Origin of the sequence: Rhizobium fabae (genome assembly GCF_003985135.1) — a bacterium.
GTDB classification, from domain to species: Bacteria; Pseudomonadota; Alphaproteobacteria; order Rhizobiales; family Rhizobiaceae; genus Rhizobium; species Rhizobium pisi.
Genome location: NZ_ML133651.1, coordinates 56,606 through 112,227 on the forward strand (window position 1 = coordinate 56,606; position 55,622 = coordinate 112,227).

The window sequence follows — 55,622 nt, forward strand, 5'->3', positions numbered from 1 at the left end:
GCCGCCGAGCTTCCCTGTCGATCCGTCGAAGGTGAGGCCGAGCGGCAAGGATTGGAAATAGGAATAGGTGTACTGTCCGCTGCCGTGCGAGACGACCGGGGAGAGCGAAACGCTCGCGCCGGCGGAGACGGCGAGCTGTCCAGAATACGAGAGCGTCAACGTGGGGCCTGATGGCGGAGTGACGATCGGCGGCGGTGTCTCTGTCGGCGGTTCTGTCGTCGCCGGGGCCGCGATTGCCCCTGTGGTCGATGATCGCCAAACGATTTGCGTTCCTGCCTCTGCATTGCCGACCATGAGCGCCGCGCCGATGACAGCAAGCGGTATCAGTTTCATAAGGTGTTCCCTCCCTGTTGCTCCTTCCATGGTCGCCGCCGGCGGTGAGAGGAACAACAGGGAGGGAGGCCGGGAGCTGCTATCGCCCCCGGCTGATCCGCGCAGCCGACGAGGAGTCGGAATCGTCCGCCCCCGCAGTGGACTTCCCGGGTCCTCGCGTCGGGATCGCTCCTGGCGTCGAGCGCGAGGCCAGCGCGACCGCTCCGGCCGCCATGGCTCCGACGTGTCCGGATTCCCCGAACTGGCCCGTCGTCGGAACATCGAACCACGCGCCCACCCTGTCGGGAAGGTTCGCGATGAGGCCGAAAAGCTTGATGCAGATGACCCACAGAATGTATGTCTTCAGCGCCAGCGACACGAGCAAGCCGCTCAAGCCCGCGATGTGGCCCCCGGTTTGCCCAAAAAATGCGGTTGCCCAAAGAGAATCCAATGTGCTGACGGACACAGTGAAAAGCAGGTAGGCACCGCACAAGCTCAACACGGCGAGGACTGGCCGAAGGGCGACGTTGAACAGGAGCATCATGCCTTGCCGCTGGCCCTGCCCGATGAAATCGCCGTTGTCCATCTTGAGGAAGGCGAGGCCCCACAGCAGCGATGCAACCATGGCCTCCAAGATTGCAGCCGCCCAGGTAATAAAGGCAATGCCGATGAAGAGGAACGGCATCATCGGCAGCACATAGGCCCGCATCGCGCCTATGAGCCACAAAGCCCCTATCGCGAGCTTGGACCAGTCCAACAACCAGCTCGCGGCTCCGTTCGCGCCGATCGCCTCACTGAACCAATTCGAGGCGCCGACCATGACGGCAGCGCCCCCAAGGATCGCGGTTCCTGCAGCTGCGATCATGACATGACCAGAGGAGATGATATCGCCCATCGGATCGGTCGAAGGTTTCGAGGAAGAAAGCCATTCGCCCAGATCGCGTGACATTGGACCCAGTATCTTTGTTAGGAAGTCGGCCGACGCATCCCCGGCCGCCGCCAAATCATCGGCCGTCAGGGCGGCTTGAAGCTGCTCGCCGGATATCTGTGAGCGCAAGGTGTCGAGGGCGTTCCTGACAGGAGTTTCAAAACTCGCCAGCTTGTCGAGCCGGGGAGCCGTCCGCTCTGGCTTCTCCGTCGTCAACGCGACGGTCAGTTCTGAAATCTGGGAGAGGCTACGCCAGTAGCTCCCGGCGTTCATCCAGCCTTGCGCCTTCGCGGCATCGACCAGCTTTGAACGGGAATCCGATTCCACCTTCGAAGCCTCAGCGGCGGCAGCTTCCGAAATCCTTTTGTCGTATGCCGCGCCGGCTGACCGGATTTCAGCGGCAAGGCCAGCAGGCAACATTGATTGTCCGACTGCGTTCACGGCGGCCTCGGGTGTCGGTATGCTCTTGCCGTCCCTGAAGGTCTCGGCATAGGTCGCTGCCTTCGCCCGGAGCGCGGTCACCAGTGCCCCCATAGCATTCCGTCGAGCTTCCGCAAAGGCGGGCTGCTCGGCGGGCATGGTATACGCCATGGAACCGCAATCGCGGCCATATGACCATGCAACAGTCGGATTGGAGAACAGGCCGCCGTTGTGAAGCTCGCCCGTCGCGGACGGGAGCGGGGTGGAATACCCCCACGGCTCCCCCGCTGCACGGGCGACGGCAAGACAGATTTCATGCTCGGCGAGATCGAAGACGATCCCCGATCCCCCGGCGCTGACCGGGATGATCGGCGTTCCGTCCTTCGCGACCGTCTCGACAAACGTCAGCCAGGTCGCGTCCGCAAGGTTGATCGCGGGCCTGAGAACCACTTGTTTTATGGTCTCGTGGATCGGCGAGAAGCCGCCCGAGATCGGCACGAGGAGGCCAAGCCCGAGAACGACGCGTAGCGGAGCCCATATCTGGTGAAATCTCTCTCCCAGAACCTTCCCCGTGTACGCGCTATGAACGATGCCTTGAACCGTGATCCAAGCAATCATGCTGGTGGCGATGATGGTCAGCGCCGACGCGAAGACGGCCAGCGCCCGACCCCACGGCGAAGTCAGGTCCGAAGGGAGAATGATGTTGACCACCTGCCATGCGAGGTTGGTTGCCGGAGGTTCGGCGAAAAGATCATAAAACTTCATAGCATCGCCCCCATCTTCAGCGCGTCGTCGTCATCGTCGGCAGCCTCATCGAGGAGCGCGGCAAGCTCCTCCTCAGTCATCGGGATGAATGCCCCCGGCTCGGCCGGAGACGGCTTAGGAGTCGCGTTTGTGGTTCCAGCCTGACCAGCGGCCCCGCCGTCGCCGTCGCTTCCTGAGCCTTCCTTGTCGGCCTCTGGCGTGGGATCGGGTTCGGGGATGAAGAGCGCGCCGGGGTTTCCGGCCTGATAGGTCCCGATCGCCGAAATCTCCGGTAGGATCGCGCCGATGAACGCTTGACGCTCACGAGCAAGATTCCGGATTTCGGGAAGGATGTACGCGGATCGCGCGGCGACGGCGTGAATTTTCTCCTTCAGGTCCCGCCAGTCGTTCAGCGTTTCAATGTTTTGGAGATAAAACAGAATTCCTGGTTCGCAGAGCGACAGCCAGCGCTGAAGAAACGGACGCTCCTCGATCAGCGTCAGGTTTCGGCGTCGAAGGCAGGTATCAATGATGATGACGCAAAGGCATTCATGGCTCATGAAGCGACCAGCGAGACGACGCGACAGCCCTTCACCGCGCTCCCGCCAAGCGTGGGCCTGTCCGAGTGTGCGGACCCTCGAAAATCTGGCGCGGCGCATATCACATCCCCAGCATGGCGAGAACTTCACCGATAAGGACTTGCATCTGGGCCTTGTCCATGTCGGCCGACGCGAGGAGCGCAGCCAGTTCGGCATCGATCGCGGCAAGCCTCTGGATTTGGTCCCGGTCCAACTCGTCAACAAATTTTGCCGCTGAAAAAGCAAAAGGCCCCGAAGGGCCTTTGTCTGTGTATCCGGTGAAAATTTGTAGCTCTATGTCTGGCGTTGGCATCGGCGTTCCTCCCTGTGCTCCTCTTCCATGGTGGCCGCCGGCGGCGCATGGGACAATCAAGCGGCCTTCGGCCAGCACTGAGAACAAAGGAAAAGCGGCTGATAGACAGGCTCCCGCCCGCATCGCTCGCATTCCTCCCAAAGCTGACCGTGCATTTCTGGGATCGTGCAAGACTTCCGAAGCACGGGCTTGATGCCCTCGGCGATCGCCGAATGCCCTCGCTGAACATCAAGGGCGAGCAACATCCTGTCTGGCAGCGGCCAACGGTCGTATCGTCCAGCCGCCAGCCTTGCCCCCTCTGGCTCGGCCAGCCTCACAAGATTGGCATCCGGGCGAGGATCCGCGTCGAGGTCGATTTCCTGATAGGCGGCTTCGTATTCGGGGCGGGTGATGGCTTCCATCATTCATTCTCCTATCGGCCGTTGAGCTTGGCGAATGTCGCGGCCATGATCTCGGAGCGGGCAACGTAGGATTCTGCTTCCTGAAGGTCAGGACGATCATGGAGCACGAAGTTATGAAAGAGCGCGGCGCCGCCCGCGTCGGCTTCTGCTACGCGACGGCACAAGGCTTCCCAACGGTCGCGCTCCCCCGGAAGCTGCTCGGCATCTATAAACGCCATGAATCGCGACATCTGTTCCTCTACTGGTCGAATTCCCATCGTCATGCCCATCTATCAAAGGCAAACAGCGCGATCACGCCGATGTTGAATCCAACGAGGACCACAAGAGCCCGCCACATCGTCCGCCTGGTATCGGTTCGGGCATCGAGTGATTTCAGCCAGAAGGAAAAGGCGAGGACGATAAGCAGGGCCGTCAAAATTCCTGTCTTGGCCGGGTTGCTCCAGTCGGCAAACCGGAACACGACCAAGTAATTGTTGACGACATAGGTTGTCATCTGAGCGAGCCAAGAGGGTTCATTCACGTCGAAAATCTCCTATTCGATATTTTAGATATGCTTCATGGCGATCAGAGCCGCGAAGATTACGGCTAGGCCAGCGTAGCCAATCCCGGCCAGTGGCAGAGCAACCAAACCGCGCCCGGCGCACCAGTGTCCTTGGCCTTTCACCAGATGTGCAATCAGGAGAAAGCCGCAGGCATAGGGAGCCATTGAGACGATCGCCGCCGCGTGCGGAACCTTCGTCGCGAAGACGTACGAGGCGACGAAGTATACGAAGGGCAGATAGAGAAGCGCGACCAGAGCAATCCATCTCACAAGCTTTTTCATTGACGGCCTCATAACCCACTGAAAACATGATACTTATAGCAGATCTCAGGGGTAGAGCCCAGGCATCTTGAGTTCATATCCGAACTCGTCGATCGGATGATGAGTGAAAGCTTAATGGCGCGTCCGCGCGCTGGGGTGGATATTCCTACCCATCCCCATTGAGTCTAATCCTCGTCTTGCACAAGCGCCGCAAGTTGTCGCTCGGTTTCCTGAATCGTCTCCCACACGCCGTGCAAGTCGGACCAGATCGACATCAGACGCTTGTCGAGATCTTTGCCTCCGGGCCACCCCATCCCGCCGAGCCTTTCGAAACCTCGGGCGGCGTCGCGTAGCTCATCCATTAAGCGGTTGTAACGCCAGTAGTTGAGAGGGAATTCATCGGATGGAATTTCAGTTAGTTTACGGATTTCCATTTCAGTGGCCCTCATTGCCGCACGATGGCGAGCGCGACAGCGAGAGCATTATCGCCGCCAATGCGACTCAGCCTCCACCACGTCATCTGCTCTGATAGCTCGTCGGCGATCTTCGAAAAATCTGCGGCATAAAGCATCGCGGCAAGGATCGAGCGATCTTCCGTCGCCAAGTCTGCGAAAAGTTCGCGGGCCACCTTGATCATCTGGCCATCGCTGTTCGCGTCCATGAAACGCGTGGTGTAGTCATCCCATGATTGGGACTCGTCGAGCGCGACATCGAAGTCGAGCGCTTCAGCGATGTTGGTGACTGGCCAAAGGCGCTTCCAAGTCTCAAAACTGGTGTCCATGCTCGTCTCCTGGTTTCTTCACTCAACAGCCCGAATAGAGGCACGACGGGCCATCACGGCGGACATCGCGCATGCCAGTTCGAAATTCGCCTCTACCTCGTGGGCAACGACAACCTGTCTCCCGTCGCGAATGGCAAGCACATCGTAGCTCGCAGGCAGGTCAAGGCCAGGCTCCCCTATGACAAGCATCTCGTAGACGTCCTCGTCGTGATCGCCGACCACCAAGGCGCTTGTCCACGTGCTGTCGTGATCTGCTATTCCAGAAGTCCGCTGCCAATCGTCAAAGTGCGCTGCTGGTATCTGCATCAGTCTCTCCTTCTTAGTTTGAACCAGGAGACAAATGAAGAATAAATTTCGAAATGTAAATAGAAAAAGCACTAATTCGCAAAATAGAAATTAACAACGGGCGTTATGTTAGAATTTATTGCCAAGATCGTCCAAATTTAGACAAATGTAATGTTAACATTTGTTGCAATGCCGTATTCATTGTCAACAATTACCTACGCTATACTTGAATAATCGACGACATCGAATCCCCAGCAGCAAAGATTCGATCAGGTTGCGAATCCTTCAAGTGCCCGAACGCCATGCTGCTGCACGGCGGTGGCGATAGCCCCTCCGCTGCCAGGGATACGGCTCCGCCGCGCGAGCTTCTGCTCGCCCGTTTTCCGACTCCGGATGTAGATTTCAGCATGATAGAAGAGCGTGCCGATCACATCGGTCTGCGTCGTCTCGATGACGACGATATCGAACGCGAGGCCACGAATAGTGGTAGTCTTCTTCCGCATCGATGATTTCCTAAGCCATTGAATATACCGGTTTGATATCAAACAACGGGAGTCGGACCCAGGCTTCCTGAATTCTCGTCGATCGGATGGCGATCGAACAGTTAACGGGCATCACGAGGGTACGAGGGAGGCAGAGGTTGACGGCCAGCGCGGCGGCATAGACTTGTTCAGGTCAGGTCAGAATGGCCTGACCGTGGCCGAAGGCCGAACCAGTCGCCGCGCGGGCTGTCACCGAGCGAAAGGTTTCATGTCTATGCGAGAGGGGTGGTGCGCAACGGCGCATGAAGGTGGGACCCGTGGCCCACCGGAGAACCCCGGAGCATCGACGTGGAAAAGAGCGAGGCTACCCTGCCGGGGTGGCAATCGGTACCAGTTTTCGTCAGCGACCCATTCTGTTGACAAGCCCAAAGGATTCGCGGACGTCGAATCCTTGATATTGATGCCCAGAAATTGCAGGTCGGTACCAAGTCGGTACAAAATCAAATTCCGAAGCGGCCTCAAGATCATCGAAATTTCGAGGCGGCGAATTTTCGTTTATTTTCAACCGGTTGAATGGTAGCGGAGGAGGGATTTGAACCCCCGACACAAGGATTATGATTCCTCTGCTCTGACCTACTGAGCTACTCCGCCACTGGTCAAACGATACCTGCTCGCGAAGCGCTGCGGGCTCGTGGGATGAGCGGCTTATAAGGTGCGCTTCGGCTTTGTGTCAAGCGCATGATCGAGAAAAACGGTGGGCTTTGCTGGATGCCGCTTCCTGCGCGTTCAGGCGGCGACCGAGCCGGCCAGCAGGGCCTTCAGCGAAGCTTCCGCCGAGGGTTCGCGCTCGGAGCGCTCGATGAAGCCGCCGCCGAAGACGCGGGCGTCATCGCCGGGGGCGGAATAAAGCGCACAGGCCTGGCCGGGCGCAATGCCCGCCTCGCCGACCGTCAGATCGACATAGGCGCCAGTGGCATCGACATGCAGCACGGCGGGCGCCGGCGCCCGCGTCGAGCGCACCTTGGCGTAGCAGGCGAAGCCTTCGCCGGAAGCGGCTTCCTCGAGCGTCTCGTCGCCGAGCCAATTGACGTCGCGCAGGTAGACGCGGTGCGTTTCCAGCGCCTCCTTCGGTCCGACGATGACACGGCGCGAGCGGGCGTCGAGAAAGACGACATAGAGCGGCTCACCGGTGGCGATGCCGATGCCGCGGCGCTGGCCAATCGTGAAGTGCAGGATGCCTTCATGGGTTCCGAGCACGCGGCCGTCGAGATGGACGATCTCGCCGGCAAGCGCGGCATTCGGCTTCAGCTTGGTGATGATGTCGGAATATTTGCCCTGCGGCACAAAACAGATGTCCTGGCTGTCGGCCTTCTTGGCGACGACGAGGCCCATCTCCTCGGCGAGCCTGCGGGTCTCGGCCTTCGGCAGGCCGCCCAGGGGAAAGCGAAGATAATCGATCTGTTCCTGCGTCGTCGCGAAGAGGAAATAGCTCTGGTCGCGGTCGGCGTCGGCCGGACGGAAAAGCGCGCGGCGGCCGGGATTTTCGGGCGAAGGGTTCGTTCGCGAGCGGATATAGTGGCCGGTCGCCAGCGCATCGGCGCCGAGCTCCTTGGCGGTCGCCAGGAGATCGGCAAACTTGACGGTCTGGTTGCAGGATACGCAGGGGATCGGCGTTTCGCCCGCCACATAGCTCTCGGCGAAAGGATTGATCACCGTTTCGCGAAAGCGCTTCTCGTAGTCGAGCACGTAATGCGGGATGCCGAGGGTTTCGCAGACGCGACGCGCATCGTCGATATCCTGGCCGGCGCAGCAGGAGCCGGCGCGGTGAACGGCCGCGCCATGATCGTAAAGCTGCAGAGTGATGCCGAGCACATCGTAACCCTGCTGTTTGAGAAGGCCGGCGACAACGGATGAATCGACGCCGCCCGACATGGCGACGACGACACGGGTCTCTTCCGGCTTCTTGTCAAAATCCAGTGTGTTCAACGATGGTGCCAATTCTACGTGGGTCACGATCCGCCATTGCACTGCAATTGTGGCGGATTGCCGATATCAGGCGGGATCGGCCGCCTCGATGAGCGACCGATATAGAAAGGATTGCCCTTGGGCGCAAGAGGGGCCTTCTGACACCCGGATTGTTTCATATGCCGCGAAAGGAAGGCACGGCCGAAGCCGCGCCTCGAGCGGGGGTGCGGCTCAGGTGCCGATCAGCTTGTTGCAGGCGAATGCGATGCCCGGATTGGCGATAATGACGGTCAAAATCGCCAGCCCGATTATCGAGAATGAATAGCGTTTCATAGACATCCTCCTTCCAGCCCGAGGGAAGTATGAGGGCTCGGCCGCCATTCTCAAAATGACGAATGCTTGATGGTATCACGCAGCCACAGCAAGCTCCCTTGCCAAGGCCTCCATCAGTTCGCGGCAGCCGATTTCGCGGTTGGCGCCCGCCGAGGCATCGTCGAAATAGACGCCCTGCTCCGTATAGGTCAGGACGGTGCCCTTGCCGGAGGGACTGAATTCGATGGTCGCCAGAGAGACCGAGATCGGTGCTCCGGCCACCGCCATCCGGTAGGTGATGACGATGCGCTCGTTCGTCACGATGTTCTGATACTGTGTGTCGTTGGTGATCTCAGGCCCATCGCCGAAGCGGAAGCGCGAAAATTCCGAGCCGCCGACGCTGAAATCCGAGGTGAATTCCAGCACCACCCACCCTTCGCCCTCGGCGAACCAGCGCCGCTTGCTGTCAAGATTGGAAAAGGCGAAGAAGACGCGCTCGGGTGGAACAGGATAGGCGCGCTCGACGGCGAAGGTGGCGTGGGAAACGGCCGGCTGGGTGGCCGCTGACTTCGTGGACTGTTCGTTCATCACTCTTTCTCCTCTTGCTGGTTATCGATCTGGTTATTGACGTCCGGCTGCGAAAGCATCTCGCCCAAGCGATCGAACCGCCGCTCCATCAGGCTTCTGCGTTCGGCTACCCAACCGGCGATCCGGTCGAGACCTGATGGTTCGATGCGGCAGGTGCGCACCCGTCCGATCTTTTCGCTGCGGATGAGGCCGCTTTCCTCCAGCACCTGCAAATGCTGGACGATCGCCGCAAGCGACATGTCGAAAGGGCGCGCCAGCTCGCTGACGCTGGCTGGGCCGCGGCTCAGCCGCTCGACAATCTGCCGCCGCGTCGGCTCGACCAGGGCCTTCAGAATATCGTCAATGTCCGAATGGTTAAGCATGGACTTGAGTATTGCGTCGCGGCGCCCAATTGTCAAGCCGCGACTTAACTATTTATGCAGACGCTGGCCCACGCCCTTTCGAGCGCGACCAGAATCTCAATGTCGCGGTGTCATAGCCGCCTACCCAATCTCACTTATGTGACGAGGCGGCCTTAAGGGCGCCGCCATAAATCAGCGCCTCCGCCTCATGCCGCGGCATCGGTCGGCCGAGCAGGTAGCCCTGCACTTCGCGGAAGCCTTCGGCGCGCAGCTTCTGCAACTGCTCTTCCGTCTCGATCCCCTCGGCCAGCGTCGTCGCGTTGAAGCCGGAGCCGATACCGACGACGGCGCGCACGATGGCGAGATTGCCGGCATCCGTCTCGATGCCCGAAACGAAGCTGCGGTCGAGTTTGATCTTGTCGAAGGGGAACGATCTGAGATAGCTCAACGACGAGTAACCCGTGCCGAAATCGTCGATGGCGATGCGGATGCCGAGTTCCTTCAGCGCACGCAGCAGCGGCAGGCTTTGATCGGCATCGGTCAGGAACACGGACTCGGTGATTTCGATTTCAAGCCGGTCGGCATTGAGGCCCGTCTGGTCGAGGGCCGCGACCACTGTTGAAAGCAGGCTCGCATGCCTGAACTGGCTGACGGAGAGATTGACGGCGATCCTCAAGTGCTCGGGCCAGCCCGCGGCCGCGCGGCAGGCTTCCCGGATCACCCAGTCGCCAATCGGCACGATGAGGCCGGTTTCCTCGGCAAGCGGGATGAACTCCATCGGTGCGACGAGGCCCCGATTGGGATGGCGCCAACGGATCAGCGCTTCGAAGCCGGCGATGCCGTCATCGTCGAGCTGCACGATCGGCTGGTAATGCAGCTCGAACTGGCGCTTCTCCAGCGCCTCCCACAGCTCGGCGGTCATCACGTGCCGGCGCTCGGCAGCAAGCCGCATCTCCGCCTCATAGAAACGATAGGTCGAGCGCCCGCTCTCCTTGGCGGCATAGAGTGCCAGATCCGCGTGCCGCATCAACACATCGGCGTCGATGGCATGATCCGGCGCCAATGCGATGCCGATGCTGCAGGTGACGTGCTCCCGGCTGCCGTCGAGATCGAAGGCACGGCCAAGCGCCTGCAGCAGCCGCTCAGCGAAGCGCCCGCACCGTTCCGGCTCGTCGAGCTGCAATACGACGGCGAATTCGTCGCCACCGAGACGGGCGACGAGATCGCCCTCCTCCGCCAGCCGCATCAGACGCTGCGACACCTGGCAAAGCAGCGCGTCTCCGGCGGCATGTCCCTTGCTGTCGTTGATATGTTTGAAGTGATCGACGTCGATATAGAGCAGCGCGATCGGGTTCTCTGCGGTCGCTTCGGCGATACGCTCGGCAATATGTCTGGAAAAGGCCGCCCGGTTCGGCAGGCCGGTGAGAGAATCGTGCATGGCGAGATGGGCAAGCTTTGCCTCGACGGCACGCTCTTCCGTCACGTCCTGCGAAATGCCGAGCAGATAGCGCGGCGCGCGACCTTCCGGCGCCGGCAGAGCGCGCTTGACGGTGCGCAGGATACGCTGCGCACCGTCGGGGCGCAGCATCGTCTCTTCGAAGCTGATCGCGGCGTCCGCCTCGAAGGCCTGGCGATCCTGGTCGCGGAAGGCATCCGTCTGGCCGCCGGCAAACAGCGCCCGGTCGGTTCGACCGACGATGTCCCGAGCCCTCATGCCCACGATGTCGCCGCAGGCCTCGTTGAAGAGGATGTAGAGCCCGTCCGCTTCCATGTCTTTGACGAAGACGCCGACCGGCAGATTGTCGACGATACTGTCGAGAAGCGAGCGCGTATCGCTGATCTGACGCTTGATGGCATTGACCTCGCTGCGGTCCTGCACGATCGCCAGGATCGCGGCCTGCCCCTCGAAGCGCACCTCACGGCCATAGGTCAGGACTTCGAAGGTCTCGCCACTCGCCTTGACGTGAATCCAGCGCTCCGCCTTTTCCATATCGGTGCGACTATTGACGGCATCGATCATCCGCTTGCGCTCGTGCTCGGGGCGAATGTCCAGGACGGTCATGTCAGGGTATTCGTCTGCGCCGTAGCCGTAAAGTGCTGCCGCCGCCTCGTTGACGATGAGAAAACGCAACGTTACCGGATCATAGACCCACATCGGCGACGGATGCATCGCAAACAATGTCCGGAAGTCGTCGTTCGGTGCCTCGGCCTGCTCGGTCTTCGTCAAGGGTGCCATGGAGTTCGCGCGGGTTGATGCAGATCTCAGCCGTATATCGATAGAAGTTAAATAAAATCAGAATCATACGTGGCTTGAACTTGGGGCTATATCCATAGAATGAGCAAAGACGGACTTTCTGAAAAATAATCTGGCCGCCATGGAACAATTCCGCCTATCACGCGTTGCAGGTCATCGATGTCGCAATCGAATTGCTGAGGAGGGTTTCATGGGCAGGTTCGGCACGACGACCGATTACAGCAGGATCAGACATTGGATCGAGCAACGCGGCGGCCATCCCGCCCGTGTCGAGAACGCACGGGATAGCGAAACCGTCCGTGTCGATTTTTCCTCGGAACTGCAGGACGAGATCTCCTGGGACGAATTCTTCCGCGGCCTCGACGACAGCAGGCTCGCCTTCCTTCATCGCACGAAGGCTGAAGACGATGTCGCCCGCTTCGGCAAGATGGTCCGCCGCAAACGCCGGCACCACTGAAAATCACCATTCCTGACGCAGAAAACCCGGCGCGATTTCCCGCGCCGGGTTTTCTCTTTTTGCTTGGGAGGAGCAAAATCAGTCGATGTTGAAGGTCAGCAGCTTTGCCTGGCGGATCGCCTGGTGCGCCGTCAGCTGTGCGAGCACGGCATCCTCCACCTCGCCATCGACATAGAGCAGCGCGATGGCGTCGCCACCCTGCTTGTCGCGGCCGAGCTGGAAGTTGGCGATGTTGACGCCGGCGGCACCGAGCGTCGTGCCGATGAAGCCGATCATGCCGGGAACGTCGGTATTGGTGATGTAGATCATGTGCGAGCCGACATCCGCATCGAGGTTGATGCCCTTGATCTGGATGAAGCGCGGCTTGCCGTCCGAAAACACCGTGCCGGCGACCGAGCGCGTCATGCTTTCGGTAGTCACCGTTAGCTTGATATAGCCGTCGAAGACGCCAGTTTTGTCGCGCTTGACCTCGGAAAGCACGACGCCCTTTTCCTTGACCATGATCGGCGCCGAAACCATGTTGACGTCGGCAACCTGCGGGCGGATGAGGCCGGCGAGAACCGCGCTCGTCAGCGCCCGCGTGTTCATGCCGGCGGTGACGCCGTCATAGAGGATCTCGATTTCCTTGATCGGCTCTTCGGTGACCTGGCCGACGAAGGCGCCGAGAACATCGGCGAGACGGATGAAGGGCTTCAGGATCGGCGCTTCTTCCGCGGTGATCGACGGCATGTTGATGGCGTTGGAGACGGCACCCTTGACGAGGTAGTCCGACATCTGTTCGGCGACCTGCAGCGCGACGTTTTCCTGCGCCTCGGTCGTCGAAGCGCCGAGATGCGGCGTGCAGACGACGTTCGGCAGGCCGAAGAGCGGGCTTTCCTTGGCAGGCTCGACCTCGAACACGTCGAAGGCGGCACCGGCGACGTGGCCGGACTTGATGGCTTCGGCAAGGGCTGCCTCATCGACCAGGCCGCCACGGGCGCAGTTGATGATGCGCACGCCGGGCTTGGTCTTTGCCAGCGCTTCCTTGTTGAGGATGCCGCGCGTCTTGTCGGTCATCGGTACGTGCAGCGTGATGAAATCGGCCTTCGCGAAAAGCTCGTCGAGCTCGACCTTAGTGACGCCCATCTCCTCGGCGCGCTCCTTGGAGAGGAATGGATCATAGGCGAGGACGTGCATCTTGAGGCCAATGGCGCGGGCGCAGACGATCGAGCCGATATTGCCGGCGCCGATGACGCCGAGCGTCTTGCCGGTGATCTCGACACCCATGAATTTCGACTTCTCCCACTTGCCGGCCTGCGTCGAGGTATCGGCTGCCGGAAGCTGGCGGGCGACGGCGAACATCAGCGCGATCGCATGCTCGGCCGTGGTGATCGAGTTGCCGAAGGGCGTGTTCATGACGATGATGCCGCGGCGCGAGGCGGCCGGGATATCGACATTGTCGACGCCGATGCCGGCGCGGCCGACAACCTTGAGGTTCTTCGCCCCTGCGATGATCTTTTCCGTCACCTTGGTAGCAGAGCGGATGGCAAGACCATCATACTTACCGATGACTTCGAGCAGACGGTCCTTGTCCTTGCCGAGCTGCGGTTCGAAATCGACTTCGACGCCGCGGTCGCGAAAGATCTGGACGGCGGTTTCCGACAATTCGTCGGATACGAGAACGCGAGGTGCCATTGTGGCCTCCTTCAAAAGTGTTCAGCGATGAATGAATGGGGATGCTGGGCTCCGCCAGTGGCGGAGCCGGATGCGATCACGTCAGGCTGCGGCCTGAGAAAGCTGCGCCTTCTGCGTTTCGAAGGCCCAGGATAGCCAAGGCATCAGCTTCTGCATGTCTGATGCTTCGATCGTGGCGCCGGCCCAGATACGCAGGCCGGACGGCGCGTCGCGGTAGTGACCGACGTCGAAGGCAACGCCTTCCTTTTCCAGGAGGCCGACGAGACCCTTGGCGAAATTCGCCTGGCCGTCGTCATCGAGGGCCGTGATGTCCTTGTCGACGATCTTCAGGCAAACGGAGGTGTTGGAGGCCGTTTCCGCCTTGACGGCGAGATTGGCGATCCAGTCATTTGCCGCGACGAAATCGTGGATGACCTTGGCATTGGCGTCGGCGCGAGCAATCAGCGCCTTGAGGCCGCCGAGGCCCTTGGCCCAGACAAGCGCGTCGATATAGTCCTCGACGCAAAGCATCGACGGCGTATTGATGGTCTCGCCCTGGAAGATGCCTTCCGTCAGCTTGCCGCCCGAAGTCATGCGGAAGATCTTCGGCAGCGGCCAGGCCGGCGTGTAGGTGACCAGGCGCTCGACGGCGCGCGGCGAGAGGATGATGACGCCATGTGCGCCCTCGCCGCCCAGAACCTTCTGCCAGGAGAAGGTGACGACGTCGAGCTTGGCGAAATCGAGTTGCTGCGCAAAAGCGGCCGAAGTGGCGTCGCAGATCGTCAGGCCCTTGCGATCGGCCGGGATGAAATCGGCGTTCGGCACGCGCACGCCCGAGGTGGTGCCATTCCAGGTGAAGACGACGTCGCGGTCGAAATCCACGGTAGAGAGGTCGGGGAGCTCGCCGTAACCGGCTTCAAGCCTGCGCACGTCCTTGAGCTTCAGCTGCTTGACGACATCGGTGACCCAGCCAGCACCGAAGCTTTCCCAGGCGAGCATGTCGACGCCGCGTTCGCCGAGCAGCGACCAGAGCGCCATTTCGACGGCGCCGGTATCGGACGCCGGAACGATACCGATGCGGTAATCCGCCGGCACCTGAAGAATTTCACGGGTAAGGTCGATAGCCTGCTTGAGCTTGGCCTTGCCGACCTTCGCACGGTGCGAACGGCCGAGAGCCGCGTCGGAAAGGGCGTCGAGCGACCAACCGGGGCGCTTCGAGCAGGGGCCAGAAGAAAAATGGGTATTTTGCGGACGGATGTCCGGCTTTGCGGTCTTCGCCATGATGCTATCCTCTCAGATAGAAAGCCCTTCGTTGGGGAAGGGTGTCCCGCCGCCGTGTTTATGGATCGGACGCTTCATAGTCAAGATCGAAGTGTCGCAAGCGGAGGATATTTTGACGCAGGTGAGGTGGCGGAAACGAAAAAAGCCGCCCTGGGTCGGGCGGCTTTCTGATTGCAAGAGATTGAATTACTTGTAGACCGGCTGCTGCAGCGGGATTGCCGGCGGCTCGTAGGCGACCGGCTGGGCACAACCACCGAAGAGGTAGCGCGCGCCGATGCGGGCTTCGTGGGCGCTGAGACCCTTGTCGCGGCCGGGGCCGCCATTTTCGGCGTAGCCGAACATGTTGCCGCCGTCGATATGCAGGTAGCGATAGCCGACATCGGCCTTGATGTTGCAGGTCACGTCGATCGAGGCGCCGGCCATGAGGGCGTAGGTAAAGCGCCAGTTGCCCTTGCCGCCATGGGTGACCTCGTCGTCGCAGAAGCTGCCGTCATCGGCGCAGGCGACGTTCTTCAGGTTCTTCCACTTTACGTAGGAACCACCGATACCGGCGCCGACATAAGGCGTGACGTAGCCATAAGTGCCGAGATCGACATAGGCGTTGGCAAGCAGCGTGTAGGCGGTGAGCGAGGAGGAGTCACGCGAGGTGCAATCCACCAGCGGGAAGCCGCACTGGCCAACCGTGGAGCCATGGAAATCCGCCTGTGTGAGGTAGTCGAAGGTCAGATCGGTGCGGAGATAGCTGTTGATCTGGTAACCAACACCGCCGCCGACGGTCCAGGCGTCATCGAGGTCCGAGCGGTCGAAATCGACTTCCGTGGCGTTGCTGCCCTGGAAATAGCGGGCGCCGCGCAGATCGGTGAAGGCATAGCCGACATCGCCGCGCAGGTACCAGCCGGTTGCTTCAGTGACCGTCACCTCAGGCGGCTGTTCCGGGATCGGCTCGGCAGGAGCGAGGTCCGCGGAATAGGCGTTTGTCGCGATCAACAATGCGGCGAAGATGCCGGACAAGCTTCTTTTCATGGATCCCACTCCAAAATCCCGTTGCGTCGGCAGGTTCAGTCGCTGCCAATCTGGTACGCTTTGGATGGATAATGGATTGGAAACGTTAAAACCTGCTTAACCACGATTATTTACCTTGACGCCTAGGCATCTCAGCGGCCTGCAACAAAGGCTCTGAGCCCGGCAGAAGATCGCGGCGGCCAGCAGGCGCAATAAAAAAGCCGGCGCTTGCGCACCGGCTTTCGATAATCTGCCATCACAGGGCTCAGGCGGCGGTGCGGACGTTCGAGATCGTGCCGATCAGCTCGTTGACGATGCGCTCGATCTGGGAGCGGTCGTCGCCTTCGGCCATGACGCGGATCAGCGGCTCGGTGCCCGATGGTCGAATGACGAGGCGGCCGTTCCTGGCGAGTTCGGCTTCGGCATCGGCGATCGCCTTCTGCACCTGGATATCCTCCAGCGGCTTGCCGCCGCTGATACGGACATTGCGCAGGAGCTGCGGGACCGGCTCGAAGCGGCGGCAGACCTCGCTGACGGTGCGGCCGGTGCGCTTGACCGCGGCAAGGATCTGTAGCGCGGCAACAAGCCCGTCGCCGGTCGTGCCGTAATCCGAGAGCACGATATGGCCGGACTGTTCGCCGCCGACATTGTAATTGTGCTGGCGCATGTGCTCGACGACGTAGCGGTCGCCGACTTTCGTGCGGGCAAGGCCCATGCCGCGCCCTTGGAGGAAACGCTCCAGGCCGAGATTGGACATGACGGTCGCGACGATCCCGTTGCCCCGCAGCTGCTGGCTTTCGGCCCAGCTCTCGGCAATGACGGCCATCAGCTGGTCGCCATCGACGATCGAACCGTTCTCGTCGACGATGATGACGCGGTCTGCGTCGCCATCGAGGGCGATGCCGATATCGGCGCGCACTTCGTCGACCTTCTTCTGCAGCGCGACGGGGCTGGTGGAGCCGCAATTGAGATTGATGTTGGTGCCGTTCGGCTCGTTGCCGATGGTGACGACGTCAGCACCGAGCTCCCAGAGCACGGCAGGCGCCACCTTGTAGGCAGCGCCATTGGCGCAGTCGATCGCAATCCTCAGACCCTGCAATGTCACGTCGCGCGGCAGCGTGCGCTTGGCATGTTCGATATAACGGTCATGCACGCCATCGACGCGCTTGGCGCGGCCGATATCGTCGGATTTGGCGAGCTGTTGGTTCAGGTCTTTTTCGAGCAGGTCCTCGATCTCGGCCTCGATGTCGTCGGAAAGCTTGTAACCGTCGGGGCCGAAGAGCTTGATGCCGTTATCCTCGTAAGGATTGTGCGAAGCGGAGATCATCACGCCGATATCGCAGCGCAGTGAGCGCGTCAGCATGGCGACGGCAGGCGTCGGGATCGGGCCGAGAATGAAGGCGTCGAGGCCGGCGGCCGTGAAGCCCGCGACCATGGCATTCTCCAGCATATAGCCGGAAAGACGGGTATCCTTGCCGATGACGACGCGGTGGCGGTGGTTGCCGCGGCGGAAAATCGTGCCGGCGGCAATGCCGACCCGCATGGCGAGATCCGGCGTCATCGGGAAGACGTTGGATTGGCCGCGAATGCCGTCGGTCCCGAAATAGCGTCTTTTCATCTGCACTCCTGCGCTTTTCGCGCGCCATTCAAGGCCGCGCATTGTTCCAAGCGATCTGGCTTCCATGGAATGTCGCCAATCCAGAAGCGTGATTCATGCTTGCCTCAATTCAGCGGAATGCCACAAAATGCGGCGATCGGCACGTAAATTAGCAAGAAAAATGATTATATCCCGTTACCAATGAAAAAGGCCGGATCTCCCGCTTTGGAAATCCGGCCTTGTTCGAGTTGGTTGGCGCCGTTCAATGCGGCTGTGGTTCGAGGCCGCCTTCGGGCTCGTCGCCCTTGGTGGCGGGCCGTGCGCCGGCCTTCGGAACAGCCGAGCCGCGGCTTGGCGGCGAATCATCGCCGAGATCGCGGGAGGGCTTTTCGCCGCGGATCAGCGCCTTGATCTCTTCGCCGGTCAGGGTCTCGTATTCAAGCAGACCTTCGGCAAGGGCGACGAATTCGTCGTGCTTCTCCGTCAGGATCGTGCGGGCCTGCGTATAGGCCTCGTCGATCAGGCGACGCACTTCGTTGTCGATCTTCTGCGCGGTCGCTTCCGAAACGTTCTTCGACTGCGACACCGAGTGGCCAAGGAAGACTTCCTGCTGGTTCTCGCCGTAAGCGACCTGACCGAGCTGATCGGAGAAGCCCCACTGCGTGACCATGGCCCGGGCAAGCTTGGTCGCCTGCTCGATGTCGGAGGAAGCGCCCGAGGTGATGTTCTCCTTGCCGAAGGTGAGTTCTTCGGCAACACGGCCGCCCATCATGATGCAGAGGCGCGAAACCATCCACTTGTAGCTCATCGAGTAACGGTCGCCCTCGGGAAGCTGCATGACCATGCCGAGTGCACGGCCGCGCGGAATGATCGTCGCCTTGTGCAGCGGATCGGCAACGGCGACGTTGAGCGCGGTAATCGCATGGCCGGCCTCATGGTAGGCGGTGAGCTTCTTTTCCGCCTCGGTCATGGCCGAGGAACGGCGCTCGGCGCCCATCATGATCTTGTCCTTGGCGTCCTCGAATTCCTGCATGGTGACGACGCGCTTGTTGCGGCGGGCGGCCATCAGGGCGGCTTCGTTGACGAGGTTCATCAGGTCGGCGCCGGAAAAACCGGGCGTGCCACGGGCGAGAACCTTGAGATCGACATTCGGCGCCAGCGGAACGTTGCGGGCATGCACCTTGAGGATGCGCTCGCGGCCGACGATGTCGGGGTTCGGCACCACGACCTGGCGGTCGAAACGGCCGGGACGCAGCAGCGCAGGGTCGAGAACGTCGGGACGGTTGGTGGCTGCGATCAAGATCACGCCCTCATTGGCTTCGAAGCCGTCCATCTCGACCAGCAACTGGTTCAGAGTCTGCTCGCGTTCGTCATTGCCACCGCCGAGACCGGCGCCGCGATGGCGACCGACGGCGTCGATTTCGTCGATGAAGATGATGCAGGGCGCATTCTTCTTCGCCTGCTCGAACATGTCGCGCACACGGCTTGCGCCGACGCCGACGAACATCTCGACGAAGTCGGAACCTGAAATGGTGAAGAAGGGCACGTTGGCCTCACCGGCGACCGACCGGGCAAGCAGCGTCTTGCCGGTGCCCGGAGGACCGACGAGCAGCACGCCGCGCGGAATCTTGCCGCCGAGACGCTGGAACTTCTGCGGGTCACGCAGGAATTCGACGATTTCCTCGAGATCCTGCTTGGCCTCGTCGACGCCGGCGACGTCATCAAAGGTCACGCGGCCATGCGCTTCGGTGAGCAGCTTGGCCTTGGATTTGCCGAAGCCCATCGCGCCACGCGAGCCACCCTGCATCTGCCGCATGAAGAACAGCCAGACGCCGAGAATCAGAAGCATCGGCAACAGCGTGCCGAGATAGCTCAAAAAACCCGAAGACCCGTCCGTTTCAGGACGAGCGGAAACCAGGACATTCTTCTGCTGCAGGCGATCGAGCAGGCTGTCGTCGATGACAGGCGAATAGGTCTGGAAGGTGGTGCCATTTTCAACATAGCTTCCGGAGACACGGTTGCCCGTGACCACGACTTCCTTCACACGGCCCGCATCGACCTCACGCAGAAACTGCGAATAGGGGATTTCACGGGAGCCTGTCTGCGCCGGCGCCGTCTGGAACATACTGAAAAGGGCGATCAGCAGAAGCGCTATGATCGCCCACAAGGCGAAATTACGTAAGTTAGGGTTCATCGAACTCCCCAGCACTGGAACAGCCGCCTCATGGCGACCGTCTTATTCTTCTCTAACATAGGGTTGCGCCGCGCTGTTGCCAAGGCGATCCCCCAGGTCAGATGGTTTTTCCGTCAATACTTCTTAAAGGCAGCCCCGCATAGGGCGCCGTTGCGAAAACAGCCGAAAGCCTGTTGGCAAAGATGAAATCAAATCGTGTCAAAAAGCGGTCGAAGGGCGCGAAATAAGGCGTCAGCTCGACCATGCGGACGGATTCCTCGGATAAAGGGGCTCCTCCGGCGAATAAAGCCGGCGCCGAAGCGATGGCGCGCTTCCATGCTGCCTTGGGAAGGCCCCCGCCTACTCCCTCATTCCTGTGCTCGTCACAGGAATCCAGTGCGCCCAAGTCCTTGGGCGCGGGAGACGCATCACGCATCGTTGAATCAATCACCGCGCCGACGCGCGGTGGCTGGATTCCTGTGACAAGCACAGGAATGAGGGAGGAACGAGGTTGCGCCGTCATGCCCGCCGCCTCTATCTTCACGTCGAATGGCAGGTCGTTCGCAACCTCGAACCTGCCATCCCAAACCCCAGCCTCTCCTGGCTGCAATACCAGAGGCAATATCCCCCGGCTTTCCCGCACCAGGTAAAGCCCATCACGCCGCAGATCGAACACCACCCCCCCGGCGGTCATTCGCCCGGGTTCACCGCCGGCGGCGAAAGCAAGAACGCGCTCCATCTGCGCCCTCCCCGGCGCAAACGGCTGCCCGCCGAAGACAGCCGCCAGACGGCCGAGTGCATAATCGACGAGTGCGCGATCCTCACTCAGGCCTTCAGGCATCACGTGCCCAAGCAGGCCGCCGTGAAGCCGGAAATGCCGATCCAGCCATTCGCCCCCCCGGGACGAAAGAGCCAGCCGCTCTTCCCAGGTCGGGCGAACATCCATCCCTGCCGCAAGGTCGGCGGAAAGCTGTCGGCGCATGCGCACGCGCTCGTACTTCGCATCCTCGTTGCTCGGGTCGTCGATCCACGGTACGCCGCGCTCTTCCAGGAAGGTGCGGATATCTGCTCGGGTAGAAAACAGAAGCGGTCGCAATATCCAGACGCGGCGATCGAAGTGGACCGCATCGGCAATACCTGATGAAACCTGCTCCGTTCGCATCCTGCGCATCTGCAACGTTTCATGCTGGTCGTCGGACGTATGGCCGGTGACGATGAGATCAGCGCCGAGCGCTTCCGCTGCCTCGGCCAAAAGGCCGTAGCGGGCCTCGCGGGCCGCCGCCATGATGCCGGTTTTCGGTTTGTCGCCCTGCCAGATCGCCACTGTATGGGGAATGCCGAGCGATGCGCAGAGGGCAGCAACTTGACGCGCCTCGTCTGCAGAGCCGGCGCGCAGCGCGTGGTCGACGGTTGCGGCGCAAAGGGAAATCTTGAGGTGGGGTGCGGCCTTCACGGCTTCGTCGAGGAGAAGAAGCAGGCCGATGGAATCGCTGCCGCCCGATACCGCGACAAGAATGCGCGCTGGGCTCTGGAGCGAGAGGAGAAACTGGCGGATCGCCAGTCGAGGCGATGACGTGCCTTCGGCGCACATGCCGGCAGGCCTAGCAGGCGAGGCGTTTCTGTTCGCTCGCAACCTTGGTTATGACGGCGCGTGAGGCCTTCGGATAACGCTTCGAGACTTCGCGCAGCGTCGCGCAGGCCGTCTCGGTATTGTCGAGGGCAGCAAGCGACATGCCGAGCTTTAAGAGCATTTCCGGCGCCTTTTCCGATGTGCTGTATTTCTGATGCGCATTGAGGAAGGTCTTTGCCGCCTCATTGTACTTGCCCTGCGAATAGAGCGCTTCGCCGAGCCAGAAATTGGCGTCCGCCGCCCGCGCGCTGCTCGGGTAACGGGTGATGTACTGCGTGAATTCCTGCTCGGCCGTGCCGTAGTCGCCGGAAAGCACATGACCATAGGCGGATTTGTACTGATCGGCCTCGCCGCCGAGCGACGCGGTCTGTTGCGGCGTTCCGCTATTGGCATCGGGAATCGGCCCGGAGCCGATTGTGGCATTGTCGTCGACCGACCCACCGATCGGATTGCCATTTTTGTCGAATTCGATCGAGCCGAGCTCCTTCGGCGGCTGGCCGAGGCCGTTATTGTCCGGCACCTTGGTGGAGGGAGCCGTTTCGGCTCCCTGTGGTGCTTGGATCACCTTGGCGATGTCGTCGCTGCCGGAGGCTGCCGGAGCGGGATCGGTTTCGCTTTTCTTGACGGGTGCCTTGGCCGCACCGCCGCCGGTGCCTGTCTTTTCGAGCTGCTGGAAGCGGAATTCATTGTCTTCCTGTTGCTTGCGGATCGTCTCCTGCATCTGGAGAAGCTGAAAGCTCATCTCCTCGATCCGGCCGTTCAGCTGCCGCATCTGGTCTTCGAGTTGCTGTACACGGACCTCCGCATCGCCGCTCTGCACCTTGACAACAGGCGGCGCCGACTGATTTTCCGCCGGCCGCCCGCCGAGATGCAGCCCAAAGAACGAAGCGGAATAGGCCGCCCTTTCGCTCCCGGTCACAGCCGCGAGGCACAGCATGCCTGCCACGACAAGTTTCTTCATATGTATCGTCCTGTCCCAGTGATTCTTCGCGCCTCGATGGCACGAACAGGAGATTTTTCCAATTGCTGTCAAAAAGCAACGGAGTCTGGCCAAAGTGTGGTCAAAAAGAAAAGGCGGCCCCGCGGGACCGCCTTTGAAAAAACCGCGCATTGCCTGGAGATTACGAGCCGGCGCCGCCGAGTACGGTGACTGCGCGGCGGTTCTGCGACCAGCAGGAAATATCGTCGCAGACGGCGACCGGACGTTCCTTACCGTAGGAAATCGTCTTCATGCGCTGTGCGGGAACGCCGCGTGAAGCGAGGTAGTCCTTGGCGGCGGAAGCACGGCGGGCGCCGAGCGCCAGGTTGTATTCGCGGGTGCCGCGTTCGTCGGCGTGGCCTTCGACAGTGATCTGGTAGTTCGGATAGCGAGCGAGCCACTGAGCCTGACGGTCGAGCGTTTGGGAGGCATCAGCGCGGATCGACGAGGAGTCGGTATCGAAGAAGATGCGGTCGCCGACATTGACCGTGAAGTCCTGGGCCGAGCCCGGCGTTGCTGCACCGGCGCCAAGGCCTATATCACCGGCGCTGTTCGGCATGCCGCCGTTCTTCTTTGCGCAGCTTGCAAGCGCGAGACCGGCGACAAGCGCGATCATGACGGGGTTGCGGGCGAAATTCTGCATGCGGCTCATTGCCGGGGTGTGAATTCGGCTCATGGCCGGGTCTCCTTGCGATTTCAGGGTTTCCGGACAGTAACCGCACTCGGTTAACCGCCCCTCAAAGTTTATGGTTAACAATTTACTGATTTGTCCCTTAGTCGCCCGGTTTTCATGACTTTGGGGCGACATGAAGGCATTGCTGCGCCTGCTACTCCAGAAGCGGCGACCATGCCGGGTCGGAACCGTAGCTCGGTGTCTTCACAAGCTGCTCGTTATAACCGGTCAGATCGATCGAATAGAGCTGCGGACCGCCCGCGCCTGCCGCCTGGCGGAAGAACATCAACACGCGGCCGTTCGGCGCCCAGGTCGGGCCCTCGTTATGGAAGCCGGTCGTCAGGATGCGTTCGCCCGAACCGTCCGGTTTCATCACGCCGATCGAGAACTTGCCGCCGGCCTGCTTGGTGAAGGCGATCAGATCGCCGCGCGGCGACCAGACCGGCGTCGAATAGGAGCCGTCACCGAAGGAAATGCGGGTCTGGCCCGAGCCGTCGGCATTCATCACATAGATCTGCGGCTTTCCACCGCGGTCGCTTTCGAAGCTGACACGCGCGCCGTCAGGCGAATAGGAGGGAGAGGTGTCGATCGCAGCCGTCGAGGTCAACCGCGTCGTCGTACGCGAGCGCAGGTCCATCGTATAGATGTTGGAATTGCCTTCCTGCTGCAGGCTCATGATCACCTTCTGCCCATCAGGCGAAAAGCGCGGCGAGAAGGTCATGCCCGGGAAATTGCCGACGACTTCGCGCTGCCCGGTTTCGAGCTGCAGCAGATAGACCCGCGGCTGCTGATTGGCAAAGGACATGTAGGTGACTTCCTGCCGGCTCGGCGAGAAGCGCGGCGTCAGCACGAGATCGCTGCCATCCGTCAGCATCCGGATATTGAAACCGTCCTGATCCATGATCGCCAGCTGACGCTTGCGCTGCTGCTTCGTGCCGGATTCGGAGACGAAGACGACGCGGGTGTCGAAATAACCTTCCTCACCGGTGATCTGCTTATAGATCGCGTCGGCGATGATGTGAGCGACGCGGCGCCAGTTCTCCGGCTGCGTATAGAATTGCTGCCCGGTCATCTGCTGGCCGGCGAAGGGATCCCAGAGACGGAATTCGGCGCGAAGACGGCCATCGGCCTCCTGCGTGACGCGACCGGTGACCAGCGCCTGAGCGTTGATGACTTTCCAGTCTTCGAAACGCGGCGCGGCATCCGGGTTGGAGATCTTCTCAATGAAGGCGCTCTTGTTGATCGGCGCGAAAAGGCCGGAGCGCTGCAGGTCGGCGGCGATCACCTGCGAAACCTGCGCGCCCATGTCGCCCTGCAGGAAGTCTGTCACCGCGATCGGCAGCGGCTGGACGTTACCCTTTCGGAGATCGAGGGTGACCAACGCGTTGGCTGGCGTCGCGAAGACGGCAGCGGTCATCAAGCCGACTGTAATCAGAATGGCGCGAAAAAAAGAACACTTAATCATACCAAACAGCCTTTCAGCATCTATGGAGTCGGACCGTCAGCCTTGAAGTTCACTACGACTTCGCTCCAGGCATCGTACTTATCTTTTGGAAGCATCCTAAAAGGAGCTGCGCGAACACCGGCCTCAGCCAGTATCGCGCATACTCCAAAACACTTCGCGAAATGGGACAGCTCCGTCAGCATCTAGATTCCTAGATCGCTCGGATCAAAGTTGAGGACGACCTCATTCCAGACGTCGTACTTGTCCTTCGGAAGCATCGAGAAGGGGGCTGATTTCATAACAGCTCTATAGGCGCCGCTTTCCAATGCACGGCGTGTAGAATCACTGCTGCTACCGCCCGATGACTCGACTTCCGGCTGACCGATGATGTTGCCGTCCTGGTCCAGCCTCATGTGTACCTTAATGATCATTCCCGAAACGCCTTCCATTCCGGGGGTGACAAGCCAGTTGCCCTCGATCAGGCCGCGCATCGCATCTTCTTCGCTCTGGCTGAGCTTGGAGCCACCATTGCTCTTCTTAGCACCGAGCGACGCCTCCTGCGTCGAACGCTTGGCGCCGCCGGCAGAGGGATCGGTCTTGTTCAGCAAGGCTGAAATCTGGTCAGCATTGAAATCGCTTTTCATCGACGAGGCCGATTTCGCCACTTCCTGCTTCTTGTCGGCCTTCTTCTTGTCTGTCGGTTTTTCGGCAGCCTTTGGCTCGTCCGGAGTCTTCTCCGGCGGCTTTTCGGCCGGCTTCTGTGGTTCGGGCGGCTTTACCTGCGGCTTGACGACCGGCGTCGGCACCTTGTCCGGCAATGCTTCTGCGTCCGGCTTCGGCGGCTCTTCAGGCTTGGCCTGCTCTTCCGGCGGTTTCTCTTCCGGCTTCGGCGGCGTCACTTCGACCGGCTTCGGCGGCGGAATGGAAGCGACTTCCTTCGGCTGCTCGACCTCGGTCTCTTCCTTGTTGACTTCCTTGACGTCGTTCGGCTTGGGATCGACCTGCGGCAGCGGCTTCTCGCTCGAATTCGCCGCGGCGGCTTCGCTATTGCTCGGCTTGGCGTTCGGGACCGGCGGCGTCTTCAGATCGGCATTATTGTCGCCGGCATTCTCCGCCGGCTGCGCGATCGGCGGCCGCGTCGTCGGCACAGGCGCGGAAGTCTCCTTCTTCGGAGCCTTCTTGTCGCCCTGCTGCATCTGGGTAATGGATTCCACCGGCACGAGATCGACCGGCATCGCCTCGAAATCCTCCACCTTGAAGGATTCCGGGGCGCTGAGCGACACCATCGCCCAGGCAAGCACCAGGCAGTGCAGAACAGCAGATGTGACGACACTGGCCTTCATTTTGAGCGCTATTGGTCCTTCTTCTGCTGCGTCACGAGGCCGATGTTCTTGAATCCGGCCCCCTGGATGCGAGCCATGACGTCGGCGATGACGCCGTAAGGCGCCGTCGCATCGCCACGCACGAAGATGCGTTCGTTATAACCGGTGGTCGCGATCGCCTCGAGCTTTGCAGCAATTTCCTCGGCCGGGATCGGCGTTTCCTGCAGATAGACTTCGCCGCTGTTCTTGACCGAGATGGTGATCGGCTGCGTCTCGGAATTCAGCGCCTTGGCCTGCGTTTCCGGCAGGTCGATTGGCACGCCGACGGTCATCATCGGTGCCGCGACCATGAAGATGATCAAAAGCACGAGCATGACGTCGACGAGCGGCGTCACGTTGATTTCGGAAATCACGGCCCTATTGCGACCGCCGCGACGGCGGCGTCCGCCACCTCCGCCATTGCCTCCTACAGCCATACCCATGGTCGTCGCTCCGTCGGTTACTGCGCAGCCTGGCGCGGCTGCAACTTCTCATCGATCTGGCGCGAAAGAATGGCGGAGAATTCGTCCGCAAAACCTTCCATGCGCGCCGAGAGCTTGCCGGCGTCGGCGGAGAACTTGTTGTAGGCAATAACGGCCGGGATAGCGGCGACCAGACCGATGGCGGTTGCAAGAAGCGCTTCGGCGATACCGGGCGCCACGACTGCAAGGTTGGTGGACTTCGACCCGGCAATTGCCTGGAACGAGGTCATGATACCGACGACCGTGCCGAAAAGGCCGATGAACGGACCGGCCGAACCGATGGTTGCGAGCGATCCGAGGCGGGCGCCGAGAAATTCGGTTTCACGGGCGAGCGTCACGTCCATCGCGCGGTCGATACGCATCTGCAGGCCGATCGGCGAGCGGGCGCCGCGTTCGAACGACTTCTTCCACTCGCGCATGGCGGCGACGAAGATCGACGCCAGACCCGTATTGTTGCGTTCCGACAGCGAACGGTAGAGTTCTTCCAGCGACTGGCCCGACCAGAAAACCTGCTCGAACTTGTCGAACTGGCGCCGTGCGCGGCCATAAGCCAGATACTTGTCGATGACGATCGCCCACGTCCATACCGAGGCTGCGATGAGCCCGAGCATGACGAGCTTGACGACGATGCCGGCCTGCATGAAAAGCGACCAGAGGCTGACGTCCGTCGTGGCTGCTGCCAATCCTACTTGTTCCATTGATTCAAAATCCCCGAATCCAAACGCCCGGTGCAGGACCGGGCGGCACAAAGTGATCTCGCAAGAAGTGTCTGGCGGCCGCTGCCCAAAGCCCTGGTCAAGCTTCCAAGCTCTTCTTCCGCCTTCTTGCCGTCAAATTTGGTCAAAGGAAGGCGTGCACCGCACAAACTCCGACTTTCCCAGTAAGACACTATTATGGTTAATAGATCGTTAGTGCCGGACTGTGACAGTAAGCCTGCGTTCGGGAGAATTTGTTCCATGGATTACTTGACCGGAGCAAAGACCGGCTGCCGAAAGAGCGTCCATCCTGCGGCGCGGGAATTCCTTCACATAAAACTCAAGTTTTGACAAGCACGTCACTGCGGATTTCAAGCGATTCGGATTACAGCGGTTTGCTGCCTTCCAGGAATTTGATCGCCAGCGTTTCCGGCAGCCGCCTCGGCCGTCCCTTGGCGTTGATGACGGCGATAATCACCTTGGCGACGATCAGCAGCGTCTCGCCCGAGCGAATCTGCTGGTTGAGCACCATCTTGGCGCCGCCGGCCTTTTCCGTGTGCGTCAGGATCGTCAGCACGTCGTCCATCCGCGCCGGGCTCTTGAAGTCGATCTCCATGCGATGAACGACAAAAACCAGCCCCTCCTCGTCGGCGCTGACGAGCTCACGCTGCTCGACGCCGAGGCAGCGCAGATAATCGGTACGGCCGCGCTCGAGGAAATGCAGGTAGCGGGCGTGATAGACCAGGCCGGAGAAATCCGTATCTTCATAATAGACCCGCTGGACGAGGCGGTGTCCGGCCTCCGTCAGCTCTCCCGAAATGGAAAAAGGGCGTTCCGTCATAATTTTCTCCAAACTGAGGTGCCCTCTTTGGCGCAACGCTTACCGACAGGCAAGCGTTGAATGATTGTCATAATTCCTAACTATTCCCGATAATAAGCGACCGATCAGGAGACGATGCGATGAAGATTGCGGTTATGGGCGGAGACGGTTTCATTGGTTGGCCCACCTCGCTCCACCTTTCCGATGCCGGTCACGACATCCATATCCTCGACAATCTCTCGCGCCGCTGGATCGACACCGAACTTGGCGTTCAGTCGCTGACGCCGATGGATTCGATCCAGGAGCGCACCCGCATCTGGCATGCGGAAACCGGACGCCGCATCCACTTCAATCTGATCGATCTCGCCAAGGATTATGAACTCCTGAAGAAGTGGCTTGCCGAAAACCGCCCCGATGCCGTCATCCATTTCGCCGAACAGCGCGCCGCGCCCTATTCGATGAAGAGCGACCGCCACAAGAACTACACTGTGAACAACAATGTCAGCGCCACGCATAACCTCCTGAACGCGCTGACCGAACTCAATCTCGACGCCCACCTCATCCATCTCGGCACCATGGGCGTCTATGGTTACTCGACCGTCGGCGCCGCCATTCCCGAAGGTTATCTGCCCGTCGGCATCGAAACCGCGGGCGGCGAGACGGTCAGCCAGGAGATCCTCTACCCATCCAATCCGGGCTCGATCTACCATATGACCAAGTGCCTGGATCAGCTTCTCTTTCAGTTCTATGCAAAGAACGATGGGCTCAGGATCACCGATCTGCACCAGGGTATCGTCTGGGGCACGCACACCGAGCAGACGCGCCGCCACGCGCAGCTCATCAACCGGTTCGACTATGACGGCGACTACGGCACGGTGCTGAATCGCTTCCTCATCCAGGCGGCAATCGGTTATCCTCTGACGGTACACGGAACCGGCGGCCAGACCCGCGCCTTCATCCACATCCAGGATTCGGTCCGCTGCATCGAGCTGGCGCTGGAGAACCCGCCTGCCCGCGGCGCGCGCGTCGAGATCTTCAATCAGATGACGGAAACCCACCGGGTGCGCGACCTCGCCGAGATGATCGCCAGGATGACCGGCTCCAAGATCGCCTGGCTGCCCAACCCGCGCAAGGAAGCCGCCGAGAACGAACTGATCGTCAGGAACGAAAAGTTCCGCGATCTCGGCCTCGCCCCGATCACCCTGGAAGCAGCCCTGCTCGACGAGATCGTCGATGTGGCGAAGAAATTCGCCTATCGCGTCGATCGCTCGCGCGTGCCGGCCGTTTCCGCCTGGACCAAGGACATCGCCGCGACGATCAATCACGATCCGGAAGGCAAGCGGCTGAAGTCCGTGTCGTGAGCGACATGCCGAGCGCCAGCGGCCGTTTTGCCTACGTCACGCTCGTGACCAATTCCGACTACGCCATGGGCGCGACCGCGCTTGCCCGTTCCCTGCGCCGAACCGGCACTGCGGCCGACGTCGTCGTCCTTCACACCGGCGGCGTCGATGCGGCTGCCCTAGTCCCTCTGAAGGCGCTGGACTGCCGCCTGATCGAGGTCGAGCATCTGCCGCTGTCCGATGTCTTCAACGATCGCCACGCTCGCGGCAGCCTCCATTCCGCGGCTCCTTTTACCAAAGGCCGCAAGCCGGATTTCCATTCGCCGCTCGACAATTTCTGCAAGCTCAGGCTCTGGCAGCTCGTTGACTACGAGCGTTGCGTCTTTATCGACGCCGACGCCCTCGTGCTGAAAAATGTCGACAGGCTCTTTCTTTATCCGGAATTTTCCGCTGCTCCCAATGTCTACGAAAGCCTTGCCGACTTCCATCGCATGAATTCCGGCGTCTTCGTCGCAACACCGTCTGATGACACATTCCGGCGCATGCTTGAGAGGCTCGACAGGCCCAACGCCTTCTGGCGACGCACCGATCAGACGTTTCTCGAGGCTTTCTTCTCGGATTGGCACGGCCTGCCGGTCTATTTCAACATGCTGCAATATGTATGGTTCACCATGCCTGAGCTTTGGGACTGGAAGAGCATTTCGATCCTGCATTACCAGTATGAAAAACCGTGGGAAAAAGATCATCCCAAAGCAGCGCGGCTACAACCCTTGATCGATCTATGGCACCGTTTCCATGATGATGGCGAGGTGCCCGAGATCGCGGCGCTGGCCAATCCGGAAGGGACGGCATGAAAGTATTGGTGTCTGGCGGAACGGGCCTCGTCGGCCGGTATGTCGTCGAGGAGCTGCTGGCCGCCGGATACCAGGTGATCGTCGGCGGACGCCGAGCGCCGCTGCCCCGCCTCTTCTCCCGCCCGGTGGAATTCGCGGCACTTTCGCTTGATCCCGACAAGGATCAGATCGACATCTTCGACGACGCCTATTTCTTCGTCCACGCCGCCTTCAGCCATGTCCCGGGCAAATATCGCGGCGGCGAAGGTGACGATCCCAAGACCTTCCACAGGTTGAACCTCGACGGCACCGTCCAGCTTTTCGAAGCCGCCAAACGCGCCGGCACACGCCGCTGCGTCTTCCTGTCCAGCCGTGCAGCCTACGGCGAGTATCCGCCGGGCACCGAGCTGGCTGAGACAATGCTGGCCGAGCCGGAAACGCTCTACGGCAGGGTGAAGCTCGACGCCGAACGCGCTCTTGCCGACCTCACAGCGCCCGGTTTTGCCGGCGCAAGCCTGAGAGCGACCGGCGTCTACGGCGATCTCTTTCCAAACAAATGGGACGGCCTGATCGCGGATTACCTCTCCGGCCGGCCGGTTGCCGCCCGTGCAGGAACGGAGGTTCATGGCCGCGACCTCGCACGCGCGGTGCGGCTGATGCTGGAAACGGAAAGCACACGCATTTCCGGCGAAGTCTTCAACGTCTCGGATATATCAGTCGACACGAAGGATATCCTTTCGCCCATTCAACGCGCGACGGGCTGTCGACACGCGCTGCCCGCCCCTGCCGACAAGGCAGCGCTCAATCCTATGAGCACGGCAAAAATCGGCGCCCTCGGCTGGGCGCCCGGCGGGGCCTTTCTATTCGAAGAGACGATGCAGCGGCTGGCCGCCGCGCTGCAGCAATCCCCAGGACACAGGTCCACGCAAGGCTGAGATTGCAGGATGCGCCCGAATTGCAATCGGGGGCCCGATTAAAATCGGGAGATTGTCCATGCAGGTCGCAACCACATCTGCTTCTATCATCTTGCGCGGGACGTCTTCGGCGGCGGGTACATCTGCCACGGGAAACGAGGCCGGCCGGGATGTGCTGAGGCTGCAGCGCACCAACCAGGCGCAGCAGCAGATTCGGCAGACCTTGGCGAACTCGGGGGACGAAGCCAAGGCGAAGGCGCAACGCAAGCTCGAAGAGGCAAAGCAGGAGTTGGAGATGCTGAAAAGCTCCAACATGCCTCCCGAGGTGGTCGCGCGCCTGGCCTCCGAACTGGCCCGCAAGGTCGGCACCGCCGCGTCGGAATTCGCATCGTCGGTCGCTACCGGCAGCCCGGCAACCGCCGTTCCGGCGGATGCAACCGCGGATTCGGCGGCTGCAGCCACGAGCAGCACCGATGCTGCGTTGACGGATACCCCGGGAGATACCGGCGCGCCGGAACCGACTGACACCGCTGAGGCTCGCAAGGCCTATGAGAGCGTCGCCGAGGACACTCCTAAATTTTCGGGCATTTCCGCTGATGATCGCGAGGCGATGGAAGGGTTCAAGAGCGCCGTGCGCGAACTCAAGCAACTCCTCGAAAAGGCGATGCGCGAACTGCGCCAGCAGGCCAAGTCCAATCCTGTCCCCGACATGGCAGGTTTCTCCGTCGCCACAACGACGATACCGACAAGCATTGTCGTCTGACGACCCGCGGGCGAGGCGCGAAACGGGCGCGGCACTGTCGCACCCGGCATTGCATCGGCCATCCAGCCGTCTATGCTCGGTCGAACTTTCCCGTACCCGGCAGATCCAATGACCGCTAGAGAATTGAAAGCGCAATTGCGCAACGAACGGCTGTCGGCTCGCGACGCCATCCCCCCCGAGGAGCGCGCCTCGAAAAGCCGTGCAATGGCCGATCACGCCGGCGATGCGGTCGGTTTTGCGCCGGGCACGATCGTCTCGGGCTTCCTGCCGATCCGCTCGGAGGCCGATCTGAGGCCGCTGATGGCGCGTTTTGCGGCGCGCGGCGCGCGGCTCTGCGTGCCGGCGATCCTCGACCGGCAAACCATTGTCTTTCGTGAATTGGCCGAAGGCGCGCCGCTTGTTGCGACCGGCTTCGGCACGGTCGGCCCCGCCGACAACGCCGCCATTCTCGACCCCGAGATTATGCTGGTGCCGCTTTCGGCCTTCGACATTCGCGGCCATCGCATCGGCTACGGCGCCGGCCATTACGATCGCGCTATCGGCCGGCTCAGAGAGAAAGGGCTGCATCCGAAGCTGATCGGCATTGCATTCGACTGCCAGGAAGTGGCACATGTGCCTGATGAGCCGCATGACATAAGCCTGGATGCCATCCTGACAGAAAGCGGCCTTCGCTTTTTTGCCTCTTGGATTGGATAGGGAATGCGACTGCTTTTTTTGGGTGACATGGTCGGCAAGACGGGACGCACCGCGGTCTGGGACCGCCTTCCCGGGCTGATCTCCGACCTCAAGCTCGATTTCGTCGTCGTCAACGGCGAGAACGCCGCCGGCGGCTTCGGCATCACCGAGGACATCTTTCTGGAAACGATCAATGCCGGCGCCGATGTGGTGACCACAGGCAATCACGTCTGGGATCAGAAGGAAGCCGTCGCTTTTGCCGGACGGCACGATCAATTCCTTCGGCCGGCCAATTATCCGCAGGGCACGCCCGGCCGCGGCTCCGGGCTTTTCTATGCCAGGAACGGCGCGCGCGTGCTCGTCGCCAATGTCATGGGCCGGGTCTTCATGCATCCGGAACTCGACGATCCCTTCAAATCGGCGGAAGTGATCCTCGATGCCTGTCCGCTGAAAGAGCAGGCCGATGCGATCATCTTCGATTTCCATGCGGAGGCGACCAGCGAAAAACAGTGCTTCGGCCATTTCGTCGATGGCCGCGCCAGCTTCGTCGTCGGCACCCACACGCATGTGCCGACGGCCGACGCGCAGATCCTGAACGGCGGCACGGCCTATATGTCGGATGCCGGCATGTGCGGCGACTACGACTCCTCGCTCGGCATGGACAAGGAGGAGCCGCTCAACCGCTTCATCTCCAAGATGCCGAAGGGCCGCATGGAAGCGGCGAACGGCCCCGCGACGATCTGCGGCGTCGGCGTGGAGATTTCCGATGCCACGGGATTGGCCGAAAAGATCGCCCCACTCCGGCTCGGGCCACGCCTGGCCGAGACCGTGCCGGAGTTCTGGCGGTAGGCCATCGCGCAGATCAACACGCGATTGTGAGCATCCTCCTCTGGACCGCTGCGACCTCATGCCGCATCCTCACGCCGCCAATTGCAAGTGATCGAGCGTCCTTGGCGCGCCGTTAGGACGCGCGGCGCTCTCAGTGAAAGCGCCGGAGGGATGGCATGACGCCGCGATATCTTGTCCTCGCTATCGCATGCCTTGCTACCTTCGCCGCGCTGGTTCCCGCCACAGCACAGGAACAGCGAACGCCCGTCAGCCAGTGCCAGGCGATCGCGCAAAATCTCCCCAGGGCGACCTTCGCAAGCTTTTCCGGGGCGCCGACGCTGATGCCTGCCGTCTCCGAGGGCGAAGACGTCAAGCTCACCTTCCTCGGCCATTCCACCTTCGAGATCGACACACCCGCCGGGATCGTCATCGCGACAGACTATAACGGCTGGTACAGGCCGGCGACGACACCCGATGTCGTGACCATGAACAAGGCGCACCCGACCCACTTCACCCTGACGCCCGATCCCGGCATCAAGCATGTGCTTCATGGGTGGAGCGACGTTCCGGGCGAGAAGGCCAACGTCAATCTGGTCGTCGGCGACGCCCATATCCGCAACGTCACCACCGATATCCGCTTCAGCTACGGCCTCGGCGGCTCGCAGGAAAACGGCAATTCCATTTTCATTTTCGAGATCGCCGGCCTCTGCATCGGCCATCTCGGCCATCTGCATTACGAGCTGACGGATTCGCACTATACCGAGATCGGTCGCCTCGATGTCGTCATGGTGCCCGTCGACGGCGGCCTCACCATGGGCGCCGACAGCATGAGCCGCGTCATCAAGCGGCTGCGCTCATCGCTGATCCTGCCGATGCACCGCCGCGGTCCGCCGGTCGATGCCTTTCTCGCCATGTTCGGCAAGGATTTCGATGTCGCCTACGCCCCTGACGACAGCATCACGGTCTCCATGCGCACGCTACCGAAGAAGCCGCTGATCTACGTCCTGAAGGGCGTGCGGTAAAAAGGCCCGGCAGTTCCCTCTAGGCTTTGCTCGTTAAGCGAATTGCAGATGACGCTTGATGCCCACATCCGGTATCTTGTCGTCATCGAGGTTGGCCTTGGCGATCTCCCAGCCGAACTTCAGCGTATTGCCGGTGGAAATCCAGATCTCGGCATCGTCGACATGCAGGGAAAGCATGGTGAGCTTGGGATCCTTTTTGCCGCCGTCATACCAGGCCGCCACCACCGAGCTCCAGTATTCCTCGATCTTTGCAGGATCGTGGCGCACGTCGATCACGCCGGCAAGGCAGGCGTGATAATCATGATCCTTGCCGACGACGCAGAAATGCGCGCGGCTGCCGGGCTTGATGGCGCGCACGATGTCGGCATCGGTCTTGGTGTAGAACCAGATCGTGTTGGTGGTAGGATCGGCATGCGGCGCCATCGGCTGCATGTGCATGTCCAGGCCGGAAACGCCGAGCATGCCGGCATGAACATTGTTGACCTGATCCCAAAGCTGACGTGCTGGTTGTTCCCGCGCCTCGCTGAGACTTGCCATGACCGTTCCTTTCCGTTGGAGGGAGTTCGGTTGAAACGCCATCCCACTGCCTTTGTTCCCCGCAGAGGCCGCGGGCGACGTCGTCTTTTCAGCCTGCGAGAATATGCGATAGTGCGCCTGACCAAGAAGGGATCACCATGCGCACAAAACATTCGATTCTGGCTTTGATTTTTTGCACTGCCTTTGCGCCGACAGTCCTTGCGGCCGAAAAGACCTTCAAGCCCGACGAGAATGGTCAAGTCGTCTTCGTCACGCCCACAAGGAATATTGGCTGTGTCTATACGCCAAAGGGCGGCGTCGAAATGTATGTTCCCGAAGACGGTGGTCCGGAGCTTGCCTGCGAGCGCAAAGAGCCGGTCTGGACCCGCCTCATCCTGTCGGCGAGCGGCAAGGCCGATATCTTCAAGATGGTCGGCGATACCGCCTGCTGCAGCGAGGAACATATCCTTAACTATGGCGACAGCTGGAGCGGTGGTCCCTATTCCTGCACCTCCGGCACGGAGGGGCTGCGCTGCCGAAGACGGGACGGACATGGTTTCTTTGCCAGCCGCAAGCGATTGACCGTTGATTGAGACGGGCGGCAGCCCCGCGCATCGTGCGGCAAATCCACCGCTTTTTCCTTGAACGGGTGTCGTTTCGCTCTTATAAGGCGGCCCATTCCGAACAATGAGACGTGAACAGGGGTGCCATGGCTGGCCATTCACAGTTTAAAAACATCATGCACCGCAAGGGCCGTCAGGATGCCGTGCGGTCGAAAATGTTCTCGAAGCTTGCGCGCGAAATTACCGTTGCCGCCAAGGCCGGCCTGCCCGACCCGACGATGAACGCCCGCCTTCGCCTGGCGATCCAGAACGCCAAGGCCCAGTCCATGCCGAAGGACAATATCGACCGCGCCATCAAGAAGGCAGCTGGCGCCGACGGCGAAAACTACGACGAAGTCCGCTACGAAGGCTACGGCCCGGGCGGCACGGCGATCATCGTCGAGGCCCTGACCGACAACCGCAACCGCACCGCCTCCAACGTCCGCTCGATCTTCACCAAGGCCGGCGGCGCTCTCGGCGAAACCGGTTCCGTGTCCTTCTCCTTCGACCATGTCGGCGAAATTACCTACAAGCTTTCCGTCGGCGACGCCGACAAGGTGATGGAAGCCGCGATCGAAGCCGGCGCCGATGACGTCGAGACCGATGAAGACGGCCACTACATCACCTGCGGCTTCGAAGCTCTCGGCGAAGTGTCGAAAGCCCTGGAATCTAGCCTCGGCGAAGCCGAAACCGTCAAAGCCGTCTGGCGCGCCCAGAACAACGTGCCGGTGGACGAGGAAAAGGCCCAGTCGCTGATGAAGCTCATCGACTCTCTCGAAGACGATGACGACGTGCAGAATGTCTATTCCAACTTCGAAGTCTCGGAAGAGGTTCTGGCGAAGCTCTCCGCCTGATTTCTTCAGACCATCGTCAATGGAAAACCCGGCCGCGACGCCGGGTTTCTTGTTTGTGGAAGGATGTATCTTCTGCCGGAGCGCCGGCGGTCAAACCCTACGCGGCAGCCCGCATGAAATTTCCCAGCCCCGCAAACAGTTCCACCGAACGCAGCCGCGCCTCGATGTCATGGATCGGCATCGAGATGATCACCTCGTCGGCCTGCGTTTCCCGTAGAAACCCGGTCAGTTTTGCCTCCGCCGTCTTCGGCGAGCCCACGACGGCATAGCGCAACGTGTGTTCGACGTTCATCTTCTCCATCGGCGACCAGAAGCCCTCCATATCGGCCACCGGACGCGGGAACGGCAGGCGAACATTGCGGCGCAGGTTGACGAACTGCTGCTGGGCGGAGGTGAAATGGAACCGCGCCTCCTCGTCCGTCGCCGCCACCGCGCCCATGACGCCAACCATCACATAGGGCTTGTCGAGTGTCGCCGAGGGCTGGAAACGGTCGCGGTAGATCGCGATGGCATCGAGCAGCATGTCGGGCGCAAAATGCGAGGCGAAGGCATAGGGAAGCCCGAGCATGCCGGCAAGCTGGGCGCTGTAGAGGCTGGAGCCGAGCAGCCAGATCGGGACATGCGAATTGTTGCCCGGCACCGCAAGAATTGCCTGGTTTTCGACCGACTTGTCGAGAAGCTGCTGCAGCTCCACGACATCGTTCGGGAAGCTGTTTGCGCCGGCCTCCAGGTTGCGCCGCAACGCCTGCGCCGTGCGCATGTCGGTTCCCGGCGCGCGCCCGAGACCCAGATCGATGCGGCCGGGGAAAAGCGCCTCCAGCGTGCCGAACTGCTCGGCGATGACGAGCGGCGAATGGTTGGGCAGCATGATGCCGCCGGAGCCGATGCGGATACGCTTGGTGGCGGCCCCAACATGGCCAATGACGACTGCCGTGGCGGCGCTGGCGATCCCCGGCATGCCGTGATGTTCTGCGAGCCAGAAACGTTTGTAGCCGAATTCCTCAGCCTTCTGAGCCATCCGCGCCGAACTCGCGAGAGATTGGCTGACGGTGCTGCCTTCGGCAACGGGGGAAAGGTCGAGTATGGAGAAGGGAACCATGGGAAACCTGCCGGCAGTTGAAGGGTGTGGCTTATGTAGGTTCCCGCCCCCACCATTCCAAACCATGCACGCAAACAAAAAGGGCCGCGCGAACGCGACCCCTACCCGGTGCTGGAAACGAGGTCTACCGGTGACGGCGCAGCACATGCACCTCGGCGCTCGGCGCGTGGCCGTGCGGCAGCGTGAAATTGCCGAGCTGGCGGTCCATCTGCAGTGCTTCCGTTGCCAGCCGGTGGATCGCCTCGGTCGTCTCCTCGACCATCGAGGCGTTCTGCTGCGTCATCGCGTCGAGTTCGGCGACGGCGCTATTGATCTCACGCAGCGTACCGGCCTCCTCGCGGGTCGATTCCATGATCTCGTTGATCTGGCCGTTGATCGCCTCGACATGGGCACCGATACCGGTCAGGGCAATGCCCGCTTTTTCCACAAGCGCCACGCCGCTTTCGACCTCATGGGTCGATTTCTGCAGCAGGCTGGAGATTTCCTTGGCCGCGCTCGACGAGCGCTGGGCCAGTTCGCGGACTTCCATGGCGACGACGGCAAAACCCTTGCCTGATTCACCGGCACGCGCCGCCTCGACGCCGGCATTGAGCGCCAGGAGGTTGGTCTGGAAGGCGATGTCGTCGATGACGGAGATGATCGTGTTGATCTGGCGCGAGGAGGCCTGGATGGCCTCCATCGCCGCGATCGTCTCGCGCATGATCTGTCCGGAGCCGGTCGTTTCCTTCTTGGCGTCCCGGGCAATGCGTTCGGCCTGCTCGGCCCTCTCGATCTGCCGGCGGACGGACTGGGTGATGGCGCTGATCGCATTCGCCGTCTCGGTGATCGAGCCGGCCTGTCGCTCGGTGCGCGCGGCAAGCTCGTCGGCGCCGGTGCGCATCTCCTCGGAGCCGGCGCGCACGGCCATCGAGTTGCCGCCGATCGCCGTCATGGTTTCGCTCAGGGTCGCCAGCGCCTCGTTGAAATTGACGCGCAGGCTTTCAAGCTCGTTCGGGAAGCGGTTATCGATCTGGTAGGCCAGATCGCCGTTCGCCAGATGATGCAGGCCCTCGTCGAGCGCCTCCACCACCTGCTGCAGCGATTTCGCCTCGGCCTCGCGCTCGGCCAGATTCTGCTGGCGGTCGTGCTCGGCCTGCAGGCGCGTCTCCTCGCTGGCCGCTTCGAGTTCGCGGCCTTCGATCAGCGACTGCCGGAAGCGGGCAAGCGCCTTCGCCATCGTGCCGATCTCGTCCTTGCGGTTCAGGCTGCCGATCTCGCTGTCGAGCTTGCCGTCTGCGACATCACGGGTGACGCCGGCAAGACGCGCCAGCGGCGAAAACAGAAGATTGGTCACGAGCCCGGTCGCAACCGCCATGACGACGAGCACGCCGATGCCGATCATCGTCAGCAACATGGCGATCTCGATCGAACCGGCATTGAGCTCGCTCAGGAGCACGCTCTCGACCACGAGAAAGCGATCGCCGCGATAGTCGATGCCGCGGACATAGGCGCGGGCCGCGCCGTCTGCTCGGTTGAAATCGGCAACCGTCATCGCCGAGCTGGCCAACGCATCCTTGATGAAGGTGAAAGGTGCCATATCGAGCGTCGAAAGCTTGCCGCTTCCGTCAAGACCGACGGCGGATCCGTCGGCGGAGACGATCGCCGCCCGTGCCGTGTTGCCCTGAACGATGCCCTTGGCAAGAATGCCGGCGACGATATCGTCTCGCACTTTGAAGAGGATGATGCCCTTGGCCGCTCCGAGCTTGACGATCGGCACGGCATAGAAGATTGCCGATTTGCCGCTGGCCATATCGACGCGAAGGCCGGAGAAACCTGTCGGCGCAGCGTCATCGGTCGCCTTGGCGGTATTCTCGATGGCCTTGGCGAAAGCGATGCCGGCGCCGGTCGCCTTCCAGGCATCCGACTTCAGGTTCTCTGCAAAATCGTCATCCTTCTTGTAAGAATAGAGGACAGTGCCGTCGAGATCGGCGATCAGCAAGTCGCTGAAGGCGGTATCTTCGAGGTCGCGAGCGACTTCGCCCTGCGTCTTTTCATGGTTCGAATAATAGAAGCCGCTCGGCCCTTCCGGCTTCATCAGCTTCTCGCGCTGGTCGGCCGGGTTCGGATTGCCCGATATGAAAACCTTCTTCAGCTCGGCGCGGGCATCGCCCGAGGTCTTCTCGATGGTTTTCCAGCCGCTCTTGAGGCTGGTGATCGACATCTGCAGCGCCTCGATGCGCGCGATCGAATTGGCCTGGTTTTCAAGCTGCGCCAGCTGGTCCTGCAGCATGTCACCGCGGAAGATCAGCACGCTTTCCTTGGCCTTCAGCGCTTGCTCGTCGGAGATGCGGCTGCTGGCGAAATAGGCGAGCACGTCAATGACTGCGATCGACAGCACGGTCATCAGGATGAATGTGGCAATAACCTTGAAGGACAGGGACTGAAATCTCTGAGCCATATGCAACGAACCCTTCTGAACGACGTCTGCCAGCCCGGGCATGTGGCGCATGCCCGATCGACCGAGCTAGAATTCGGACATCTGTTTTAATTCGCAGTAAATGGCGCGCCTAAAACTCAGATGTTTTTGTTTTGTTCACATATCAATGGCAGTTATTTCGCAATCGCTATAGGTTGAACCATGCAAAATACGATTCGCATCATCGGCATCGATCCGGGTCTTCGCCGCACCGGCTGGGGAATCATCGACACGCTTGGCAATTCCCTGCGCTTCGTGGCATCGGGAACGGTGACTTCGGACGGCGACATGGACCTCGCCTCCCGCCTTTGCCAGCTGCATGACGGCCTAGCGGAGATCGTTCACAGCCACAAGCCTGATGAAGCCGCTGTCGAACAGACCTTCGTCAACAAGGATGCGGTCGCGACCCTGAAGCTCGGCCAGGCCCGCGGCATCGCCATGCTGGTGCCGGCACGCGCCGGGCTGCCGGTATCCGAATATGCCCCTAACGCCGTTAAGAAGGCCGTCATCGGCGTCGGCCACGGCGAAAAACAGCAGATCCATATGATGTTGAAGATCCTGATGCCGAAAGTCGAATTCAAGGGCAACGACGCCGCTGACGCCCTGGCGATCGCCATCTGCCATGCCCATAATCGCGGCAGCAACCGGATGCGCCAGGCGCTCGCGGGGTAGTATGTTCTTGACTTGTTCATGCAGTAATGATTATTCTTACCGTATGAACAAGGAGTGAGCTATGCGCGTCACGTCAAAAGGACAGGTGACCATTCCCCGCGATTTGCGCGAACTTGCCGGCATTGAACTCAACAGCGAAGTAATCTTCTCGGTCGAGAATGGAAAGCTGGTTCTCGCACCGAAAAATGGGAAGCAGGAGATTGAGGACCGCGGCAGGCTCGACAGGTTCCTGCAGACTGTCGATCGCTTGCAAGGAACCGGGGACCAGACGATTGATGCTGAAAAGCTCATGTCGCTGACACGTGATCGCTGACGGTGGCAACGCTTCTAGACACCAATGTGCTTGTCGACCTCGCCATACCATCTTCGGAGTGGCATGGTTGGTCTCGACAGCAGGCTTTTCTGGCCTTCAAGAGCGGTCCGGTTTTGATCAATCCGATCATCTATGCCGAGTTTTCCGTCCGCTATAGAGACATTGACGAAGTCGAGCGGCTTTTGCCGCAGGAGGAGTTTCGGCGGGAGAACCTTCCTTGGCCTGCCGCTTTTGCCGCCGCGGCCGCCTTTCGGCTCTATCGTCAATCGGGTGGTGGGCGTGAACGCATATTGCCCGATTTTCTGATTGGGGCGCATGCGGCAATCCGAGGCTATAGGCTCCTGACCCGAGATCCGAAAGGCTATCGCGCCTACTTCCCTTCCGTAGAAATCATCACTCCCGAAACGCACCCCTGAGAGACCACGACCCATGATCGGCAAGCTGAAAGGCACCATAGACGAGATCGGCGAAGACTATGTGCTCGTCGATGTGCACGGCGTCTGCTACGTCGCCTATTGCTCGGCCCGTACGCTGTCCAAACTCGGCTCTGTCGGCGAGGCCTGCGTGCTCTTCATCGAGACCTATGTGCGTGAGGATCAACTGAAGCTCTTCGGCTTCACGAGCGCATTGGAGCGGGAATGGTTCAACATGCTCCAGAGCGTCCAGGGCGTCGGCGCCAAGGTGGCGCTCGCCGTGCTCTCGACGCTGACGCCGGGCGAACTCGCCAATGCGATCGCCCTGCAGGACCGCGCCGCGGTCTCCCGCGCACCGGGCGTCGGGCCGAAAGTGGCGATGCGCCTCGTCACTGAGCTCAAGAACCGAGCGCCGGCCTATGCCGGGGAAGCGATCAATATCGCCCTCAAACAGGAACTCGGTGAAGGTGTCGCGGCCGCGCCTGTCGCCGATGCGGTTTCGGCACTCACCAACCTCGGCTATAGCAGAGATCAGGCAGCGAATGCGGTTGCCGCGGCGATGAAGACGGCAGGAGAAGGCGCCGACAGCGCCAAGCTGATCCGGCTGGGCCTAAAGGAACTGGCGCGGTGAAAGTCGGAAAACCGATGATGGGATGTCGAGGCGGCCGTCTTTTGGTGTATTGGTGTGACAGGTTTCAAAACGGAATGAGAGCATGAGCGAACCCGCCCGCCTGATATCGCCGGAAAAGCGGGGCGAAGATCTCGACATCACCCTGCGCCCGCAATCGCTGGACGAATTCACCGGCCAGGCAGAGGCGCGCGCCAATCTCAAGGTCTTCATCGAGGCGGCAAAGAACCGCGGCGAGGCGCTCGACCATGTGCTCTTCGTCGGCCCGCCCGGCCTCGGCAAAACGACGCTGGCGCAGATCATGGCGAAGGAGCTGGGCGTCAATTTCCGCTCGACCTCAGGCCCCGTGATCGCCAAGGCCGGCGATCTCGCCGCGCTGCTCACCAATCTCGAAGAGCGCGACGTGCTCTTCATCGACGAGATTCACCGCCTCAATCCCGCCGTCGAGGAAATCCTCTATCCCGCCATGGAGGATTTCCAGCTCGACCTCATTATCGGCGAAGGCCCTGCCGCGCGCTCAGTGAAGATCGATCTGTCGAAATTCACGCTGGTTGCGGCCACCACCCGTCTCGGCCTGCTGACGACGCCACTGCGCGACCGCTTCGGCATCCCGGTGCGGCTCAGCTTCTACACCGTCGAGGAGCTGGAACTGATCGTGCGCCGCGGCGCGCGGCTGATGAACCTGCCGATAACCGAAGAAGGTGCGCGCGAGATCGCAAGACGCGCCCGCGGTACCCCCCGCATCGCCGGACGGCTGCTGCGGCGCGTGCGTGATTTCGCCGAGGTGGCAAGGGCCGAAGCCGTCACCCGCGAGATCGCCGACGAGGCGCTGACCCGGCTGCTCGTCGACAATGTCGGTTTCGACCAGCTCGACAAGCGCTACCTCAATATGATTGCCGTCAATTTCGGCGGCGGCCCGGTCGGCATCGAAACCATCGCTGCCGGCCTTTCCGAGCCGCGCGACGCGATCGAGGACATCATCGAGCCCTATATGATTCAGCAGGGTTTCATTCAGCGTACGCCACGCGGCCGCGTTCTGACCGCAATCGCGTGGAAACATCTGGGAATGCAGCCGCCCAAGGATCTGGAGGCGGCGCAGTTCCGGCTGTTCCAGGAGGACGACTGAGTGATCACCCGCCGCGGATTTTTCAAAGTTCTCGGCGGCAGCGTTGCGGGCGTCATGTCGCTCGGCGGCTACGCCTTTGCCTATGAACCCCTCGCGCGGCTCAACATCACTCGCTACCGGCTGACGCCGCCGGGATGGACGCCGGGCCTCAAGCTCCGCGTCGTCGCGCTCGCCGATCTCCATGCTTGCGAACCCTGGATGTCGGCAAGCCGCATTGCCGCGATCTGTCGCAGGGCAAACGAGCTCGAAGGCGACGTGACCGTCCTGCTCGGTGATTATGCCGCCGGCATGAACATGGTGACGCAATACGTGCATTCGAGCCAATGGTCCAAGGCGCTTTCCACCTTGCACGCCCCTCTCGGCGTCCATGCGATCATGGGCAATCACGATTGGTGGGAGGACAGAGCCGCCCAGAAGAACGGCGGGATGGAAACCTTCGGACACCGTGCCCTCGCCGATGTCGGCATCCCCGTTTACGGCAACCGCGCCGTTCGGCTCGAAAAGGACGGACACGGCTTCTGGCTCGCCGGCCTTGAAGATCAGCTGGCGCTGCTGCCCGGCAGGAAATGGGGCCGCACGCAGATCCTCGGCCTTGACGATCTCGATGGAACATTGGCTCAGGTCACCGACGATGCGCCCGTCATCCTGCTTGCCCACGAGCCTGATATCTTTCCGCGCGTGCCCGAGCGGGTCTCGCTGACGCTGTCGGGCCACACCCATGGCGGGCAGATCCGCTTCCTCGGCCGTTCGCCGATCGTGCCCTCGTGTTACGGCAATCGCTACGCCTATGGCCACATCGTCGAAGAGGGGCGTAATATCATTGTATCGGGCGGCCTCGGCTGCTCCATTGCGCCGGTCCGCTTCGGCGTGCCGCCGGAAATCGTCGTGATCGATCTTGGATAAGAATGACATGACCAAGCGCACTCACATCCGCCTGACTGCGGGCGCTGCGCGTTTCAACCACCGCATCGCCGGTCTCGGCTTTCGCGACGGCCACGTGCTCGTTCATCGCGCCGTGCACGAGCCCTTCTGGACCTTTCCAGGCGGCACGGCCGAAATCGGCGAAACGTCGGAGGAGACGTTGAAACGGGAGATGGTGGAGGAACTCGGCGTCGAAGTCACCGTCACCCGCCTGCTCTGGATCGTCGAGAATTTTTTCCACTACGAACAGCGCGACTGGCACGAGCTCGGCCTCTATTATCTGATGGAGATCCCGCCGGAATTCCCCTTCCGGCCGGAAGAGATCATCCACCGCGTCGAAGACGGCGACAATCATCTCGAATTCAAATGGATGCCGGCGACGCGCAAGGCCCTGACCGAACTCGATATCCCGCCCTATTTCATCGCCGATGAAATCGAGGCCCTGCCCGCGACGCCACGTCATCTCGTCTGGCGCGACGGCAATCTCGACGACAAGAACTGACGCAGGCAAGTCCAACAGCGCGAAGAGGAGATGCGCCGATGCCGAGCTTCGATCCCGTCAGGGCATTTCGCAAACTCGCCTATAACAATGCCCTTGCCAACCACCGTCTGCTTCAGGCCTGCGCGGCATTGAAGCCCGGCGAATTCGAAGCGCAGCGCACGAGCTTCTTCCCCTCGATCAAGGAAACCTTGAACCACATCATCACGGTCGACTGGTTCTATGTCGATGGCATGGAAGGCGGCACGCTCGGGCTCAAGGCCTTCGAGATCGACGAACCCTTTGATGATGTCGCATCGCTGGCGCAAGCGCAGGCAAAGGTCGATCAGCGCCTGGTTGCGCTATGCGAGGCGCTGGCGCCGGAAAGGCTGATCTCCATCGTCAGCCTCCACCGTGGCGACCGCATCCAGGAGGAACGGCTGGAAGACGTGCTCGCCCATCTCTTCCAGCATCAGACGCATCATCGCGGCCAAGTGCATGCGATGCTTGCCGGCACCAGCGTCGCGCCGCCGCAGCTCGACGAATTCATCGTCGCCGACGATGCGCGGTTTCGCGGCAGGGAAGTCGCGGAGCTCGGCTGGAGCGAAGAAAAGCTGATGCGGTAGCACATAACCCGGAAATCGAAATCGATTTCCGGGTTATGTGAATCAAGCGCTGCCTCTAATCCTGCAGCCGCTTCTTCAGCCCGTCGATGATCGACTTGGTGAGGAGGTCGTAGTTCTCGTCGAAGTGATGATCGCCGGGCAGTTCGACGACTTCGGCGCCGCTATCCTTCAGCGCCGGACAGGCGACATCGTCATCATCGTCCTTGCCGTAGATGCATTGCACGAGCTTCGGATCGACGTTCTTCAGATCGGCGATGGGATCGCCTCCCGCCCCTTCGGTCTTCTGGCCGAGCCAGCCGAGAACAGAGATGACGTAGTCGACTTGATGCGACAGCGACAGCAGCGACAATTGCGCCACCGCGGACTTCTCGGCCGGCTTGAGGAGCTGGTAGGTCGCCGGCACGACATCGGCGCCGAAGGAGTAGCCGACAAGCAGCACGTGCTTCACCTTCCACTGCTTGCGATAGAAGTCGATGATTTTCGAGAGATCGCCGGCAGTTTCTTCCGGCTTGCGCTCCGACCAGAAATAATGGAGCGAATCGATACCGACGACGGGAATGCCTTCCTTCTGCAACTTGCCGCCGACTTCCTTGTCGATGTCGCGCCAGCCGCCGTCGCCGGAATAGATCACCGCCATCGTATCGAAGGCGGGCGTCGCCTCCAGCACCGCCAGCGGCAGGCCGAGCGGATTGCCGAAGGCGCCGGAAGCGGTGACGAGATCGTCGAGCGTATCGGCAAACACCGTCTGCGCGTCGTCGGTGGATTCGCGGATCTCGATCTCGGAATGGGCCTTCTTCAACGCCTCGGCATGCGCCCGGCCGTCCTTGTCGGCCTTGGGCGTGAAGACTGTTATGACAGGATCCGGCAGGGCGCCTTCGCTGAGGCCATAGACCGTGCGCTGGCCGACCACTTTCTTGGAAGCCGGCGTGCAGAGCTCCTTGGTGAGGGGAATCCCGGCGAGCGGATCGACGGCAAGCGTCTGGCCGATCGTCGCATCCGGCGTCTGCGCGGCAATCGCCAGCGCCAGGGCCCCGCCCTCGCCGATCCCGGCGACAATCGGAAGATGATAGGCGTTGTTGCCGGTTGCGCGCTGCACCTGCTGGCTGAGCGATTCGATATCCGAGACCATGTAGATACAGCCATCATTGAGGCTGACGTCGTACTGATTGAGCGCCTCGATATACGAGGGGAAGTCGACGCCGATGACGACGGCGCCCTCGGCGACGAGCCTATCGGCTTCGGCCTTCTCATAGTCGCCCCAGCCGGCGGCATCCGAGATCAGCATCACCGTGCCCTTGACCTCGCCCTCCGGCAGGAAGATGTGCGGCGACGGGATAAGCCCGGTTTCGAAGTCCTGTGTAGTCTCTTCGGCGGCGCTTGCCGGTGCGGCCGCGATCATGCAGGCGCATGCTGTGGCAAGAAGAATTGTTCTGATCATTTTCTCACTACCCCTTTCAATCCGCCCCCGATCAGAAACGTCGCGTCCATCAACGCGATCATCGGATTGCCCCCTCCGGAGACCGCAAGATAACGCGGTTGCCAGTGCGGATGAAACTTGGATTTGAATGCCCGAAGGCCTTTGAAGTTATAGAACCGCTCGCCGTGTTCGAAAACGGTGCTGCCGATGCGGTCCCAGACGGGCGCCGCCTCGCGTTTCGACATGCCGGAGAGAGGTGCCATGCCGAGATTGAAGTGGGTGAAACCCTGGCCGCGCAGATATTCCATGATCTGCACGAAGAGAAAGTCCATCGAGCCCTTGGGCGCGTCGGGAGAGAAACGCATGAGATCGATCGTGCCCTCCTCCCTGGATTCGGTGACGAGGATATTGGCGAAAGCAACGATCCTGCCGTCTTTTTTCAGGATGCCGACCGGCTGCGCCGAGACGTAGTCGGGATCGAAGGAGCCGAGCGAGAAGCCCTTTTCCTTGGCGTTATGATGTTCGAGCCAGGCCGTGGAAACAGCGGCGAGATCATCGATGATCTCGTGCACATTCTCGGGTTCGACGACGGCGAATTCCAGCCCGTCGCGCTGGGCGCGGCTCGCCGTCTGGCGAAGGTTCGCCCATTTGCCGCCCTTCATCTCGAAGGTTCTGAGATCCGCCACCGCCAGTTCGCCGAGCTTGAAGGCGCGAAGGCCGGCATCGGCGCAATGGGAAAGCAGCGCCGGCGAGATCTGGTAGAAGACGGCACGGCAGCCCGCTGCACGCGCTGCTTCGACGAAGCGCCAGACGAGCTCCTGCACGGCGCGATGATCGCCGACAGGGTCGAACAGCGCGATCCATGAGCGGCCCTGCCGGCCGTACATGATGAAAGCGTCACCCTTCTCGGAAAACATGATGCTCTTGTCGCCCATGCGCACCAGATTGGCGTCGGCATTGCCCTGCTTGCCGACGATCTCGACGGCACGCACCAGCGCCTCCTCCGTCGCCGGTTCCGGCCGGAAGGTCGCCGGTCGGAGCAGGCTGAAAATGGCGATCGCCGACGAGATGATGGTGATGCCGAGCACGGCGCGCAGCCCGCGCGGCGCCTCGGCGGTGAATTCGAACTGCCACCAGAGCTGGTTGCTGTATTCGACATCGCGATAGACGAAGAGCAGGATGACGACAGCGCCGACGACAATGACGGCGATCGCCATCAGCCAGGACGCCGTCAGCGCCTGGTTGAGCAGCGACGCGTGGCGGGTGAAAAGCCGCCGGCTGACGAACAGCCCGAAGATCAGGAAGGCCAGAAAAGCAGCTTCGACAAGCGCGATCGCCTTCAGGAGCGACAAAGTCAGCGCGGCAAGCGCCGAGAACACGGCCACCCACCAGGCGCCGTCGAGCCGCTGGCCGAGGCCGCGCGCAGCGACGACGAGTGCCAGCCCGAGCAGGCTGGAGAGGAAATGCGCTCCTTCGACCATCGGCAGCGGCAGATAGTTGGAAAGGAATTCGAGATTCTGGTCCGGCGTCGGCGTCACGCTCGAAAACACCAGCATGACGCCGAGCAGCAGCGCGAGCGCCGAAAGCAGCTGCGGCATCAGCCGCCCGCCGATGCGCCGCATGCTGGAGGCGGCCGGATGATCGACGAAACGACGCAGTTCGGCCGCCGAAACGGCGAGCACGGCGATCAAAAGCGGCAGCACATGGTAGATGAGCCGGTAGATCACCAGCGATCCGAGCACGGCATCGATGTTCACCGCGCTGCCGAGCGACGCGATGATCACGGTTTCGAACACACCCAAACCGGCCGGAACATGGCTCAGCACGCCGAGACCGACGGCGATCGCATAGACGGCGAGGAAGACCGGCCAGCCGATCGCCGTCTGCGGCAGCAGCACGTAAAGCACGGAGGCCGAAGCGGCGATATCGAAGGCGGTGACAAGGAACTGGCGCGACCAGGTGCGCGAATCCGGCAGGCGGATTTCCACAGGGCCGAGATTGAGCGCGCGGCCCTCGCGGCCGATGATCATCGCCGCGCCGAGAATGGCGATGATCGAGCCGGCAATCACCCGGAGAAGCAAGGCGCTGACACCGATGAGCGGCCCGATCTCGTCGGCGATGATGAGGAGGGCGATCGCCGCGACACCTGCAAGCCCGAGACCGAAGGAGAGCGTGACGAAAGCGATGATCCGGCCGATATCCTCCGGCGAGAGCCCGAGGCGCGTATAGGCTCGGTAGCGGATCGCACCGCCCGAAAGCGCGCCGAAACCGGCGGTATTGCCGACGGCATAGGCGCTGAACGCCGTCAGCGCCACGTGCGGAAAGGGCAGCTTCTTGCCGATATATTCGATGGCGTTGAGATCGTAGAAAACAAGCGAGAGGAAACTGAGCGCCGTGAAGAACAGCGCGAGCAGAATCGCGCTCGGCCGGGTCGCCGCCAGTGCATCGACGACGTCATCATAGCGCACCTCGTTGGTGAGCTGCATAATCGCGTAACCGACGAGGCAGAAGACCACCAGTGTCGCTGCTGCCGTCAGCGGCGTCCTGTAACGTCTGAAAAGCCCGAGGAAAAAACCGTCCGTCTCTTCCATTTCTTCCAAATTGTCGTGACCCGACATCTCTTACCTGCGCGCAATTTCCAGCTGGTGGGGAATCATTTCCGAAATGACGTAACATAAGAGGCATATAAGCTCTATGAAGCCCTGCCCGACGCTACCCCAGCCCGCCGCCTGCGCCTCCATCATCCTCAATTGGGGCGAATTTGCGCAGGCGCGCTTAACATCACATTGCATTTTCGTAAGTTTACGAATGCCTTGCCGCCATGACGGAGATTGGAATGTGCGGAGGAGCCGGCATGCAGAAGGCGCCTGCCCTCATGCGGCCGGTTCACTGCCGGCCCGTGCATGCGCAGCGTAGCGCGCGACGGCAGCATCCACATCCGCGTCGCGATCACCCGCCACCTGCACCGTCGGCACGGCGAATTCGATGCCGTTTTCCTTGAAGGCATTGCGGATCATCGCCAGCGCGTTGCGACGGATGACGAATTGTTCGCCTGGTTTCGTCATCATCGACAGCCGGATCTCGATCGCGAATTCGCCGAACTGCTCGACACCCTTCATCTTCAACGTCTCGATGATATGAGGGCCGAATTCCGGATTTTCGAGCAGCGTTTGTCCGATCTGCTTGATCACCTTCTTCGCTTTGACGAGATCGGTGTCGTATTTGACGTTGAGGCTAATCTTGTCGATCGTCCAGTCGCGGTTGAGGTTCTTCACCGCGCCGAGTTCGCCGAAAGGCACCGTCGTCAGCGGCCCGCGATGGTGTCTGAGTTTCACCGAGCGCAGGCTGAAGGCTTCGACCACACCCTTGTGGCTGCCGCTTTCGATATATTCGCCGACGCGGAAGGCATCGTCCCAGAGATAGAACATGCCGCTGATGACGTCCTTGACGATCGTCTGCGCGCCAAAGCCGACCGCGACGCCGACGACGCCGGCACCGGCGATCAGCGGTCCGATCTCGATACCGAGGCCCGAAAGCACCATCAGCGCAGCGATGACGGCGATCACGACGGCAAGGATGTTGCGGAAGATCGGCAGCAGCGTCTGCATCCGCGCGCGTTTGGCCTTCTCCTCGTCCGTGGCAGCGCCGTCCAGGGGCGAGTCGAGCAACTGGCCGTCGATATAGGCTTTTACCACGTGCCAAAACAGGTCGGCCGCCAGCAGGATGACGATACCGCCGATGACACCGCGGGCGATCTTGTCGACCATCGTGTCGCCGGCGGCCATCGTGTCGGCGCCGACGCCGAGCATCCGCCCGAACCAGACGGCGGCAACGGCTATGATCAGCGCACGCACGCCGCGGTCGAGCAGCACGGTCGCAATGCGGCGCGTGGCAAGGAAACTCGCTTCGGTCTGCTGCAGCGACTTCACCGCGAGCGTCGAGACGGCGAGCACCCGCGGCAACAGCAGCGCGTAGACGCCGAGCCAGAGCAGCCAGTTGAAGCCCGAGACCCAGAGGCTCCAGAGCAGCAGGAAATAGACGGTGAGCGCCCAGGAGATCCCGTGCCCGCGCTTTTCGTCCTTGTTCGGCCGCGACCAGACCGCCTCGATCGCGATGAGCAGCAGGCCGATGCCGAGGATGTAGCCCACGAGGAGCCGGACGCTCGGGGAATAGCCGAGCGGCTCCATCGACTGGATCACCGCCCAGCCGAACACGAAATAGATGAGGAAGGTTGCGCAACGGCGATACCAGAAGAGTGCGACGGCATGCCCCGGCATATCAGGAGCGGTGATGCCCTGCCGTTCTTCCTCGGCCCGCGCCAGTCCGATGAGATCGACCAGCACACCGCCGAGGCAGATCGTAAAGCGCTGGACGATGAGTGCAACGACACAGACAATCGCAATGCTCTGGCTGAACGGTGGCCAGCCGAGGCTGAGAAGCGTCAGCACCGTTGCTGCTGCAAAGATCAGCGCCGGGATGACGCGCGGCGCCAGATGCATGCCCGCCATGTGCTGGAGCCGATAGCGACGGCGACGGAAGGCATAACGGGCAATGCTTTCGACGATCCCGCCGAGCAGGAAAATCCCCAGGAACTGCGTTATCATGCGTGTCCAGCCATTGGCTGCGATTTCACCCATGAGCAGCGAGGACGCATTGCCGATCTGCGAAGGCAGCATCATCGCCGCATCGGAGACCATCGAGACATGCCGGCGGGCATGCTGCAGCAGGCCCGACAGGACCGACATCTGGTTTTCAGCCGCCGCGTTTGCCGCAGGCGTCGCCGCCATCTGCGTCGACATCCATTGCTTGACCTCGGGCGTCTGCATCAGCTGCATCATCTCACGCACCTGCGCCGGCGGGGTGGTCGCGACTGGCGCTTGGGCGGGTGGCGTCTGGGCAAAGCCCGGTAAAACCGCCCCCACAAGCGCAATGAAAGCCAGCACACCCGATATGGCGGCCTTCAAGCCCCCTGCCCTGCCACGCGCCATGACCGCCTCCAATGGAGTGCCGGCCGCTTGGACGAAGCAGCCTCGACATTTCCCTTTTCAGCAATGGATACTCGCGACCGGTGCCGCCAGCAAGCCGTAGGCAAACCATACCGATGGCTAGTGCATGCCGCCCGAAAATGCGCCGCAGCCGATGTCGCCGCCTCCCAGGCCGGGGCCGTTAGGCCCTGGCCTCAGAATGACGGCGTTGTTCGAAACGACTGGGGGAGCTGCCTGCCTTCAGGATTTCGGAGCCGGCTTTTCCACGTGGCCGCCGAAGCCCGCGCGCATCGCCGACAGCACCTTGTTGGCGAACTCGTCATTGTCGCGCGAGGAGAAGCGGCCGTAGAGCGCAGCGCTCAGCACCGGCGTCGGCACGCTTTCGTCGATTGCCGCCATGATCGTCCAGCGGCCTTCGCCGCTGTCGGAGACGCGGCCCGCATATTTCGACAGCGCCGGATCGGCATGCAGCGCATCGGCCGTGAGATCGAGCAGCCAGGAAGTGATGACACTACCGCGGCGCCAGACTTCCGAGACGTCCTGCAGATTGAAGTCGTATTGGAAATGTTCGGGGTGGGCGAGCGGCGCAGTTTCCGCATCCGCGACGTGCGAGGCGGCGCCGATATTGGCGTGTTTCAGGATGTTCAGGCCTTCGGCATAAGCAGCCATCAGGCCGTATTCGATGCCGTTATGCACCATCTTGACGAAATGGCCGGCCCCGTGCGGGCCGCAATGCAGATAGCCTTGCTCGGCGGTGCTGGCCGCAACTGCTTCGGCGGTGCGGTTCGGCGAGGCTTCCGTGGTGCCCGCGCCGGGTGCGAGCGCCGCAAAGATCGGGGAAAGGTGCTGGACGGTGCCCTTCTCTCCGCCGATCATTAGGCAGTAGCCGCGCTCGAGGCCGAAGACGCCGCCACTGGTGCCGACGTCAACATAATGGATGCCCTTGCTGATGAGCTCAGCGCCACGGCGAATGTCGTCGTGGTAATAGGAGTTGCCGCCGTCGATGACGATGTCGCCATTTTGCAAGAGCGGCACCAGGCTCGCCAGCACCTTGTCGACGATCGCCGCCGGCAGCATCAGCCAGATCGCTCTGGGATGGGTGAGCTTCGAGACGAATTCTTCCAGCGAGGCGCTGCCGGTCGCGCCGAGGCCCGCGAGCTCGGCAACGCTTTCCGGCCTGGCGTCATAGACCACGCATTCGTGACCGCCCCGCATCAGCCGCTGGACCATGTAATTGCCCATGCGGCCCAAACCAACCATACCAAGCTGCATAATGAATCTCCCGGAATGAGATGAAGTATCGACTCGGGAAATTAGCACCCGCAGTGTGACAGGCAAGCGAAGTCTGGCGATGCGCCGCCGATCTCCTCGAGGCCGGCCTGCTGGTCAAACATCCGGCGCGCTCGCCGGCTCACCCTTCATTTCGCTGAGATACATGCCCTCGCGCAGGTTGATGCCGTATTCGACAAAAGCCTTCATGCTGCAAAGCATCTGCGTCCAGCCCTCGCAGTTGAGATAGGTGCCGCGCCGGCCGGCCTCGTCATCGCGCCAGCCATTCTCGGCGATCGTCACCAGCGTGCCGCCATCCTCCAGCGGTTTGAAGTTCATCTCCACCAACGTCTTGTACCTCGTCTTGTCCTCGGCGGTGCCGCCGTCCCAGCGCAGCACGATGCGGCTTTCCGGTACGAGTTCGACCACCTCGACCGCCGCATCCTTCCACCAGGTCACCGTCGTGCCCTGGACGAGCGGCCCACTCGCCCCGCCGATCGTGGTGAAATAGCTGCTGAGCTTCTTCGGGTTGACGACGGCATCGAACACGTCGGCGACGGGACGGCCGATGCGGCCGGAAACGCGGATTCCGAGAGACATGATACTTCTCCTCTTCTCCATTGCACCTGATATCATCATGTTATAAAAACATAACATGTTAAGCGAATCACAAGACGATCCTGTTTTCAAGGCGCTGGCCCATCATCGCCGTCGCGAAATTCTCGACCTCCTGAAGGACGGTCCCCGCACGACAGGTGCACTTTGCGAGACGTTTCCCGAGATGGACCGATGCACGGTGATGCAGCATCTGAAAGTGCTGGAGGAAGCCGACCTGGTCATCGCCAGGAAGGAAGGCCGCGAGCGCTGGAACCACCTGAACAGCTTGCCGATCAAACATATCTACGACCGCTGGATCAGCGCCTATGCCGGCCATGCGCTCTCGATCCTCGACCGATTGAGAAGTGATTTGGAAAGCCAGCCGGAATAACGGAGCAACTTGTCTCCCGGTTCGCTGAAAGCGTAAGCTGGCGAAAATATGGGGCGCAGGACAGATGACGATATCGGGGACTGGCATACGCCGTATGCGGCTGCTACGCAGCATGAAGCAGCAGCATCTCGCCGAACTCCTCAGCGTCAACCAGGCGACCGTTTCGCGTTGGGAACGCGGTCAGCTCGCCCTTTCGCCCGAGCAGGCTGTCAGGCTGGAGCGGATTTTCGCTTCGCCGCCGCATGTCTCGGCCGATGCGGCACTGAAGCGGCTGGTCGAGGATTCCATCCGGCCGGTGCATCTGATCTGCGACGTTACCCACCGGCTGCTGTCCGCCTCCCGCTCGCGCCAGGCGGAATGGCGCGCACCGCTCGCCGCCTTTCTCGGCCGCTCGCTTTTCTCCTACGCATCCGCTGAAATCGCCGCCAACGAACAGTCTCTGGAGGAGCGTGGCTGGCATGAAGGCAGGCTCCTGTCACTGACGTTTGAAACCGGCGCTAACGACAATGCATTGATGCCGATCGCAGCCGGCCGGGTGACGTGGGACCGGATCACGCTTTCCGACGGCAGCGCCGGCCGCCTCGTCACGACAATCGACTGAGCCTGCAGCTTTCCTGCATTCCCCTGCATAATTTATGCGTTGTCTCCGGACACCGGTCTTTATAGCGTCCGCCGCCGAAGGGTCAGGAGAGGATGCGATGACGATACTGGTGACGGGAAGTGCCGGCCATCTCGGAGAGGCGCTGATGCGCACTCTGAGGGCGGAAGGCCGGTGGGCGCGCGGCATCGATATCAAACCATCGGCATTTACCGACATGGTCGGCTCGATCGGCGACCGCGGCTTCGTCAGCCAGGCCATGTCTGGCGTCCGCCATGTCATCCACGCCGCGACGCTGCATAAGCCGCATGTGGCGACCCACGGCAATCGCGATTTCCTCGACACCAATGTCGGCGGCACGCTGAACCTGCTCGAAGAGGCCGCCGCCTCCGGTGTTTCAAGCTTCGTCTTCACCAGCACCACCAGCGCCTTCGGTGCCGCATTGACGCCGGCCGCCGGCGAACCGGCGGCGTGGGTCACAGAGGACGTGCTCCCTGTTGCAAGGAATATCTACGGCGTGACCAAACTCGCCGCCGAAGGCGTCTGCGAACTCTTCGCCCGCAAGTCCCGCCTGCCTGTTGTCGTTCTCCGGACCTCGCGCTTCTTCCCGGAGACCGACGACGATCCTGATATTCGAAACCGCTATTCGGCTGACAATGCTCAGGCCAACGAGCTGCTCCATCGCCGCGTCGACATCAGCGATGTGGTCGCTGCCCATCTTCTGGCGCTCGAAAGGGCGCCGGCAATCGGCTTCGGCCGCTACATCGTCTCTGCTACGACACCGTTTTCGTCAGGCGATCTCGCCGAGATCCGGCAAGGCGCGCCTGCTGTTGTCGAGCGGCTGTTTCCGGGTGCCGGTGCCCTCTATGCCGAACACGGCTGGAAAATGTTTCCGACGCTCGATCGCGTCTATGTCAACGAACGCGCTAGGCGGGACCTCGGCTGGCAGCCGCGATATGATTTCCGCTTCCTGCTCGATTGCCTGCGCGACGGCAGGGAATGGCGAAGCCCGCTGGCGCTCGATGTCGGCTCCAAGGGTTACCACGACGAGGTCTTTGCCGAAGGGCCCTATCCGGTCGGTTAGAGCTGCTGCACAAAAGCGCGTAGCGGTTTGCGAACCAGTTTCTCAAAAACGTCATCCAGATATCACGATCCCGCCTTAGACCGTTAGCCGGGCATATTGGGGGACGAAAATCCGGGGCTTGTTCTGCCCTGAGGAAATTCAATCCAAAGCCGGATTCATTTGAAGCGGTGTCGAGCTTGCATGCGGGCACCGTTGCAAGAACGCTTTTTGACCGAGAGGCTATTTCATGAAGAACGTCAGACCATATGCATCGCGGCTGTTCGCCGCTATTCTCGGGGCATCCGCCGCCATTCCGGCCGTTGCGAGCGCTGAGAATTCCGCCACCGTCGGCAGCCTCACCTTCGTCAACAAGGGCCTGGTCGGCGTCGGCCGCATCCCGGCCAACCAGCGCGACAAATTCGGTGAAACCTTCGGCTCCGGCTCCGGCATGGCGATCGATCCCGCCGCCTG

At 61.4% G+C, this 55,622-nt stretch carries 59 protein-coding genes and 1 tRNA gene (2 of these 60 running past the window's edge); 22 read left to right on the top strand and 38 right to left on the bottom strand.

Annotation, left to right across the window (positions count from 1 at the left end):
- From EFB14_RS15820 to EFB14_RS15900, 17 genes are all read right to left on the bottom strand, one after another.
- Positions 1-333 carry the 5' portion of a putative Ig domain-containing protein gene (locus tag EFB14_RS15820; protein WP_126826834.1) on the bottom strand. 99 nt of this gene lie to the left of the window's left edge, so only the first 333 of its 432 coding nucleotides appear in the window; its start codon is at positions 331-333; its stop codon lies off the left edge, out of view.
- 79 nt (positions 334-412) lie between these two features.
- On the bottom strand, positions 413-2,425 hold the full coding sequence (locus EFB14_RS15825; protein WP_126826837.1) for a DotA/TraY family protein: 2,013 nt from the start codon (positions 2,423-2,425) through the stop codon (positions 413-415).
- Entirely contained in the window at positions 2,422-2,964 is a 543-nt protein-coding gene (locus tag EFB14_RS15830; RefSeq protein WP_126826840.1) for a hypothetical protein, read from the bottom strand. The genes EFB14_RS15825 and EFB14_RS15830 overlap by 4 nt, the downstream gene beginning before the upstream one ends.
- A gap of 100 nt (positions 2,965-3,064) precedes the next feature.
- A complete protein-coding gene (locus tag EFB14_RS15835; RefSeq protein WP_126826842.1) occupies positions 3,065-3,295 on the bottom strand; it encodes a hypothetical protein in 231 nt (76 codons plus the stop codon).
- 56 nt (positions 3,296-3,351) lie between these two features.
- A complete protein-coding gene (locus EFB14_RS15840) occupies positions 3,352-3,699 on the bottom strand; it encodes a hypothetical protein (protein ID WP_126826845.1) in 348 nt (115 codons plus the stop codon).
- A gap of 8 nt (positions 3,700-3,707) precedes the next feature.
- A complete protein-coding gene (locus tag EFB14_RS15845; RefSeq protein ID WP_126826848.1) occupies positions 3,708-3,959 on the bottom strand; it encodes a hypothetical protein in 252 nt (83 codons plus the stop codon).
- On the bottom strand, positions 3,956-4,189 hold the full coding sequence (locus EFB14_RS15850) for a hypothetical protein (protein ID WP_126826851.1): 234 nt from the start codon (positions 4,187-4,189) through the stop codon (positions 3,956-3,958). Before EFB14_RS15850 ends, EFB14_RS15845 begins: the two co-directional genes overlap by 4 nt.
- A gap of 51 nt (positions 4,190-4,240) precedes the next feature.
- Positions 4,241-4,519, bottom strand: a complete 279-nt coding sequence (locus tag EFB14_RS15855) for a hypothetical protein (RefSeq protein WP_126826854.1) — start codon at positions 4,517-4,519, stop codon at positions 4,241-4,243.
- A 164-nt stretch (positions 4,520-4,683) separates the two neighbouring features.
- Positions 4,684-4,932 (bottom strand): hypothetical protein, encoded by a 249-nt coding sequence (locus EFB14_RS15860; protein ID WP_126826857.1) that lies wholly within the window; start codon positions 4,930-4,932, stop codon positions 4,684-4,686.
- Between the two features lie 11 nt (positions 4,933-4,943).
- Positions 4,944-5,279, bottom strand: coding sequence for a hypothetical protein (locus EFB14_RS15865; RefSeq protein ID WP_126826860.1), 336 nt, complete (start codon positions 5,277-5,279; stop codon positions 4,944-4,946).
- 18 nt (positions 5,280-5,297) lie between these two features.
- Positions 5,298-5,585 carry a hypothetical protein gene (locus tag EFB14_RS15870; protein ID WP_126826862.1) on the bottom strand — a complete coding sequence of 96 codons (288 nt, stop codon included), beginning with the start codon at positions 5,583-5,585 and terminating at the stop codon, positions 5,298-5,300.
- Positions 5,586-5,833: 248 nt separating this feature from the next.
- Entirely contained in the window at positions 5,834-6,067 is a 234-nt protein-coding gene (locus tag EFB14_RS15875; RefSeq protein WP_126826864.1) for a hypothetical protein, read from the bottom strand.
- A gap of 553 nt (positions 6,068-6,620) precedes the next feature.
- Positions 6,621-6,697, bottom strand: a tRNA-Met gene (locus tag EFB14_RS15880).
- A gap of 135 nt (positions 6,698-6,832) precedes the next feature.
- Entirely contained in the window at positions 6,833-8,032 is a 1,200-nt protein-coding gene (gene mnmA, locus EFB14_RS15885; protein ID WP_126826866.1) for a tRNA 2-thiouridine(34) synthase MnmA, read from the bottom strand.
- A gap of 387 nt (positions 8,033-8,419) precedes the next feature.
- Complete coding sequence (locus tag EFB14_RS15890) at positions 8,420-8,911, bottom strand: SRPBCC family protein (RefSeq protein WP_125847167.1); 492 nt, start codon at positions 8,909-8,911, stop codon at positions 8,420-8,422.
- Complete coding sequence (locus EFB14_RS15895; RefSeq protein WP_126826868.1) at positions 8,911-9,273, bottom strand: ArsR/SmtB family transcription factor; 363 nt, start codon at positions 9,271-9,273, stop codon at positions 8,911-8,913. The genes EFB14_RS15890 and EFB14_RS15895 overlap by 1 nt, the downstream gene beginning before the upstream one ends.
- 130 nt (positions 9,274-9,403) lie before the next feature.
- Positions 9,404-11,488, bottom strand: coding sequence for a putative bifunctional diguanylate cyclase/phosphodiesterase (locus tag EFB14_RS15900; RefSeq protein ID WP_126826870.1), 2,085 nt, complete (start codon positions 11,486-11,488; stop codon positions 9,404-9,406).
- Between the two features lie 208 nt (positions 11,489-11,696).
- Between EFB14_RS15900 and EFB14_RS15905 the strand changes: the two genes are divergently transcribed.
- Positions 11,697-11,963, top strand: coding sequence for a hypothetical protein (locus tag EFB14_RS15905; protein ID WP_126826871.1), 267 nt, complete (start codon positions 11,697-11,699; stop codon positions 11,961-11,963).
- A 78-nt stretch (positions 11,964-12,041) separates the two neighbouring features.
- On the opposite strand, the gene serA is transcribed toward EFB14_RS15905, so the two are convergent.
- The 13 genes from serA to ybgC all read right to left on the bottom strand — a co-directional run bounded on the left by serA (position 12,042) and on the right by ybgC (position 27,774).
- Positions 12,042-13,637 carry a phosphoglycerate dehydrogenase gene (serA, locus tag EFB14_RS15910; RefSeq protein WP_126826874.1) on the bottom strand — a complete coding sequence of 532 codons (1,596 nt, stop codon included), beginning with the start codon at positions 13,635-13,637 and terminating at the stop codon, positions 12,042-12,044.
- A gap of 81 nt (positions 13,638-13,718) precedes the next feature.
- Complete coding sequence (locus EFB14_RS15915; protein ID WP_126826876.1) at positions 13,719-14,897, bottom strand: phosphoserine transaminase; 1,179 nt, start codon at positions 14,895-14,897, stop codon at positions 13,719-13,721.
- A gap of 186 nt (positions 14,898-15,083) precedes the next feature.
- Positions 15,084-15,920, bottom strand: a complete 837-nt coding sequence (locus EFB14_RS15925) for an outer membrane protein (protein WP_125847155.1) — start codon at positions 15,918-15,920, stop codon at positions 15,084-15,086.
- A 244-nt stretch (positions 15,921-16,164) separates the two neighbouring features.
- On the bottom strand, positions 16,165-17,517 hold the full coding sequence (glmM, locus tag EFB14_RS15930; RefSeq protein ID WP_126826880.1) for a phosphoglucosamine mutase: 1,353 nt from the start codon (positions 17,515-17,517) through the stop codon (positions 16,165-16,167).
- A gap of 241 nt (positions 17,518-17,758) precedes the next feature.
- Positions 17,759-19,690 carry an ATP-dependent zinc metalloprotease FtsH gene (gene ftsH / locus EFB14_RS15935; protein ID WP_125847151.1) on the bottom strand — a complete coding sequence of 644 codons (1,932 nt, stop codon included), beginning with the start codon at positions 19,688-19,690 and terminating at the stop codon, positions 17,759-17,761.
- A 97-nt stretch (positions 19,691-19,787) separates the two neighbouring features.
- Entirely contained in the window at positions 19,788-21,260 is a 1,473-nt protein-coding gene (gene tilS / locus EFB14_RS15940; protein WP_126826883.1) for a tRNA lysidine(34) synthetase TilS, read from the bottom strand.
- A 10-nt stretch (positions 21,261-21,270) separates the two neighbouring features.
- Complete coding sequence (gene ybgF, locus EFB14_RS15945) at positions 21,271-22,260, bottom strand: tol-pal system protein YbgF (protein WP_126826885.1); 990 nt, start codon at positions 22,258-22,260, stop codon at positions 21,271-21,273.
- 160 nt (positions 22,261-22,420) lie between these two features.
- Positions 22,421-22,954 carry a peptidoglycan-associated lipoprotein Pal gene (gene pal, locus EFB14_RS15950; protein ID WP_126826888.1) on the bottom strand — a complete coding sequence of 178 codons (534 nt, stop codon included), beginning with the start codon at positions 22,952-22,954 and terminating at the stop codon, positions 22,421-22,423.
- A 151-nt stretch (positions 22,955-23,105) separates the two neighbouring features.
- Complete coding sequence (gene tolB, locus EFB14_RS15955; protein WP_126826891.1) at positions 23,106-24,416, bottom strand: Tol-Pal system beta propeller repeat protein TolB; 1,311 nt, start codon at positions 24,414-24,416, stop codon at positions 23,106-23,108.
- A gap of 182 nt (positions 24,417-24,598) precedes the next feature.
- Complete coding sequence (locus EFB14_RS15960; protein WP_126826894.1) at positions 24,599-25,738, bottom strand: hypothetical protein; 1,140 nt, start codon at positions 25,736-25,738, stop codon at positions 24,599-24,601.
- 8 nt (positions 25,739-25,746) lie between these two features.
- Positions 25,747-26,199, bottom strand: a complete 453-nt coding sequence (gene tolR, locus EFB14_RS15965) for a protein TolR (protein ID WP_125847139.1) — start codon at positions 26,197-26,199, stop codon at positions 25,747-25,749.
- Positions 26,200-26,216: 17 nt separating this feature from the next.
- The gene (tolQ, locus tag EFB14_RS15970) at positions 26,217-26,936 is read right to left on the bottom strand and encodes a protein TolQ (RefSeq protein ID WP_125847137.1); all 720 of its coding nucleotides are present in this window, start codon (positions 26,934-26,936) and stop codon (positions 26,217-26,219) included.
- A 382-nt stretch (positions 26,937-27,318) separates the two neighbouring features.
- Complete coding sequence (ybgC, locus tag EFB14_RS15975) at positions 27,319-27,774, bottom strand: tol-pal system-associated acyl-CoA thioesterase (protein ID WP_126826896.1); 456 nt, start codon at positions 27,772-27,774, stop codon at positions 27,319-27,321.
- A gap of 119 nt (positions 27,775-27,893) precedes the next feature.
- Here ybgC and EFB14_RS15980 point away from each other — a divergent pair, with 119 nt between their 5' ends.
- From EFB14_RS15980 to EFB14_RS16010, 7 genes are all read left to right on the top strand, one after another.
- Positions 27,894-29,114: an NAD-dependent epimerase/dehydratase family protein gene (locus EFB14_RS15980; protein ID WP_126826899.1), complete on the top strand. Its 1,221-nt coding sequence runs from the start codon at positions 27,894-27,896 to the stop codon at positions 29,112-29,114.
- Between the two features lie 5 nt (positions 29,115-29,119).
- On the top strand, positions 29,120-29,947 hold the full coding sequence (locus EFB14_RS15985) for a glycosyltransferase (RefSeq protein WP_126827408.1): 828 nt from the start codon (positions 29,120-29,122) through the stop codon (positions 29,945-29,947).
- Entirely contained in the window at positions 29,944-30,861 is a 918-nt protein-coding gene (locus EFB14_RS15990) for an NAD-dependent epimerase/dehydratase family protein (RefSeq protein ID WP_126826902.1), read from the top strand. The genes EFB14_RS15985 and EFB14_RS15990 overlap by 4 nt, the downstream gene beginning before the upstream one ends.
- 58 nt (positions 30,862-30,919) lie before the next feature.
- A complete protein-coding gene (locus tag EFB14_RS15995; RefSeq protein WP_126826904.1) occupies positions 30,920-31,603 on the top strand; it encodes a hypothetical protein in 684 nt (227 codons plus the stop codon).
- A 108-nt stretch (positions 31,604-31,711) separates the two neighbouring features.
- Positions 31,712-32,299, top strand: a complete 588-nt coding sequence (locus EFB14_RS16000; protein WP_126826907.1) for a 5-formyltetrahydrofolate cyclo-ligase — start codon at positions 31,712-31,714, stop codon at positions 32,297-32,299.
- Between the two features lie 3 nt (positions 32,300-32,302).
- Complete coding sequence (locus EFB14_RS16005; RefSeq protein ID WP_003582125.1) at positions 32,303-33,127, top strand: TIGR00282 family metallophosphoesterase; 825 nt, start codon at positions 32,303-32,305, stop codon at positions 33,125-33,127.
- Between the two features lie 155 nt (positions 33,128-33,282).
- Positions 33,283-34,128, top strand: a complete 846-nt coding sequence (locus EFB14_RS16010; protein WP_126826910.1) for an MBL fold metallo-hydrolase — start codon at positions 33,283-33,285, stop codon at positions 34,126-34,128.
- A gap of 33 nt (positions 34,129-34,161) precedes the next feature.
- Here the strand turns inward: EFB14_RS16010 and EFB14_RS16015 are convergent, their stop codons facing one another.
- Positions 34,162-34,665 (bottom strand): pyridoxamine 5'-phosphate oxidase family protein, encoded by a 504-nt coding sequence (locus EFB14_RS16015; protein ID WP_126826913.1) that lies wholly within the window; start codon positions 34,663-34,665, stop codon positions 34,162-34,164.
- Positions 34,666-34,802: 137 nt separating this feature from the next.
- Here EFB14_RS16015 and EFB14_RS16020 point away from each other — a divergent pair, with 137 nt between their 5' ends.
- Positions 34,803-35,237 (top strand): DUF6636 domain-containing protein, encoded by a 435-nt coding sequence (locus tag EFB14_RS16020; protein WP_126826917.1) that lies wholly within the window; start codon positions 34,803-34,805, stop codon positions 35,235-35,237.
- A gap of 116 nt (positions 35,238-35,353) precedes the next feature.
- The gene (locus EFB14_RS16025) at positions 35,354-36,100 is read left to right on the top strand and encodes a YebC/PmpR family DNA-binding transcriptional regulator (protein ID WP_126826920.1); all 747 of its coding nucleotides are present in this window, start codon (positions 35,354-35,356) and stop codon (positions 36,098-36,100) included.
- Positions 36,101-36,197: 97 nt separating this feature from the next.
- On the opposite strand, the gene EFB14_RS16030 is transcribed toward EFB14_RS16025, so the two are convergent.
- Both EFB14_RS16030 and EFB14_RS16035 read right to left on the bottom strand, forming a co-directional pair.
- Positions 36,198-37,199, bottom strand: coding sequence for an LLM class flavin-dependent oxidoreductase (locus tag EFB14_RS16030; RefSeq protein ID WP_126826923.1), 1,002 nt, complete (start codon positions 37,197-37,199; stop codon positions 36,198-36,200).
- A gap of 124 nt (positions 37,200-37,323) precedes the next feature.
- Positions 37,324-39,636: a methyl-accepting chemotaxis protein gene (locus tag EFB14_RS16035; RefSeq protein WP_126826925.1), complete on the bottom strand. Its 2,313-nt coding sequence runs from the start codon at positions 39,634-39,636 to the stop codon at positions 37,324-37,326.
- Positions 39,637-39,816: 180 nt separating this feature from the next.
- Between EFB14_RS16035 and ruvC the strand changes: the two genes are divergently transcribed.
- From ruvC to EFB14_RS16075, 8 genes are all read left to right on the top strand, one after another.
- Positions 39,817-40,326, top strand: a complete 510-nt coding sequence (gene ruvC / locus EFB14_RS16040) for a crossover junction endodeoxyribonuclease RuvC (protein ID WP_008533049.1) — start codon at positions 39,817-39,819, stop codon at positions 40,324-40,326.
- A 61-nt stretch (positions 40,327-40,387) separates the two neighbouring features.
- Positions 40,388-40,639, top strand: coding sequence for an AbrB/MazE/SpoVT family DNA-binding domain-containing protein (locus tag EFB14_RS16045; RefSeq protein WP_126826928.1), 252 nt, complete (start codon positions 40,388-40,390; stop codon positions 40,637-40,639).
- A gap of 2 nt (positions 40,640-40,641) precedes the next feature.
- Entirely contained in the window at positions 40,642-41,055 is a 414-nt protein-coding gene (locus EFB14_RS16050) for a type II toxin-antitoxin system VapC family toxin (protein ID WP_126826931.1), read from the top strand.
- A 13-nt stretch (positions 41,056-41,068) separates the two neighbouring features.
- Positions 41,069-41,683 (top strand): Holliday junction branch migration protein RuvA, encoded by a 615-nt coding sequence (gene ruvA, locus EFB14_RS16055; protein ID WP_126826934.1) that lies wholly within the window; start codon positions 41,069-41,071, stop codon positions 41,681-41,683.
- An 82-nt stretch (positions 41,684-41,765) separates the two neighbouring features.
- Positions 41,766-42,806 (top strand): Holliday junction branch migration DNA helicase RuvB, encoded by a 1,041-nt coding sequence (gene ruvB / locus EFB14_RS16060; RefSeq protein ID WP_125847107.1) that lies wholly within the window; start codon positions 41,766-41,768, stop codon positions 42,804-42,806.
- Complete coding sequence (locus tag EFB14_RS16065) at positions 42,807-43,709, top strand: metallophosphoesterase (RefSeq protein ID WP_126826937.1); 903 nt, start codon at positions 42,807-42,809, stop codon at positions 43,707-43,709.
- A gap of 7 nt (positions 43,710-43,716) precedes the next feature.
- Entirely contained in the window at positions 43,717-44,229 is a 513-nt protein-coding gene (locus EFB14_RS16070) for an NUDIX hydrolase (protein WP_126826941.1), read from the top strand.
- Between the two features lie 38 nt (positions 44,230-44,267).
- The gene (locus EFB14_RS16075; protein ID WP_126826944.1) at positions 44,268-44,831 is read left to right on the top strand and encodes a DinB family protein; all 564 of its coding nucleotides are present in this window, start codon (positions 44,268-44,270) and stop codon (positions 44,829-44,831) included.
- A gap of 55 nt (positions 44,832-44,886) precedes the next feature.
- On the opposite strand, the gene EFB14_RS16080 is transcribed toward EFB14_RS16075, so the two are convergent.
- The 5 genes from EFB14_RS16080 to EFB14_RS16100 all read right to left on the bottom strand — a co-directional run bounded on the left by EFB14_RS16080 (position 44,887) and on the right by EFB14_RS16100 (position 53,102).
- On the bottom strand, positions 44,887-46,269 hold the full coding sequence (locus tag EFB14_RS16080) for a virulence factor family protein (protein WP_126826947.1): 1,383 nt from the start codon (positions 46,267-46,269) through the stop codon (positions 44,887-44,889).
- Positions 46,266-48,866, bottom strand: a complete 2,601-nt coding sequence (mprF, locus tag EFB14_RS16085) for a bifunctional lysylphosphatidylglycerol flippase/synthetase MprF (protein WP_126826950.1) — start codon at positions 48,864-48,866, stop codon at positions 46,266-46,268. Before mprF ends, EFB14_RS16080 begins: the two co-directional genes overlap by 4 nt.
- 255 nt (positions 48,867-49,121) lie before the next feature.
- On the bottom strand, positions 49,122-51,236 hold the full coding sequence (locus tag EFB14_RS16090) for a mechanosensitive ion channel family protein (protein WP_126826953.1): 2,115 nt from the start codon (positions 51,234-51,236) through the stop codon (positions 49,122-49,124).
- Between the two features lie 237 nt (positions 51,237-51,473).
- Positions 51,474-52,505 (bottom strand): phosphogluconate dehydrogenase (NAD(+)-dependent, decarboxylating), encoded by a 1,032-nt coding sequence (gnd, locus tag EFB14_RS16095; protein ID WP_126826956.1) that lies wholly within the window; start codon positions 52,503-52,505, stop codon positions 51,474-51,476.
- A gap of 114 nt (positions 52,506-52,619) precedes the next feature.
- Positions 52,620-53,102 (bottom strand): SRPBCC domain-containing protein, encoded by a 483-nt coding sequence (locus tag EFB14_RS16100; protein ID WP_126826959.1) that lies wholly within the window; start codon positions 53,100-53,102, stop codon positions 52,620-52,622.
- A gap of 55 nt (positions 53,103-53,157) precedes the next feature.
- Here EFB14_RS16100 and EFB14_RS16105 point away from each other — a divergent pair, with 55 nt between their 5' ends.
- From EFB14_RS16105 to EFB14_RS16120, 4 genes are all read left to right on the top strand, one after another.
- The gene (locus EFB14_RS16105; protein ID WP_126826962.1) at positions 53,158-53,490 is read left to right on the top strand and encodes an ArsR/SmtB family transcription factor; all 333 of its coding nucleotides are present in this window, start codon (positions 53,158-53,160) and stop codon (positions 53,488-53,490) included.
- A 64-nt stretch (positions 53,491-53,554) separates the two neighbouring features.
- Complete coding sequence (locus EFB14_RS16110; protein ID WP_126826965.1) at positions 53,555-54,091, top strand: helix-turn-helix domain-containing protein; 537 nt, start codon at positions 53,555-53,557, stop codon at positions 54,089-54,091.
- 97 nt (positions 54,092-54,188) lie between these two features.
- Positions 54,189-55,172: an NAD-dependent epimerase/dehydratase family protein gene (locus tag EFB14_RS16115; RefSeq protein WP_126826967.1), complete on the top strand. Its 984-nt coding sequence runs from the start codon at positions 54,189-54,191 to the stop codon at positions 55,170-55,172.
- Between the two features lie 226 nt (positions 55,173-55,398).
- Positions 55,399-55,622, top strand: the 5' portion of a protein-coding gene (locus EFB14_RS16120; protein WP_126826970.1) for an esterase-like activity of phytase family protein. The gene runs 1,264 nt beyond the window's last position; the window shows 224 of its 1,488 coding nt (coding positions 1-224); the start codon lies at positions 55,399-55,401; its stop codon lies beyond the right edge, outside the window.

Bases quoted from the DNA above. Each gene is read 5' to 3' on its own strand.
- EFB14_RS16070 (WP_126826941.1), top strand. From the start codon at position 43,717: ATGACCAAGCGCACTCACATCCGCCTGACTGCGGGCGCTGCGCGTTTC.
- EFB14_RS16010 (WP_126826910.1), top strand. From the start codon at position 33,283: ATGACGCCGCGATATCTTGTCCTCGCTATCGCATGCCTTGCTACCTTC.
- ruvB (WP_125847107.1), top strand. From the start codon at position 41,766: ATGAGCGAACCCGCCCGCCTGATATCGCCGGAAAAGCGGGGCGAAGAT.
- ftsH (WP_125847151.1), bottom strand. From the start codon at position 19,690: ATGAACCCTAACTTACGTAATTTCGCCTTGTGGGCGATCATAGCGCTT.
- EFB14_RS16105 (WP_126826962.1), top strand. From the start codon at position 53,158: ATGTTAAGCGAATCACAAGACGATCCTGTTTTCAAGGCGCTGGCCCAT.
- tolR (WP_125847139.1), bottom strand. From the start codon at position 26,199: ATGGGTATGGCTGTAGGAGGCAATGGCGGAGGTGGCGGACGCCGCCGT.
- EFB14_RS15890 (WP_125847167.1), bottom strand. From the start codon at position 8,911: ATGAACGAACAGTCCACGAAGTCAGCGGCCACCCAGCCGGCCGTTTCC.
- EFB14_RS16000 (WP_126826907.1), top strand. From the start codon at position 31,712: ATGACCGCTAGAGAATTGAAAGCGCAATTGCGCAACGAACGGCTGTCG.
- EFB14_RS15870 (WP_126826862.1), bottom strand. From the start codon at position 5,585: ATGCAGATACCAGCAGCGCACTTTGACGATTGGCAGCGGACTTCTGGA.
- EFB14_RS15840 (WP_126826845.1), bottom strand. From the start codon at position 3,699: ATGATGGAAGCCATCACCCGCCCCGAATACGAAGCCGCCTATCAGGAA.
- EFB14_RS15990 (WP_126826902.1), top strand. From the start codon at position 29,944: ATGAAAGTATTGGTGTCTGGCGGAACGGGCCTCGTCGGCCGGTATGTC.
- EFB14_RS15830 (WP_126826840.1), bottom strand. From the start codon at position 2,964: ATGAGCCATGAATGCCTTTGCGTCATCATCATTGATACCTGCCTTCGA.
- EFB14_RS15895 (WP_126826868.1), bottom strand. From the start codon at position 9,273: ATGCTTAACCATTCGGACATTGACGATATTCTGAAGGCCCTGGTCGAG.
- EFB14_RS15985 (WP_126827408.1), top strand. From the start codon at position 29,120: ATGCCGAGCGCCAGCGGCCGTTTTGCCTACGTCACGCTCGTGACCAAT.
- serA (WP_126826874.1), bottom strand. From the start codon at position 13,637: ATGGCACCTCGCGTTCTCGTATCCGACGAATTGTCGGAAACCGCCGTC.
- EFB14_RS15860 (WP_126826857.1), bottom strand. From the start codon at position 4,932: ATGGAAATCCGTAAACTAACTGAAATTCCATCCGATGAATTCCCTCTC.
- ybgC (WP_126826896.1), bottom strand. From the start codon at position 27,774: ATGACGGAACGCCCTTTTTCCATTTCGGGAGAGCTGACGGAGGCCGGA.
- ruvC (WP_008533049.1), top strand. From the start codon at position 39,817: ATGCAAAATACGATTCGCATCATCGGCATCGATCCGGGTCTTCGCCGC.
- EFB14_RS16080 (WP_126826947.1), bottom strand. From the start codon at position 46,269: ATGATCAGAACAATTCTTCTTGCCACAGCATGCGCCTGCATGATCGCG.
- EFB14_RS16030 (WP_126826923.1), bottom strand. From the start codon at position 37,199: ATGGTTCCCTTCTCCATACTCGACCTTTCCCCCGTTGCCGAAGGCAGC.
- EFB14_RS16100 (WP_126826959.1), bottom strand. From the start codon at position 53,102: ATGTCTCTCGGAATCCGCGTTTCCGGCCGCATCGGCCGTCCCGTCGCC.
- EFB14_RS15900 (WP_126826870.1), bottom strand. From the start codon at position 11,488: ATGGCACCCTTGACGAAGACCGAGCAGGCCGAGGCACCGAACGACGAC.
- EFB14_RS16075 (WP_126826944.1), top strand. From the start codon at position 44,268: ATGCCGAGCTTCGATCCCGTCAGGGCATTTCGCAAACTCGCCTATAAC.
- gnd (WP_126826956.1), bottom strand. From the start codon at position 52,505: ATGCAGCTTGGTATGGTTGGTTTGGGCCGCATGGGCAATTACATGGTC.
- tolQ (WP_125847137.1), bottom strand. From the start codon at position 26,936: ATGGAACAAGTAGGATTGGCAGCAGCCACGACGGACGTCAGCCTCTGG.
- EFB14_RS15835 (WP_126826842.1), bottom strand. From the start codon at position 3,295: ATGCCAACGCCAGACATAGAGCTACAAATTTTCACCGGATACACAGAC.
- EFB14_RS16025 (WP_126826920.1), top strand. From the start codon at position 35,354: ATGGCTGGCCATTCACAGTTTAAAAACATCATGCACCGCAAGGGCCGT.
- tolB (WP_126826891.1), bottom strand. From the start codon at position 24,416: ATGATTAAGTGTTCTTTTTTTCGCGCCATTCTGATTACAGTCGGCTTG.
- EFB14_RS16045 (WP_126826928.1), top strand. From the start codon at position 40,388: ATGCGCGTCACGTCAAAAGGACAGGTGACCATTCCCCGCGATTTGCGC.
- EFB14_RS15980 (WP_126826899.1), top strand. From the start codon at position 27,894: ATGAAGATTGCGGTTATGGGCGGAGACGGTTTCATTGGTTGGCCCACC.
- pal (WP_126826888.1), bottom strand. From the start codon at position 22,954: ATGAGCCGAATTCACACCCCGGCAATGAGCCGCATGCAGAATTTCGCC.
- EFB14_RS16015 (WP_126826913.1), bottom strand. From the start codon at position 34,665: ATGGCAAGTCTCAGCGAGGCGCGGGAACAACCAGCACGTCAGCTTTGG.
- EFB14_RS16115 (WP_126826967.1), top strand. From the start codon at position 54,189: ATGACGATACTGGTGACGGGAAGTGCCGGCCATCTCGGAGAGGCGCTG.
- EFB14_RS16110 (WP_126826965.1), top strand. From the start codon at position 53,555: ATGACGATATCGGGGACTGGCATACGCCGTATGCGGCTGCTACGCAGC.
- ruvA (WP_126826934.1), top strand. From the start codon at position 41,069: ATGATCGGCAAGCTGAAAGGCACCATAGACGAGATCGGCGAAGACTAT.
- EFB14_RS15995 (WP_126826904.1), top strand. From the start codon at position 30,920: ATGCAGGTCGCAACCACATCTGCTTCTATCATCTTGCGCGGGACGTCT.
- EFB14_RS16090 (WP_126826953.1), bottom strand. From the start codon at position 51,236: ATGGCGCGTGGCAGGGCAGGGGGCTTGAAGGCCGCCATATCGGGTGTG.
- EFB14_RS16005 (WP_003582125.1), top strand. From the start codon at position 32,303: ATGCGACTGCTTTTTTTGGGTGACATGGTCGGCAAGACGGGACGCACC.
- EFB14_RS15865 (WP_126826860.1), bottom strand. From the start codon at position 5,279: ATGGACACCAGTTTTGAGACTTGGAAGCGCCTTTGGCCAGTCACCAAC.
- EFB14_RS16020 (WP_126826917.1), top strand. From the start codon at position 34,803: ATGCGCACAAAACATTCGATTCTGGCTTTGATTTTTTGCACTGCCTTT.
- EFB14_RS15925 (WP_125847155.1), bottom strand. From the start codon at position 15,920: ATGAAAAGAAGCTTGTCCGGCATCTTCGCCGCATTGTTGATCGCGACA.
- EFB14_RS15875 (WP_126826864.1), bottom strand. From the start codon at position 6,067: ATGCGGAAGAAGACTACCACTATTCGTGGCCTCGCGTTCGATATCGTC.
- EFB14_RS15915 (WP_126826876.1), bottom strand. From the start codon at position 14,897: ATGGCGAAGACCGCAAAGCCGGACATCCGTCCGCAAAATACCCATTTT.
- EFB14_RS15825 (WP_126826837.1), bottom strand. From the start codon at position 2,425: ATGAAGTTTTATGATCTTTTCGCCGAACCTCCGGCAACCAACCTCGCA.
- EFB14_RS15845 (WP_126826848.1), bottom strand. From the start codon at position 3,959: ATGACGATGGGAATTCGACCAGTAGAGGAACAGATGTCGCGATTCATG.
- glmM (WP_126826880.1), bottom strand. From the start codon at position 17,517: ATGAAAAGACGCTATTTCGGGACCGACGGCATTCGCGGCCAATCCAAC.
- tilS (WP_126826883.1), bottom strand. From the start codon at position 21,260: ATGTGCGCCGAAGGCACGTCATCGCCTCGACTGGCGATCCGCCAGTTT.
- EFB14_RS15855 (WP_126826854.1), bottom strand. From the start codon at position 4,519: ATGAAAAAGCTTGTGAGATGGATTGCTCTGGTCGCGCTTCTCTATCTG.
- EFB14_RS15960 (WP_126826894.1), bottom strand. From the start codon at position 25,738: ATGAAGGCCAGTGTCGTCACATCTGCTGTTCTGCACTGCCTGGTGCTT.
- EFB14_RS16035 (WP_126826925.1), bottom strand. From the start codon at position 39,636: ATGGCTCAGAGATTTCAGTCCCTGTCCTTCAAGGTTATTGCCACATTC.
- EFB14_RS15850 (WP_126826851.1), bottom strand. From the start codon at position 4,189: ATGACAACCTATGTCGTCAACAATTACTTGGTCGTGTTCCGGTTTGCC.
- mprF (WP_126826950.1), bottom strand. From the start codon at position 48,866: ATGTCGGGTCACGACAATTTGGAAGAAATGGAAGAGACGGACGGTTTT.
- ybgF (WP_126826885.1), bottom strand. From the start codon at position 22,260: ATGAAGAAACTTGTCGTGGCAGGCATGCTGTGCCTCGCGGCTGTGACC.
- EFB14_RS15905 (WP_126826871.1), top strand. From the start codon at position 11,697: ATGGGCAGGTTCGGCACGACGACCGATTACAGCAGGATCAGACATTGG.